Annotated in this window: 52 protein-coding genes and 1 tRNA gene (1 of these 53 cut by a window edge); 18 read left to right on the top strand and 35 right to left on the bottom strand. The window is 65.5% G+C overall.

What is annotated here, in order from left to right; genetic code table 11:
• The 6 genes from HMPREF0043_RS11580 to HMPREF0043_RS11980 all read left to right on the top strand — a co-directional run.
• Positions 1-760 (top strand): DUF6667 domain-containing protein (locus HMPREF0043_RS11580; RefSeq protein ID WP_021602808.1); only part of this gene is annotated, 760 nt, incomplete at its 5' end.
• A 109-nt stretch (positions 761-869) separates the two neighbouring features.
• Positions 870-942, top strand: a tRNA-Ala gene (locus HMPREF0043_RS09320).
• Positions 943-1,278: 336 nt separating this feature from the next.
• Positions 1,279-1,764 (top strand): hypothetical protein, encoded by a 486-nt coding sequence (locus HMPREF0043_RS11250; RefSeq protein WP_021602809.1) that lies wholly within the window; start codon positions 1,279-1,281, stop codon positions 1,762-1,764.
• Between the two features lie 193 nt (positions 1,765-1,957).
• Positions 1,958-3,088, top strand: coding sequence for an XRE family transcriptional regulator (locus HMPREF0043_RS09325; protein ID WP_021602810.1), 1,131 nt, complete (start codon positions 1,958-1,960; stop codon positions 3,086-3,088).
• Positions 3,085-3,546, top strand: a complete 462-nt coding sequence (locus HMPREF0043_RS10835; protein WP_021602811.1) for a DUF4411 family protein — start codon at positions 3,085-3,087, stop codon at positions 3,544-3,546. Before HMPREF0043_RS09325 ends, HMPREF0043_RS10835 begins: the two co-directional genes overlap by 4 nt.
• 34 nt (positions 3,547-3,580) lie before the next feature.
• A complete protein-coding gene (locus tag HMPREF0043_RS11980; protein ID WP_442852612.1) occupies positions 3,581-3,832 on the top strand; it encodes a DUF7822 domain-containing protein in 252 nt (83 codons plus the stop codon).
• Between the two features lie 26 nt (positions 3,833-3,858).
• Here the strand turns inward: HMPREF0043_RS11980 and HMPREF0043_RS09330 are convergent, their stop codons facing one another.
• The 6 genes from HMPREF0043_RS09330 to HMPREF0043_RS09355 form a co-directional block, all read right to left on the bottom strand.
• Positions 3,859-5,385: a polyamine aminopropyltransferase gene (locus HMPREF0043_RS09330; RefSeq protein WP_021602812.1), complete on the bottom strand. Its 1,527-nt coding sequence runs from the start codon at positions 5,383-5,385 to the stop codon at positions 3,859-3,861.
• A complete protein-coding gene (locus tag HMPREF0043_RS09335; RefSeq protein WP_021602813.1) occupies positions 5,385-5,636 on the bottom strand; it encodes a DUF350 domain-containing protein in 252 nt (83 codons plus the stop codon). The genes HMPREF0043_RS09330 and HMPREF0043_RS09335 overlap by 1 nt, the downstream gene beginning before the upstream one ends.
• Before the next feature lie 27 nt (positions 5,637-5,663).
• Entirely contained in the window at positions 5,664-6,383 is a 720-nt protein-coding gene (locus tag HMPREF0043_RS09340) for a hypothetical protein (protein ID WP_021602814.1), read from the bottom strand.
• Entirely contained in the window at positions 6,383-6,724 is a 342-nt protein-coding gene (gene speD, locus HMPREF0043_RS09345) for an S-adenosylmethionine decarboxylase (protein WP_021602815.1), read from the bottom strand. The genes HMPREF0043_RS09340 and speD overlap by 1 nt, the downstream gene beginning before the upstream one ends.
• A gap of 427 nt (positions 6,725-7,151) precedes the next feature.
• The gene (locus tag HMPREF0043_RS09350) at positions 7,152-8,720 is read right to left on the bottom strand and encodes a peptide MFS transporter (protein WP_021602818.1); all 1,569 of its coding nucleotides are present in this window, start codon (positions 8,718-8,720) and stop codon (positions 7,152-7,154) included.
• A 284-nt stretch (positions 8,721-9,004) separates the two neighbouring features.
• Positions 9,005-10,126, bottom strand: a complete 1,122-nt coding sequence (locus HMPREF0043_RS09355; protein WP_040318289.1) for a quinone oxidoreductase family protein — start codon at positions 10,124-10,126, stop codon at positions 9,005-9,007.
• A gap of 392 nt (positions 10,127-10,518) precedes the next feature.
• On the opposite strand from HMPREF0043_RS09355, the gene HMPREF0043_RS09360 reads away from it, so the two are divergent.
• Complete coding sequence (locus HMPREF0043_RS09360) at positions 10,519-11,460, top strand: aldo/keto reductase (RefSeq protein WP_084432557.1); 942 nt, start codon at positions 10,519-10,521, stop codon at positions 11,458-11,460.
• 415 nt (positions 11,461-11,875) lie between these two features.
• Here HMPREF0043_RS09360 and HMPREF0043_RS09365 read toward each other — a convergent pair whose 3' ends face one another.
• From HMPREF0043_RS09365 to HMPREF0043_RS09370, 3 genes are all read right to left on the bottom strand, one after another.
• Positions 11,876-12,457 carry a MarR family winged helix-turn-helix transcriptional regulator gene (locus HMPREF0043_RS09365; protein WP_021602822.1) on the bottom strand — a complete coding sequence of 194 codons (582 nt, stop codon included), beginning with the start codon at positions 12,455-12,457 and terminating at the stop codon, positions 11,876-11,878.
• 133 nt (positions 12,458-12,590) lie between these two features.
• On the bottom strand, positions 12,591-12,734 hold the full coding sequence (locus tag HMPREF0043_RS11255) for a hypothetical protein (RefSeq protein WP_021602823.1): 144 nt from the start codon (positions 12,732-12,734) through the stop codon (positions 12,591-12,593).
• Positions 12,731-13,084 carry a hypothetical protein gene (locus HMPREF0043_RS09370; protein WP_021602824.1) on the bottom strand — a complete coding sequence of 118 codons (354 nt, stop codon included), beginning with the start codon at positions 13,082-13,084 and terminating at the stop codon, positions 12,731-12,733. Before HMPREF0043_RS09370 ends, HMPREF0043_RS11255 begins: the two co-directional genes overlap by 4 nt.
• Positions 13,085-13,159: 75 nt before the next feature.
• Between HMPREF0043_RS09370 and HMPREF0043_RS09375 the strand changes: the two genes are divergently transcribed.
• A complete protein-coding gene (locus HMPREF0043_RS09375; RefSeq protein ID WP_021602825.1) occupies positions 13,160-13,978 on the top strand; it encodes a MerR family transcriptional regulator in 819 nt (272 codons plus the stop codon).
• A 176-nt stretch (positions 13,979-14,154) separates the two neighbouring features.
• Here the strand turns inward: HMPREF0043_RS09375 and HMPREF0043_RS09380 are convergent, their stop codons facing one another.
• Complete coding sequence (locus tag HMPREF0043_RS09380; protein WP_021602826.1) at positions 14,155-15,546, bottom strand: FtsX-like permease family protein; 1,392 nt, start codon at positions 15,544-15,546, stop codon at positions 14,155-14,157.
• A 12-nt stretch (positions 15,547-15,558) separates the two neighbouring features.
• Entirely contained in the window at positions 15,559-16,488 is a 930-nt protein-coding gene (locus HMPREF0043_RS09385; protein WP_232206118.1) for an ABC transporter ATP-binding protein, read from the bottom strand.
• Positions 16,489-16,783: 295 nt separating this feature from the next.
• On the opposite strand from HMPREF0043_RS09385, the gene HMPREF0043_RS10840 reads away from it, so the two are divergent.
• Entirely contained in the window at positions 16,784-17,515 is a 732-nt protein-coding gene (locus tag HMPREF0043_RS10840; RefSeq protein ID WP_156897580.1) for a YdcF family protein, read from the top strand.
• A 508-nt stretch (positions 17,516-18,023) separates the two neighbouring features.
• Here HMPREF0043_RS10840 and HMPREF0043_RS09395 read toward each other — a convergent pair.
• Positions 18,024-18,458, bottom strand: coding sequence for a MarR family winged helix-turn-helix transcriptional regulator (locus tag HMPREF0043_RS09395; protein ID WP_021602830.1), 435 nt, complete (start codon positions 18,456-18,458; stop codon positions 18,024-18,026).
• Between the two features lie 36 nt (positions 18,459-18,494).
• Between HMPREF0043_RS09395 and HMPREF0043_RS10355 the strand changes: the two genes are divergently transcribed.
• Complete coding sequence (locus tag HMPREF0043_RS10355) at positions 18,495-19,019, top strand: hypothetical protein (protein WP_198010327.1); 525 nt, start codon at positions 18,495-18,497, stop codon at positions 19,017-19,019.
• A 152-nt stretch (positions 19,020-19,171) separates the two neighbouring features.
• On the top strand, positions 19,172-21,532 hold the full coding sequence (locus HMPREF0043_RS09405; RefSeq protein ID WP_040318277.1) for a bifunctional metallophosphatase/5'-nucleotidase: 2,361 nt from the start codon (positions 19,172-19,174) through the stop codon (positions 21,530-21,532).
• A gap of 56 nt (positions 21,533-21,588) precedes the next feature.
• Here the strand turns inward: HMPREF0043_RS09405 and HMPREF0043_RS09410 are convergent, their stop codons facing one another.
• From HMPREF0043_RS09410 to HMPREF0043_RS09425, 4 genes are all read right to left on the bottom strand, one after another.
• Positions 21,589-22,314, bottom strand: a complete 726-nt coding sequence (locus tag HMPREF0043_RS09410) for a class I SAM-dependent methyltransferase (RefSeq protein WP_021602833.1) — start codon at positions 22,312-22,314, stop codon at positions 21,589-21,591.
• A 190-nt stretch (positions 22,315-22,504) separates the two neighbouring features.
• Positions 22,505-23,791 (bottom strand): AGE family epimerase/isomerase, encoded by a 1,287-nt coding sequence (locus HMPREF0043_RS09415; RefSeq protein ID WP_021602834.1) that lies wholly within the window; start codon positions 23,789-23,791, stop codon positions 22,505-22,507.
• A 310-nt stretch (positions 23,792-24,101) separates the two neighbouring features.
• Positions 24,102-25,061, bottom strand: a complete 960-nt coding sequence (locus tag HMPREF0043_RS09420) for a zinc-binding dehydrogenase (protein ID WP_021602836.1) — start codon at positions 25,059-25,061, stop codon at positions 24,102-24,104.
• Positions 25,062-25,376: 315 nt separating this feature from the next.
• Positions 25,377-25,706, bottom strand: a complete 330-nt coding sequence (locus tag HMPREF0043_RS09425) for an ArsR/SmtB family transcription factor (protein WP_021602837.1) — start codon at positions 25,704-25,706, stop codon at positions 25,377-25,379.
• A gap of 66 nt (positions 25,707-25,772) precedes the next feature.
• Here HMPREF0043_RS09425 and HMPREF0043_RS09430 point away from each other — a divergent pair, with 66 nt between their 5' ends.
• Positions 25,773-27,119, top strand: a complete 1,347-nt coding sequence (locus HMPREF0043_RS09430) for an MFS transporter (protein ID WP_198010328.1) — start codon at positions 25,773-25,775, stop codon at positions 27,117-27,119.
• Between the two features lie 148 nt (positions 27,120-27,267).
• On the opposite strand, the gene HMPREF0043_RS09435 is transcribed toward HMPREF0043_RS09430, so the two are convergent.
• On the bottom strand, positions 27,268-27,762 hold the full coding sequence (locus HMPREF0043_RS09435) for a VOC family protein (RefSeq protein WP_051317519.1): 495 nt from the start codon (positions 27,760-27,762) through the stop codon (positions 27,268-27,270).
• A 370-nt stretch (positions 27,763-28,132) separates the two neighbouring features.
• The gene (locus HMPREF0043_RS09440; RefSeq protein ID WP_021602840.1) at positions 28,133-28,732 is read right to left on the bottom strand and encodes a DNA-3-methyladenine glycosylase I; all 600 of its coding nucleotides are present in this window, start codon (positions 28,730-28,732) and stop codon (positions 28,133-28,135) included.
• A gap of 129 nt (positions 28,733-28,861) precedes the next feature.
• Here HMPREF0043_RS09440 and HMPREF0043_RS09445 point away from each other — a divergent pair, with 129 nt between their 5' ends.
• Positions 28,862-29,698 (top strand): uracil-DNA glycosylase, encoded by an 837-nt coding sequence (locus tag HMPREF0043_RS09445; RefSeq protein ID WP_021602841.1) that lies wholly within the window; start codon positions 28,862-28,864, stop codon positions 29,696-29,698.
• Positions 29,699-29,848: 150 nt separating this feature from the next.
• Here HMPREF0043_RS09445 and HMPREF0043_RS09450 read toward each other — a convergent pair whose 3' ends face one another.
• The gene (locus tag HMPREF0043_RS09450; RefSeq protein WP_040318278.1) at positions 29,849-30,562 is read right to left on the bottom strand and encodes a M50 family metallopeptidase; all 714 of its coding nucleotides are present in this window, start codon (positions 30,560-30,562) and stop codon (positions 29,849-29,851) included.
• Positions 30,563-30,735: 173 nt separating this feature from the next.
• A complete protein-coding gene (locus tag HMPREF0043_RS09455; protein ID WP_021602843.1) occupies positions 30,736-31,314 on the bottom strand; it encodes an acyltransferase in 579 nt (192 codons plus the stop codon).
• Positions 31,315-31,532: 218 nt separating this feature from the next.
• On the opposite strand from HMPREF0043_RS09455, the gene HMPREF0043_RS09460 reads away from it, so the two are divergent.
• Complete coding sequence (locus HMPREF0043_RS09460; protein WP_021602844.1) at positions 31,533-31,874, top strand: hypothetical protein; 342 nt, start codon at positions 31,533-31,535, stop codon at positions 31,872-31,874.
• A 221-nt stretch (positions 31,875-32,095) separates the two neighbouring features.
• On the opposite strand, the gene HMPREF0043_RS09465 is transcribed toward HMPREF0043_RS09460, so the two are convergent.
• The 4 genes from HMPREF0043_RS09465 to HMPREF0043_RS09480 all read right to left on the bottom strand — a co-directional run bounded on the left by HMPREF0043_RS09465 (position 32,096) and on the right by HMPREF0043_RS09480 (position 37,502).
• Positions 32,096-34,012 (bottom strand): potassium transporter Kup, encoded by a 1,917-nt coding sequence (locus HMPREF0043_RS09465; protein ID WP_051317520.1) that lies wholly within the window; start codon positions 34,010-34,012, stop codon positions 32,096-32,098.
• A 125-nt stretch (positions 34,013-34,137) separates the two neighbouring features.
• Positions 34,138-34,569, bottom strand: a complete 432-nt coding sequence (locus HMPREF0043_RS09470; RefSeq protein WP_021602846.1) for a YjdF family protein — start codon at positions 34,567-34,569, stop codon at positions 34,138-34,140.
• A gap of 346 nt (positions 34,570-34,915) precedes the next feature.
• Positions 34,916-35,140 (bottom strand): YbdD/YjiX family protein, encoded by a 225-nt coding sequence (locus tag HMPREF0043_RS09475; protein ID WP_021602847.1) that lies wholly within the window; start codon positions 35,138-35,140, stop codon positions 34,916-34,918.
• Positions 35,130-37,502, bottom strand: coding sequence for a carbon starvation CstA family protein (locus tag HMPREF0043_RS09480; protein ID WP_021602848.1), 2,373 nt, complete (start codon positions 37,500-37,502; stop codon positions 35,130-35,132). Before HMPREF0043_RS09480 ends, HMPREF0043_RS09475 begins: the two co-directional genes overlap by 11 nt.
• A gap of 217 nt (positions 37,503-37,719) precedes the next feature.
• Here HMPREF0043_RS09480 and HMPREF0043_RS09485 point away from each other — a divergent pair, with 217 nt between their 5' ends.
• Entirely contained in the window at positions 37,720-38,082 is a 363-nt protein-coding gene (locus tag HMPREF0043_RS09485; protein WP_021602849.1) for a DUF488 domain-containing protein, read from the top strand.
• 784 nt (positions 38,083-38,866) lie between these two features.
• Here the strand turns inward: HMPREF0043_RS09485 and HMPREF0043_RS09490 are convergent.
• The 9 genes from HMPREF0043_RS09490 to HMPREF0043_RS09535 form a co-directional block, all read right to left on the bottom strand.
• Entirely contained in the window at positions 38,867-39,553 is a 687-nt protein-coding gene (locus HMPREF0043_RS09490) for a response regulator (RefSeq protein WP_021602852.1), read from the bottom strand.
• 96 nt (positions 39,554-39,649) lie between these two features.
• Positions 39,650-40,840, bottom strand: a complete 1,191-nt coding sequence (locus HMPREF0043_RS10845; RefSeq protein WP_198010330.1) for a sensor histidine kinase — start codon at positions 40,838-40,840, stop codon at positions 39,650-39,652.
• 523 nt (positions 40,841-41,363) lie between these two features.
• Positions 41,364-42,242, bottom strand: coding sequence for an ABC transporter permease (locus tag HMPREF0043_RS09505; RefSeq protein WP_021602855.1), 879 nt, complete (start codon positions 42,240-42,242; stop codon positions 41,364-41,366).
• On the bottom strand, positions 42,239-43,144 hold the full coding sequence (locus tag HMPREF0043_RS09510) for an ABC transporter ATP-binding protein (RefSeq protein ID WP_021602856.1): 906 nt from the start codon (positions 43,142-43,144) through the stop codon (positions 42,239-42,241). The genes HMPREF0043_RS09505 and HMPREF0043_RS09510 overlap by 4 nt, the downstream gene beginning before the upstream one ends.
• A gap of 239 nt (positions 43,145-43,383) precedes the next feature.
• Positions 43,384-44,676, bottom strand: a complete 1,293-nt coding sequence (locus tag HMPREF0043_RS09515; RefSeq protein WP_021602857.1) for a protoporphyrinogen/coproporphyrinogen oxidase — start codon at positions 44,674-44,676, stop codon at positions 43,384-43,386.
• A 135-nt stretch (positions 44,677-44,811) separates the two neighbouring features.
• Positions 44,812-45,282 carry a flavodoxin family protein gene (locus tag HMPREF0043_RS09520; RefSeq protein WP_051317521.1) on the bottom strand — a complete coding sequence of 157 codons (471 nt, stop codon included), beginning with the start codon at positions 45,280-45,282 and terminating at the stop codon, positions 44,812-44,814.
• 137 nt (positions 45,283-45,419) lie between these two features.
• Positions 45,420-47,045 (bottom strand): S1C family serine protease, encoded by a 1,626-nt coding sequence (locus HMPREF0043_RS09525; RefSeq protein WP_156897582.1) that lies wholly within the window; start codon positions 47,043-47,045, stop codon positions 45,420-45,422.
• Positions 47,046-47,387: 342 nt separating this feature from the next.
• Positions 47,388-48,107, bottom strand: coding sequence for a hypothetical protein (locus tag HMPREF0043_RS11260; RefSeq protein ID WP_051317523.1), 720 nt, complete (start codon positions 48,105-48,107; stop codon positions 47,388-47,390).
• A 183-nt stretch (positions 48,108-48,290) separates the two neighbouring features.
• Complete coding sequence (locus HMPREF0043_RS09535; protein ID WP_084432547.1) at positions 48,291-51,086, bottom strand: dolichyl-phosphate-mannose--protein mannosyltransferase; 2,796 nt, start codon at positions 51,084-51,086, stop codon at positions 48,291-48,293.
• 74 nt (positions 51,087-51,160) lie between these two features.
• Here HMPREF0043_RS09535 and rsmI point away from each other — a divergent pair, with 74 nt between their 5' ends.
• Positions 51,161-52,033 carry a 16S rRNA (cytidine(1402)-2'-O)-methyltransferase gene (gene rsmI / locus HMPREF0043_RS09540; RefSeq protein WP_021602863.1) on the top strand — a complete coding sequence of 291 codons (873 nt, stop codon included), beginning with the start codon at positions 51,161-51,163 and terminating at the stop codon, positions 52,031-52,033.
• A 156-nt stretch (positions 52,034-52,189) separates the two neighbouring features.
• Positions 52,190-53,059 carry a hypothetical protein gene (locus HMPREF0043_RS09545; RefSeq protein ID WP_021602864.1) on the top strand — a complete coding sequence of 290 codons (870 nt, stop codon included), beginning with the start codon at positions 52,190-52,192 and terminating at the stop codon, positions 53,057-53,059.
• Between the two features lie 158 nt (positions 53,060-53,217).
• On the opposite strand, the gene HMPREF0043_RS09550 is transcribed toward HMPREF0043_RS09545, so the two are convergent.
• Together HMPREF0043_RS09550 and HMPREF0043_RS09555 are read right to left on the bottom strand one after the other, a co-directional pair.
• Positions 53,218-53,499 carry a DUF1540 domain-containing protein gene (locus HMPREF0043_RS09550; protein ID WP_021602865.1) on the bottom strand — a complete coding sequence of 94 codons (282 nt, stop codon included), beginning with the start codon at positions 53,497-53,499 and terminating at the stop codon, positions 53,218-53,220.
• Between the two features lie 341 nt (positions 53,500-53,840).
• Positions 53,841-54,728, bottom strand: a complete 888-nt coding sequence (locus HMPREF0043_RS09555; protein ID WP_040318281.1) for a Cof-type HAD-IIB family hydrolase — start codon at positions 54,726-54,728, stop codon at positions 53,841-53,843.
• Positions 54,729-55,373: 645 nt separating this feature from the next.
• Here HMPREF0043_RS09555 and HMPREF0043_RS09560 point away from each other — a divergent pair.
• Positions 55,374-57,142: the 5' portion of an SIP domain-containing protein gene (locus tag HMPREF0043_RS09560; protein ID WP_021602868.1), read on the top strand. Its footprint extends 271 nt past the window's final position; only the first 1,769 of its 2,040 coding nucleotides appear in the window; it begins with the start codon at positions 55,374-55,376; the stop codon falls past the right edge of the window.

Here is a 57,142-nt window from a genome sequence, read left to right on the forward strand (position 1 = left end):
GACCGAACGCGACGCCGGGCGCGGGCGCCGGGGGGCCGCAGGAGGCGGTCACGAGACCGCGGGGCGCCGCGGCCGGGCAGAGGGCGCCCAAAGCGCGGCGCTGGACGGCATGACCGAACGGGAGAAGCGGGCACGCGCCAAGGAGCCCGGGCCGCGAATTCGCGCCGGGAAGGCGTCCGCCCAAGATACCTCGGCACAGGATGGAGGCTCCTCCGAAGGGCGGTCTGCGGCGCAGTCCGCATCCGCGGCGGGCGGGAAGAGCCGGGCCGTCAAGCGCCCGAACGTGCGGGCCGAGCTCGCCAAGGCGCGGATCGCCGAACGCGCCAGCGCAGCCAACGCCCGCTCCGCATCCCGATCGGCAGCCGAACGCCCGATGAAGCCGAGCCCTCGGGCCGAGATGCCCTCCTACACCCTCAAACCCCGCAAGATCGAGCGGCGCGTCGTCGAACCCTATGCGGCGCCGGCCTCGGCCACCGCACCCGTCCCCTACCGCCCGCACGAGCGCGGCGAGCGCTACGACGCGGCCACCGGAACGGTCATGCCGAGCGCGAGCGCCTCGAATCGGAACGCCGCGAGCCTGGCGGGCGGCGCCGGGATCGCCTCCGGCGCCTCGTCCGACACGGCCGGGTCGCCCGCCGACCCCGCACGGGCCGAGAAGCCCCGCGTGGAGGAGGCGAAGCCGGTGATCAGCTCCCGGTCCGAGGAAGTGCTCGGCGGAGGCTCCGTGCTCGACGCCCTCCTCGAACGCCGCCGCGCCTGACCGCGCCGCCGCTCTTGACTGTGCTGCCGCGCCTGACCGGCGGGGGACGGACCTAACATTCGGACGGTGGAACGGATCGGCGGAGGAGTGCTAGACTAGCCGGGTCCCAGGGGCTATGGCGCAGTTGGTAGCGCGTCTCGTTCGCAATGAGAAGGTCAGGGGTTCGAATCCCCTTAGCTCCACAGTGAGAGGGCTCATGTGAGTGCGTCTGATTGGATCCAAGGTTTCTGTGCAGTAGTATCGTTGGTGGCCGCTGTTATCATTGCTTTTGTCCAGTCTTGCCAAGGGCGCAGAATGGAGAAATTCGAACGGTCTCTAGCAGAGAAGGAAGAGCGCCGTTGTAGTGAGAACATGGATGCCCGGGTAAGTGCATTCATTTCTAAGTATTATCCTGATCGCGGACTAGTACCGTTATGTGCTATCGCTGCCATGTATAATGATAAGTTTTTCTATTTTCGAAAGATGTACAATGAATTTTGTCATTATCCGAGGGAATTAAAGAATAGAATCTTGGAATATTGCAACTTGGATCTTCGTGTTTATCAGTCAGAAAATTTTTTAATAAATGTATTGCTGAACTGAATAATGTCTGTGAAAAAAACTTTCCTGAAGACAGATCGCTCTTTTATGATGAAGAAAAGTATATTGAGCGCACTTTGACATCTTATAGAAAAGAAAAAATTCTCTCACAGAGTTTTAAGCATGAAGATACTATTTCTAGTGAAATCTCTAAAGCTTATAAAAATAAAGACGTGAAGAGTACTCCAATGAAAAATTTGTCACTATGTATGAATTTAAATTCGACAAAAGAAGTAAATGTTTGTCAATTTGCTTCAACTGTGGCTAAATATATTGCAATATATAATGATGACGAAGAATTTGATTTAAAAAAGGACTATGGATCACCTGGTGCATATGCTGAAGAAACGATTGAAACGATGGAAGATTTATTTTTATCAACTCTATTTGAAATTTATGTGCATTTAGTAATAAATAAAAATTGATCTAATTATATAGATGAACAGTTCATTTTAAGATTTGAATTCTAAATGATAATTTTTAAGGATTATTTCTTATTTCGCAAAGTTGCATTCAAACGTATCTGTGGCAGAAGCTAGAATGAAGTCGACTTGATTCGCCGCGTCGAGTTCAAGTGGCGAAATACACTGGGCGCCTTTACTGCCAAGGAGGACGATCATGACCCGCGTCCCGATCAACGGGCCCACTCTTCGGTGGGCGCGGGAAAGCATGTTCATGGGGAAAGACGAACTCGCCCGAGCGGCAGGCACCTCTGAAGCGCGAATAGAAGCGTTCGAAGCGGGCAGTGCGATGCCGACGCTCAGGCAGCTCCGCCTCATAGGAAAGAAGCTCGATAGAACTCTCGCGTTCTTCTTCACGACGCCGCCGGCGGAGTCCGACGTGCCGAGCGCCGTTGACTTTCGCGGACACGGCGGAGACCCGGTTCCGCCTCTGTTGGCGAGGGAAATGCGTCGGGCGGAGCAGTATCGAGAGGCCGTGCTAGAACTCGAGGGAGCCACGGGCGGGCCGTCCCTTGTCGGGCACATCGACGGAAGAAACCTCGAAGCCCGGGCGCGCGAGATGCGCGGATTGCTGCGCCTTTCTGATGACTCTGTGACTGAAAGCAAGCATGGAAAGCAGCCTTTCAATTACTGGCGAAGGCTCCTTGAAGACCATGGATTCCTCGTTTTTCAGACGACCAGGATAGATCACTCCGTGTTCCGCGGGCTATCCATCCACCACGACCCCCTTCCCATAGTCCTTCTCAACGGTTCCGATGCGATCAACGGGAAGACATTCACCCTTTTTCACGAAGTGGCGCATCTGGCGAACCGTACAAGCGGTCTATGCAGCTTAGAGGAAGGACGCAACGAAGAGGCCTTGGCGAATGCTTTTGCTGCGAACTTCCTCATGCCCGAGGAAAGTGTTGCAGAGCTCGTGTCCGACGTCGTCCAAGGCTCTTGGGGCATGGCCAAAACGGTCGCCGAGAACTTCAAGGTCAGCGCTCTCGCTGCGGGCATTCGCTTGAAGACTCTTGGCTTAATCTCCGACGCGGATTTGGAGGGTATTCGCATAGAAAGCGATCGGCGGTGGAAGCTCAACAGGGAAGAACAGAAGAAGAAGGACGGAGGACCGGCCGCATGGCGGCTCCGTTTCCGAGACCTGGGTTCTAGTTATGTCGGCACGATCGTACGGGCTTTGGAAGACGAGCGAGTCGATTGGCTCGAAGCGAGTTACTTTCTGAACGCGAAGACTCCCATGGTTCAGCAGATGATTGACGAGTACCACAGGATCGAGAACGGCGCATGAGCTTTACTTTGGATGCCAGTGTTCTTATCACTATGGAGCGTCGATATCCACGCGAGTTCTTTCTTTCGCTTTGGGAAGCGATGGAGAGAGCGGCAGAGGATCGTGAGATCTGCATCTGCGAAGTTGCCTACGGCGAACTCGATCGGGGCAATGACGATCTTGCTCCTTGGGCGAAGGACATTGAAGGTTTTATCTGCGGAACGACTGACGATGAGATTTGTACGGTGAGTCTGATTTCGCGTGATCATCCAGGTTGGGTCCAGGGGCAGAAAAACAATGGTGATCCATTCGTCATTGCGCATGCCAAGCATGAAAAAAGAACTGTCGTGACCGAAGAGAAACGGAAAGGGCCGGGAACCGAAGATCGAAATCAGAAGATTCCAAATGTCGCTGATGAGCACGACGTTGAATGTGTGACCTTCTTCGAGTTTATGCGGGCGCAGCGATGGCGCTTCTGAAAGCGGCCTCTCTGACGGAGGCGACAGAGCGTCCGTGAGTGGCGGGCTTTCCGAGTGGCGCTACACCGACCCGTTGTCCTATCGGATTCTGGCATCGGGAGACCCTCAACTGTGCGTGTGCTCATCGTCGACGGCTTCGAAGACGGCCCTGATGTCCGCCTACAGTGGCGCCGCACGCAGATGTATTCGCCACATGGAAGATCCCCGCGGTGGTAGAAACCCCGCGGTCGCAGCCGGATCCCGATCTGCGCCGAGCTCCGTACGGCTGACGGTCGCACGGCTCTAGCAGTACCGCGGCTGACGGCACCGCGGCTAGTAATATCTCCACTGGCGCATGTCGTCGTTGTAGGCGTCGATGATCTTCGGCTCCAGCAGTGTGGACACCTCGGTCGCGGATATGGCCGGGGGCTGGACGCGAATCATGAAGTCCAGCAGCTTCTCACTCTGGTAGACGGTGCCCGGGGCCAGCGGCTGGCTCAAAAGCGCGCCCGGAGCCTTGGTCGACAGAACGAATCCCCATTCTCCGAATGACGGAATGTTGTGCGAGAAAGGGAAGACCCGGTACCCCTCCTGCGCCGCCCGCACCGTGTTGACGACGGTGTGAAACGCGTGAGGTGAGAAATACGAAGACGTCGCCTGCGCCACCATCACGCCGCGCGGCGCCAGAACGGCGGAGACCTGCCGATAGAACTGCTTGGAATACAGTTTCGCCATGTGTTCGTTCGAGGGGTCGACCAAATCGACCAGCACGGCGTCGTACTTCTCCCGCGTATCGAAAACGAAGCGGAAAGCGTCCTTGTTGACGACTTTGACCTTATCATTGCTGAGCGACTGCTTGTTTATCCCTTTCAATAGCCTGTTGCTCTTCGCGAGTTCAGTCACCTTCCTGTCGATGTCGACGATGGTGATCCGTTGGACGCTGCGGTATTTGAGCAGTTCGCGCGCCAACAATCCGTCGCCCCCGCCCAGCACCAGGACGTTGCGCGGATTCTGGACCGAGGTCAGTGCGCTGGCCGCCATGGTCTCGTGGTAGCGGACTTCGTCCAGGCTGGAGAACTGCAGCTGGCCGTTCAAGAACAGGCGGAGATCGCTGCGGTACTTCGTGAGGACGATCTTCTGGTAGGCGGATTGTTCGTAGACGAGGACGGGGTCGCGGTAGGCCTTGGCGTCGATGGTCCTCTCCAGATAGCTGGCGCCCAGGAAAAGCCCGGCCAGTGTCAGGGCGGCCGCTGTGCTCAACGCGATCAGTTTCTTCGACGTCCCCAACTGAACGAGTATGGCGACGGCGACGATGATGTTGAGCGCCGCCACCAGGTAGGAGCTGCGCATGAGGCCGAGCTGGGGGAGTAGCAGGAGGGGGAAGGCCAAAGAGGCGATGAGGGCTCCGAAATAGTCGATGGCCAGAACCTTGCTGAGCAGTTCGACAGACGATTTCCTGCCGAAAGCCGTGAACATCTTCACCAGCAGGGGGATCTCCAAGCCGATGAGGACGCCGATCAGCAGGCTCATGAGTGAGAAAGCCACCCAATGCAATTTGGTGAACGTGAAAGCCAGATGCAGGATCAGGACGGAATTCCCGCCTATGAAGCTGAGTGCGATTTCATTGATTGCGAAACTCGTGGATGGGCGCCAGTGGATATACTTGACTAGCAGGGAACCGACGCCCATCCCGAAGAGCGTTATCCCGGTTGCGAGGCTGAAGCTGACAATGGAGTCGCCGATCAGATATGAAGCCGTAGTCCCGAGGATGAGCTCATAGATCAGCCCGCCGATCGCAACGAGGAGCGCTGATGCGAAGAGAACCGTGTTCTCGGAACCCTTCACTCGTGAACGGGCCATCAGCTATTGATCGTCCCGGCGATGATGATCGCGATGGCCACCGCCATGCCGGCTATCGCGATCCCCATTCCGACGTTGTTGTCCTTCACCAATTCATCCCGGATCTTCAACTTGAAGATATAGTTGGTTATCACGGCGAAGACTATGAGGAGAACGAACCCTAGGAGTGCGTAAACTATTGTGCTCAGCAGGGAAATCCAGGTCAGTTCGACGTCCCCGCCCATTTCGTTGGCAAGAGTCAGTGCGTTCATGTGTATTCCTCTCTGGTGTGGTGGTTCTCATTTGCCGACTCCTCCACCGCCGCCGCCGTAGACGCTGCGGTGATGGTGGTAGACGATTCCTCCGCCTCCGCCGTCACCGCCGGAGTCGTCCTCGGCCCTGGAGAGCGCAAAAGCAATGAAGAGGAGTAGAAAGAAGGCTACTATCACGAAAAGCAGGGCATTCGCAGCGGAGGGGTCGCCGGCGGGGCTTATCCGCTTACCGAAGAAATTCACCTGCTCGTCCCGCGATAGTATCCGCTTCATATGCACTGAATAGTCCTCTTGATTGTACACTTCTATGTTGACGGTTTTCCTCACGCCGTGCTCGTCAATGAATTCCAGGGTGGCGTAGGCGATTCGATCCCCCCGAGAGACACGGCAGCTGGGGCGGCCCTTCACACCGACGAGCTCGCCGAACCCTGATTCTCTCACGTGGGCGGTTCGGGTCGAGCCATCGGGCAGACGCAGCGGAACGCGTTCGCCCTGTGCGAGCGTCCGGGGGTCGGGGGGCTCCGGAAGCGTGAGCGGCTCGTACAATGCGACTCGTTTGTCGTCATGGTCGTATTCCACCCACACGTCGGAGAGGCTGTGGTGCGATAGCTCCCACTCCTCCCAATAGGAGTATTCCTCCTCGATTCGGTCCAATTCGCGGAACAGCAGACAGCCTTTGATCGTGGCGTTGAGCCGTTCACTTTTCAGAACCTCGCCGATCTCAAGGCGAGCAGCAAAATCCTCCACTAGAAAACCACCGCCTTTCCACGAACGTCAGCAGCGCCGAAGGTACTCTGAATGAAATGTTCAATGGACGCGATCAGCCCGTCGCTGATGGGTCGGCACGTCGTCAACGTTATATAGCCGCTTCGCTTCTCCGGCCAGGTGTGCATGGCTATATGCGATTCTCGGAGAAGCAGTGCTGTGCTGATCCCTTGAGGGGAGAACTCGTGAGAGACCGAATTGACGACGTGAAGCCCGGCTTGTTCGGCGATCCCCGCCAGAGACCTCTCGATGGCCTCCAGCCTGTTCAGCGCTTCAGGAGAGGCGTTCTGTATTCGGAAGGCAAGGGACTGATACGCGACCATGTCCGCGATATTACTTCATCCGCGTCTTCTCGGTGTAACGGCGAACGTCCTCGAATCCGCGCGGCGGAGCGATGCCGTCCGACGCTCGTGGCCCGGAAAAGCGTTCTCGCATCACGGATACGCCCCATCGCAGAACCGCCGGCCGGCGGTGCGCGGAGCCGCCCGCCTGGGTGGGAAGGTGTAGCCGTCCCCGTTCTCGTGTGGGTCCAAGACGAGATCGTCCGCATGGGTCACTTTGAACCAGACGGCTTCGAGTCAGGTGGTTTCGTGTACCAGTACGGTCTTGCCGACGGTCCCGCCGTGGCTCATCTCGGCCAGGACCCGCGGCGCCTGGCGAATCGGAGCGCGCTCGGCTATGTGGATCGCCACCTCGCCTGCGACGGCGGCGTGAGGCCGACGGCGGGGCGATATGAGCAGTTGAGTCCGGCTACGAGAGTGCGTCGACGTCGGCCATTTGACGCTTGGTCCACGGCGCGACGGCGAACAGGATCACGGCCACGGCGACCGTGACCGCGCCCAGGCCGTAGTAGTAGGTCGAGTTCGGAATGTCCTTGGTTTGGGAAATGATGAAACCGGCGAGCCCCTGGCCCGTGGCGGTCGTCAGCAGCCACAGGCTCATCGCCTGAGAGGCGAAGTTCTTAGGCGCAAGCGCCGAGGTCGTGGACAGTCCCACCGGAGACAAGAATAGCTCGCTCACGGTCTGGATGATGAACACCACCGCCAGGAACCACCACGGTGCAAGATTTTCACCGCCGGTCCACGTCTGAAACCCGAAGCCGAGGATGAAGGCAGATGCGCCGATGATGAGCACTGCGATCGCGAACTTCGCGATGGTCGACGGGAACCTCCCCGCCCGCCGGGTGAACAGCCAGCCGATCAGCGGCGCCAGCACGACGATCGTCGCCGGGTTGACGGACTGATAGGTCTCGGGGCTGAGGACCCAGCCGACCAGCGGGATTCTCCCGTCGGTGTTGTCTTTGGCGAAGGTGGCCATCTTGCCGGCGGCCTGCTCGGAGATCATGAAGAACAACACCGCGCCAATCCACAAGGGGATGTAGGCGCGCAGATGGGTGCGTTCGCGGGCGGTGACCTTCGGAGAACGGAACATGAGCATGAAGTAGCCCAGCGCCGCCGTGGTCGGGACGATGAGCATCGTGGTGGAGAGGGTCTGGAGCAGATCGTCGGTTAGGCGGTGCAGGACCGCGACCAGCGCTGCCGTTCCCGCGATCGCGACCGTCGCGGCCACGGCGAGCTTGCGGCGCTCCCCGGGACGGATCGGGTTGGGGACGGTGAAGGCGAAGGCTGAGAGCCGGTGGCGGCCGTAGACGAAGGCGGCCAGCGCGAATCCCATGCCGATGGCCGCGGAGGCGAATCCCGCGTGGTACCCGTAGTGCCCTCGCAGCCACCCGGTCACCAGGGGCGAGGCCAGCGACCCGACGTTGATGGACATGTAGAACAGCTGGAATCCGGCGTCGCGCCTGGGATCGTTTTCGTCGTACAGGCCTCCGACGATCGTCGACAGATTCGGTTTGATGAAGCCGGTCCCCACCGCGACCAGGACGATGCCGAGCCAGGAAAAGGCAGACGCCGGGATCGACAGACAGATGTGGCCCGCCATGATGACCAGCCCGCCGTAGAGGGTGGACAGCCATGGCCCGATGATGCGATCGGCGAAAATGCCCCCGGGGATGGCCAGCAGGTAGACGGCCGCGCTGTAGGTGGCGAGGATGACCTCGCCGGAGTTCTTGCTCAGCCCCAGGCCGCCGTTGCCGACGGTGTCGACGATGAAGTACAGCAGGATGGCTCGCATCCCGTAGTAGGAGAAGCGCTCCCACATCTCCACGTTGAGCATCCAGGGCAGGCCCCGGGGGTGGCCGAACAACCCGCGGTCCTCGCGCGACGGGGTTGTTCGCAGGGTGTTGGGGCGCCACCGGCTGGTGATCATGCGTCCGGCGATGACGACGTCGCCCTCGACGTTAGTTGGAGACGTTGGCATAGTAGCTCTCCCTTTCTGTGGGCGGGTACGGCAAGCAACCGAACCGTCGGCGCCTGATATGAAAACAGGCAGCATTATTCGTGTACCTTACCCCGATCGCGCGGTCGGCCGCTGGGCAATGCGAAGGCAGCCGGGCGGACAAGACCGCGAAAAGGCAGCGTGAATGCGCAATGAGCATCAAAGTCGCCGCCGTCCGAGTCCTTTCAGATTCACCGCACCGGTGGGGGTTCTCGACGGTCGGCGTTTTCGACGACGGGCCCCGTGGCGGGGCCCGTCCGGCCATATCAGTCCCGTTCGTGCACCAGCACCGCCTTGCCGACGGTTGCGCCCGCGGCCATATCGGCCAGGATTCGCGGCGCTTCGCGGATCGGGGCGCGCTCGGCTATGCGCACCGTCACCTCGCCTGAGGCTGCGAGGCTGAGCGCCCGCCTCAAGTAGACCCCGGTAGTCCGCGGATTCGCCGCCGTGAACGCCCCCAGATTGAAACCGAGCACGCCGATGCCTCGGAGCCACAGCGAATTGCTCGAGACCATCGGGTCGCCGGCCTGGGCGGCGTCGCCGACCGCCAAAAGCCGCCCGCCAAGCCTCAACAGGTCGAGGCTCGTTTGCCGCGCCGGCCCGGCGACGGGGTCCGCGACGACGTCGAACTGCCCGCCGGCCGCATCGCCCAACTCGCTGCGCAGCCAGACCTCGTCGTAGCCGAGGTCGAGCGCGGCCCTCCGCTTGGCCTCGCTCCCGACGACGCCGACGGTCCGGGCCGCGCCAAGCAACCGCGCGATCTGGCCGAATTGCGAACCCAGCCCGCCCGCTGCAGCGTGCACCAGCACGTGCTCGCCGGGCTTCACATGGGCGATGCGCTCGAGCGCGACGAGCGCCGTCGTCGTATTCGCGGGGACCGCCGCGGCCAGCGCCGGATCCATGCCAGGCGGCAGGGGCGCGACCAGATTGGCGTTCGTGACCGCGACCTGGCCGTAGGCCCCGCCGCGATTGATCGTCAGCGCGACGACGGGGTCGCCCGGCTTAAGAGTCGAGAGGGGAAGGTCTGGAGAAGGGAGGTTGGCCGCGGCGGAATCCGCCTCTGCTGGGGAAACTGCGGCGGCTGACCGCGCGGGGTGTTCCGGGGCGTGGTTGCTCGGCAAGGCCGCGATTTCCGCGTCCGCATCCGCCTGCGGGCTCGGGTTTGCGATCTGCGAGCCGAGCGAACGGACTCGGCCGACCGCCTCCAGCCCTGGAACGTAGGGGAGCGGCAGGTCGATCAGGCCGCCCGCGAGCAGCGCCTCGATGTACCCGACGCCGGCATATTCGACGTCGAGCGCGACGTCCTCCGGCCCAGGCTCCGGTACCGGCGCCTCGGCGTACCGCAGGCCGGCGGGGCCGTCAAAACCGGTGATCTGCATGGCCTCCATCATGGCTTTCTGGTGCGCGGCCGCCGGGGCGTCCTTATGGTGTCCGGCCGTCGCGGCGGCGTTCTGCGTTGCGGCCCCTTGGAGCGGTGTGCGACTCGCATTCTGATTCATGGCGTCCTTTCGACGGTAGTTTCAGGCAGCTGTATAATGTAAGTAACCTTAAACATGAAAGTTCTGGGAGCGCAACCTGGCGCATTGCCTTCGAAGCCTCGATCGGGCGCGGCGGCGACTGCGCGAGTTGCCCGCTGCGGCGCAGCGAATGGCATTGCCGGGCTGCCGCTCGCCAGAGCGTTGCCGACGCGCGTCGCGGAAAGGGAAGAAAGGTGGATTCAATGGAAAACACGAGGCAATCAGACGGCGCCCGGGAGCTGGGGACAGGCGGCCCGCGCGTGATGCCCATCGGCCTCGGGTGCATGGGCATGAGCTGGATTTACGCGGAGAGCGGCCGCGACGACGCCGAGTCCGTCAGGGTCATCCGCGAGGCGCTGGACTCCGGCGTCGGCTTGCTCGACACCGCGGCCCTGTACGGGGACGGGCACAACGAACGGCTCGTCGGCCGGGCCGTCGCGGGCAGGCGGGACGACGTCGTCGTGGCGACGAAGGGCGGGCTGGTCGTCGACGACTTGGCGACAAAAAGCATCCACCGCGACGGCCGCCCGGAATCTCTGCGGCGGCATGTCGAGGGCAGCCTTGAGCGGCTCGGCGTCGAACGGATCGACCTGTACTATCTCCACCGCGTCGACCCGAACGTGCCGCTCGAGGAAAGCTGGGGCGCGCTCGCCGAGCTCGTCGCCGAAGGGAAACTGGCCCGAATCGGGCTTTCCGAGGTGACCGTGGCCCAAACGGCCGCTGCCCATGCCGTCCATCCGGTGGCGGCGATCCAGTCCGAGCTGTCGGTGTGGACGCGCGATCCGCTCGGCGGGCAAACGCGCACTGACGCCGAAGAAAACCTTCTCGAGTGGACCCTGGCCAACGGCGTCGCCTTTGTGCCGTTCGCGCCGCTCGGCCGCGGCTATCTGACGGGAACGCTCGCTCCAGGCACGTTCGAAAGCGGCGACATTCGTTCCGTCAATCCGCGCTTCACGGCCGAGGCGTTCGAGCGCAACCGCTTGATCGGCGAGGAGATCGCGCGTATCGCCGAGGCTCACGGGGCGACGTCAGCTCAAGTCTCCCTCGCCTGGCTGCTGGGCCTGGCCGACAACGTCATCCCGATCCCCGGAACCCGCAGCGGCAGGCACCTTGCCGAGAATCTGGGGGCCGTCGGCCTTCGGCTGTCCGACGCCGAACGCGAGCGCCTTGACCGGCTCCCTCAGGCGTACGGCTCGCGATACTGACCCGTGCGGTCGGCGGCATCGGGGCGCTCTTCAAGCAATCCTTGAATGTCCACATCCGACCGGGGCGGTGCCCACAGGCAAGGTCTTCTGTTTGCAGGGCCTGTTTGAGGATTCCTTGCGCCGGTGCCAAGACAGACCTGCCTCGACACGTTGTTGACTCTGGTTAATTCGAATATAGTGAAAGACACCACGACCGGTTCCGCTGCTTCTCGGAGCAGTCCAGGGCCGGTCCTCTATTTGCGTCTAGAGATCTCAGGGCTGGTTGCACGCCGGAAGCGCCCGGCTAGAGGATCCGTCGGTCCAATCGGGCAGTGGCCCGGCTCTTGAGACTGGGCAACCTCAACCTTTGGGGTTGGGATGCACAGCCTCAACCTTCGGGGCTGGAATGCTCCGTGGGCTGACTTTTCGAGAGATATCAATCGTCGGAATCAGATTTGAGGGTGGCTACATTGGCCGGAAGATCCGATTCTTCGAGAGCCGCGCCCACGCGCCGCAGCAGCTCGCACAGCTGCACGCGCTCGTCCGCGCTGAACGCCCGGCCGATGCGCTCCTCGACGGTGCGCGCCGCGGCGTCGGCCTCGATGAGCAGCCTCTCGCCCTTTGACGTGAGCGTCACGACGAGCACCTTGCGGTGGAGTTTCGAGGGTTTGCGGGTCACTAGGGACTTGGCGGCGAGCTTGTCGAGCGTGGCGCCTATCGTCTGCGGCGTGACCGCCACGGCCCGCGCGAGCTGTGAGGGCGACTGACCGGGAACGTAGTAGAGCGAGAGCATCGCGCCGTACTGCGCCACCGTCAGGTCGAACGGGCGCAGCGCTTCGGCCTTCGCGGACATCATCGCCTGCTCGGCAAGCTTGATGTGGAGGCCGAGGCGAAGCTCGGCGTCGGCTGCGAACTCGTCCTCGCCGCGTCGAGGAGCCGGAAGCCTGAAAGCCGGATCGCAGGGAAGGCTCGGGGCGGGCGCGGGTTCGACGTCGTCGCGGGAAGAAGCATCGGTCACCCCACCAGAATAGGACACGGTGTCAACGGCTTTGAGGCCGTCAGGCCCTCACCGGTTTGTCTGCGCCGCCTTGACGTCGTCGGAGCCGCTGCGGCTCAATGTTCTCAGACCCGCACCAGTTAGTTCGACGTCGTCAGGTCCCCACCGGCTCAACGCCGTCCAGGTTCAGAAAGTAGACGCATTCGGGAGACCAGCCCGAGAGCGTCGTGAAATCGAGTTCGGCCACTATCTGTGCGTTCCACAGGACGCCGGGGTTCTGTTTGAGCGGGGCCGTCATGCATCGGTTCCCAGCGGCCGAAAGGCGGCGTTCTCGTAGGCGTCGATCGGAACGCCGGCCAGCCGTGTCGCATACCTTTCTTCGCCGAGGCAACTGCGGAGCCAATCGCAGCAGCGTCGCAGCAGGATGCGCGCGGCCCCTTCATATTCTTGTGGAATCCGAAACGGGTCCTGCGTGCTGAATCCGAAGGCGGACCCGGCCTGTTCGGCCAGAATGAGCAGGCGAAACAGGTTCGGCAGCCTGTTGCGGGGTTGGTCATGCTCGCGGCCTTCGTAAGGCTTATGGCCTTCGGCGCGCTTGAGGGAGCCGCCGCGCCCGCGACGTTCGTCGATGCCGAGGCACTCGAACAATTCGGGCAGGAACCGTTAGACGCGCGTTCGATCGCGGCTTGCCTTTGACACGGTGTCAAGCCTCAAGATGGTGGCATGGCCGAGACGAGACTGCTTCGCATCGGGGAGTTTTCAACGCTCACCCGCTTGTCTGCGCGGATGCTGCGCTACTACGACGCCAACGGCGTTCTGACCCCGGCCGCCACGGACGACGCGACCGGCCACAGGTTCTACGCCGCCTCGCAGGTGCGCGAAGCGACGTTGATCCGCCAGCTTCGCGACGTCGGCTTCTCCGTCTCCGCCATAGCCGCCCTGCTTCCGTTGCGCGACGACCCCGATACTCTGGGCCGCGCGCTAGCCGTTCAGCGCGATCAGCTCATCGCCGACGCCGAGGCCGCCCGCCGCCGCATCGCCGAGATTGACCGACTCATCTCACAAACGAACAGGAGGGCCATCATGGCCGAAATCACCGTCACCACCCATCCGGCGCAGCGAGTGGTCGCATTGCGCACGACGATCGACACCTACGCCGACGAGCACAAGGCGTGGATCGCAGCCATGGAAGCGATCCGGGCCCAGGGAATCCCGCTTGCCAGCGGGCTCTGCGGCGCCACTTTCCACGGCCTCGAGTATCGCGAGGCCGACATCGACATCGAGGTGTGGGAGCCCGTGGGGCCCGACGCCGTCGCGGCCGACCCGCTCACAATCCGCGAGCTCCCGGAGCAGAAGGTTGCGGTGGCCACCTTCCGCGGCGGATACGACCAGTTCGGCCCCGTCAACGAGCAACTGGCCGAGTACATCACCTCCTCCGGGTTGGAGTTCGCCGGGCCGATGTACAACCGCTACATCGTGGGCCCCGCCGACACCCAGAATACGGCCGAATACGTGACCGAAGTGTGCGTGCCCGTCGTCTGACGGGCCTCGCCGACGAACGGAGGCCAGCCCGGCTCTGCCTGGGCTGGCCTCCGGGGCCGTGGCCTCCGGGGCCGACGTCGGCCGACCCTGATCGTCCGTTGCTCTGGCCGGCTCAGGTCGTCTGCCGCCACACCGACCTGCTCAGGTGCCTATGGCGTTGGCTGGCCGACCGCCCGTCACGTCGGCTGGCGCAGGTTGTCCATCAAGGCGCGGCGATCGAGCCGCGCAGGCAGCCACGTGGTGGCGACCGCCAAAACCAACGACGCTCCGATGGCTGCCAGCAGGAAATTCACGGGGATCGCGGAGGCGAACATGTCTACTCCGCCTCCCGACATCGTCGCGGCGCAGACCGCGCTGAGCAACGTCGTCGCCAGCCCGAAAAGAATGCCGGTGCCGGCGTATATCGCCCCTTCGAGGGCTGTGGACCGCAGAATGGTGTTCGGCCGGGCTCCGATCACCCCGAGCAACGCCCCCTCTTGGCGGCGCGTCCGCCCGACCATCGCGATGTTCGCCACGCCCCCGACTCCGGCTACGAAGAAAATCGGGACCATGATCGTCAGAAAGCCGCTGACGCCGTTGCTCATTCCACTCGAGCGCGCTGCGCCGCCCATGGCGTGAATGGTGCCCGTCATGGAAACGGCGATGGCGAAGGGCACGATCGTGGTCATGCTGAGGGCCGAGCGATGGCGCGCATTCGCGCGTGCGGAGAACCAGGCCGGGCTGCGGCCGGGAATCAGGCTGGTCCACCAGGTCAGCAGAGGGCGGAGCGTCCAATTCGGGATGAACAATGCAGCCAAGGCGACCATGAACCCCACCGCACCGCCCATAATCGCGCGCCCGCCCGGGGATTGCATCTGGGCGATCTCCGCTTTGCTGGTGCCGTCCTCTTCGAGGACGTCGGCGGGGAGGTTGACGAGTATCGGCAGCGACGCCGCGCTGATCAGCAGAATTACGGCTGCGACCCACTGCCACGGCTTTGTGCGCGTGGCTGGGGCGGCAGCCTCGCGCAACGCCTGCATCTCGGGCACATTGGCCGCCCGCCGCGCAGCGCCCAGGCCTCCGAGCACGCTGAACAGAGTCGTGACGAGCACCGTCGCAGGCACGCAGAAAACGGGCATCGACAGGGGAAGGTCCCGGGGGAACAAATTGAATTCCCCCCACGTCAGCAGGTAGATCCGCCCCAATGGCAGGGCGAGCAGCCCGCCCAGCAGGCCCCCGATCACTCCGACTGCGCAAACCTGCCACAGGATGATCGCACGGATGCGGCTGCCGGGAATCCCGAGCACCTTCCACAGGGCGTGCGAACGCTGCTGGGCCGTGACCGTCAGGCCCAGCGTGGTCGATATGACGATCGCCGTCGCGGAGCCCGCGTACCCCACCAGGTTGCCGCCGATCAGGCTGCTGGCGGCCAAGTATTCTCCTTTGTCCTGGTTCAGCGACCATTGCGTGGCGCTCCACCATGAGATGACAATCATCCCCACGACGGCGGCGCCCGCTGTGGCCACCAGCAGCGACCACAGCCATTGGCGGGCGTGGTGACGCAGGTCTTTCCACATCAAGGTCGACATCTTTCCCTCCCTTCAGCGCGCACGGGCGGCGTGGACGAGGTCGGCGATCCGCTGGGCGTCGCGGCAGCTCGACCACGTCGCCAGGCGGCCGCCGCTCATGACCGCGACGGAGTCCGCCAGGGCTGCGGCTTCGACGTCGTGCGTGACCATGACCACGGTGGTTCCCCGCGAGGCGAGCTGACGAAGCCAATCCAGGACGACGCCGGTCGAGTCGAGGTCGAGCGCGCCCGTGGGTTCGTCGGCGAAAACGATCCGCGGGTGGCTGGCCATCACGCGGGCGATGGCCACACGCTGGCGTTCCCCGCCGGAAAGCTGGTGGGGCTTGAGGTCGGCGCGGTGCGCCAGGTCGACTGCCTCGAGGGCCGCGCGAATGCCCTTCTTCGACAGCGGGTTCCCGGCGAGTTTGGCCGGCATCGAGACGTTTTCCGCGGCGGTCAGCGAGGCGATGAGGTTGTATTCCTGGAAGACGAAACCCGTGTGCTTGGCGCGGAATCGCGCGCGTTTGGCCGGTTTCATACCGGAAGTGACGGTGCCGAGCGTGGTCACCGTACCCGCTGTGGGTTCGTCGAGGCCCGCCATGCAGTGCAGCAGCGTGGACTTGCCCGACCCCGATGCGCCGACCACGGCGGTGAAACTGCCCTCGGGGAAATCGGCGTCCACGTGGTCCAGCGCGACCACCCGCGCATCCTTGCGGCCCGGCACGTCGTATATGCGGGTGAGTTGCCGGACGGAGATAGCTGGAGCCTCGCCGTTTGCGCAAACGTAGGGGTGCTTGACGGGCGACGTCGGGGTGGCGTCGCCCACGGCGGGTGTGTCGTTTTCCCAGCTTGAGACGCCGCTGCGGGTGATCATTCTCCAGGTCTCGTTGCGGGCGTGCGTTCCCGAGGCGCTGCGCCCCTTTTGGCTGGAAGCGGGCGGCTCTGCGTGGTCGTGAATTTCCATGCTTACAGCCTTTCAGCGGCAGAGCGCGCTTCACATACCGCCAACTGGCGGATTCGCATACTGTCAGCTGGCGGACTGCCGGGTGGGGACAGCCCGAATACCGCGGCGAGGTGGTGATGCCCACGGCACGGTACGACGCCGCGATACGACGAACGCGGTTGAAAGCGGCGATGACGCGATGGACGGCCGTGTGGAAGAGATGCAGTTGAGAAATCGGGAAAAATGCTGAGCGTGGGGGAAAATCGGATGGAGGTCGGAAAGCGAACGGCCGCGGACTGGCCGCTAGAGTGGAAGTGTGTTGCGCCGCGTTGCGATTGTCGCTGTTCCCGCGTTGCTAGCCGGTGGCGAGCTCGTCCACTGGTGGGCGAGCAAGCGATGTTTGGGCGGCGTGAAGGGCGGCGTCGGCGATGGGAGCGGTGGACGTGGAGCCGTCGTCGTGCTGGGATTCGGCAATCGCGGTGTCCGCGCGAATTACATCAACCGCTATCGGGTCCGCGCGGGGATCCGTACGCTCGAGTCTTGCGATCGGCGATCGAAATCCCCATGTGGGTTCGCGGCCCGAGCGAGATCTGCCGCTGGGTGGAATTCCGCTGCGCGACGCGATTCCGCAGCCGGAAAAGGCCGCGAGAACCGCCTGGCTTCCTCGGTCGGGAGCGTGCTGGTCCTGTGCGGCGGCCCGGTGGCGGGCGCCGTTCCCGAGGCGGACCTCATGGAGCGGTACGCGCGAAAACTCGGATACGCCGGTCCGATCCTGTTGGACCGCGAGAGCAGGTCAACGCTCCAAAACATCGAGCACGCCATACCGCTCATCGAGCACGCCGACTCCATCGCGATCGTCTCCAATCCGCTGCACGCTTTAAAAGGGCGCATTCTCCTGTGGAAGATGCGCCCGGACTTGGCCGCCCGGCTCGTGCGAGGCTCGGATTACCGGTTCGGCGAGATGTCGTTGCTCAAACCGATCGCGGCTGCGGCGGGAATCGTGCATTTCCGGGCGTTTCCCCGCAGGCCGATGTGCACTTTGGCGTGAGCTCCACGCGCCGCGCTCACGCCGCGTTGAAAGACCGCGCGAGTCGGCTTGTGACGGGGTGCGCCCTGAGCTGAACGGCTCCTTTGGGGCGGCACTTTGGTTTCGGCCGTGACGCTTGACGGCTTCCCGTTCGCCATGGAGAAGGCCATCAATCGGGTCCCGAGAACAGATGAATCGGGTTCTCCGGATCGCCGTAGAGGGAAAGGGGCGCACGGTGGTTGAACGCTTCCCGATGCAGGAGGCCGATGCCGTGTTCGAGTGGCTCAAGGATGGGTGCATTCGTTCGCGGGCCGTTCTCTACAACGACGTCGCCTGAGCGCCCTCGAATGCGAGACGGCGAGGTGGTCGAGACGTGCGGAAACAGCGGTTGCAGCCCCGCCGACGAGGCCCTTGCTGTCGGGCCCCGCCTTCACGGGCGAGGCTTCTCTGCGCCTACGCGGCGGTTGCAGCCTGAGGCTGATCGTTGATTGACACCGCGGAGCGGAACCCGTCTGCGGGGCGCTAGGCCTCACTCGGGCAGACGCAGTTCTTTCAGTACCGTCGCGAGCGCTTCGCGCCCGGCAGGGGAGAGCCGTGCGCGCAATTCGGCGTCGAGTTCCTCCACCGCCGCGGCGCTTTCCGCCAACAGCTCTCGGCCTTTCGGAGTGAGAGTGATAACCTGCACTCTCCGGTCGGCGGCGCTCCGTTCGCGGTCGATGGCGCCGAGGTCCGCGAGCTGATCGACGAGGGACACGACGAGGCTGGGGGCGACGTTGAGCCGCGCTGCGATGTCGCGTTGGGATGAAGCGAGGCCCGCGTCCACCGCCGCGAGCAGGCCGACCTGTTTGTGGGTCAGGCCCAGCCGTTCCACACGCCGGGAAAAGGTCTGTGTTATCTGGGATCCGGTCACGCCCAGGCGGAAGCACGCCGCCTGGAGGATCGTCGTGCCGTCGACGTCGTCCACGTCAAGATGGTAGCATCATAATTAATTCAGTTCTGAATGATCAAGTGTAGAATGAATGTGAAGAAAGGGGCGACTATGTCGCTATGGCTGGGTGCCGCAAACTCCTTGATCGCGTTGGGGTCGGTCGTATTCGGCGTCCTCGCGCTGATTCGCCCGGAGGCACTGAAAGGGCGCGGCAATAAGGGTGGGACCTTGGTCGGGTGCGGCGGTGCGAGCGTGCGCGGTGGTGTCGGCGGACACGGTGGTGCGGACGGTGGCCTGCGCAGCGGGGCTGGCAGTGACGATGGCAGCGCGGGTGTACGTGGCGGCGCGGGCGGCGTCGAAGGAGCGCGCCTCTATGCCGCCATGTACGCCGGACGCGCTATCCCACTCGGTTTGGCCGTATCCGCCGTTGTGTGGATTGCTCCCAATGGGCGGGTGACGGCGCTGCTTCTTGGCGTCGCCGTCGCCGCGCAAATCGCCGACGTCGTCGCTGCCGTCGCGAACCGTCTGACAGGAATGGCCGTCGGCGCCGCGTCCGCCGCCCTTCTCCACGCGGCCGCGCTCGCAATTGCCTTGTGAATCGCGGGCTGGGCGGCGTGGAATCAGTGGGTCGGTCGGCGTACCGGTTGCAAAGTTTGACAAAGGTTGCGAGGGTCGAATCCCGGTGTGACAGGTGCCTCCGGGTGTGGTCAAATGAAAGGCATAGTGAATCCCCAGGCGAGGAGACGTCGATGATCAGTACCCGATTGCGCTCGCTGTTCGGCGGTTTGGCCGCGTTGTCCCTTCTGACCGCGCCGATTGCCGCCTATGCCGATGAAGCCGCCAACCCGTCAGCCGGGCCTTCGGCCCCACGGGTTCCGGCCGGCGGGCCGTCCGCGTCCAAACCCGCGGCTCCGAAATCCGGTTCGACGCCAGGCGCACCCGCCGAAGCGAGCGGAACCGTGACCCTCGACCTGTACAACCTCACCGACGTCCACGGACACATCGAGAAGGCGAGCAAGAACGGGACCGTCACCGAATCCGGCATCCCGGCCGTCGGCTGCTACCTGGACAGGGCGCGCGCGGCCAGCGGAGACGCCTCCTTCACCCTGCTCGGCGACAACATCGGAGCCTCCCCGTTCACGTCCGGCTCCCTGCAGGACAATCCGACGATCGCCGCGCTCAACGAGCTCGAACCGCTCGGCTCGACCATCGGCAACCACGAGCTCGACCTCGGCCTCGACGTCTTCAAACACCGCATCGACGGAACCGGCGGCTACACGAAGGTCGGTTTCCCCTACCTCGGGGCCAACGTCGACGGCATGGGCCGCTACCTCGGCGACAAAGTGGTCTGGACGTCGGCCTCCGGCGTCCGGGTCGCCTTCATCGGGGCCATCGCCGGCGACGTGCCCTACAAGTTGAGCCCCGGCACCACCAAGGGATTGACCTTCAACGACCCCATACCCAAGATCAATGCGATGGCCAAGGACCTCAAGGTTTCCGGCCAGGCCGACGTCGTGATCGCCATGCTCGACGACGACGTGAAGAACAACTACCCGAAGATGGGCGCATACGTCGACGGCATCATGGGCGGCGACACCCACGTCCCCTACAAGTTCTCGATGGTCGACGGCGCCCAGGGCAACAAGCTCTCCGCGATAGCCTCCGGCTCCTACACCGACAACCTCGCCGACCTGCAGATCACCTACGACAAGGCCACGAAGAGGGTGGTCCGCTCCGAGGCCAAGCTCATCCCCGCCTCCGAGGTGGCCGCGTGCGGCGAGAAGCAATCGATCAAACGGATCGTCGACAAGGCGGTGCAGGATTCCAAGGCAGCCGGCGACAAGGTTGTGGCCAAGGGCTATACGTCCGCGTTCTCCCGCGGGGTCTTCTCCTCCGCCGGCGAGCCCCCCGACCCAGGGTCCAACCGGGGCGTCGAATCCTCGCTCGGCGACCTCACCGCCGACTCCCTTCGAGCCACCGTGATCACGAAGGAAGGCAAGCCCGTGGACATCGGCGCCATCAACGCCGGCGGCCTGCGAGCCGACCTCACCCCGCTCGCCAACGGCGACATCACCTACCGCCAGACCTTCGCCGTCCAGCCCTTCTCCAACCAGCTGGGCTACGTGACCATCACGGGCGCCGACTTCAAGAAGGCGCTCGAACAGCAGTGGAAGACGCAGCTCAACACGCAGAACTCCCGGCCCATGCTCAAGCTGGGGCTTTCGAGCAACGTTGCATACACCTACGATCCGGCCAAGCCCTACGGCCAGCGCATCACGTCGGTGACGGTCGACGGAAAGCCGCTCGATGCGCAGCGCAAGTACACGGTCGGCTCGGTCACCTTCCTGCTGGCCGGAGGGGACTCCTTCGACGCTCTGACAGCGGGCGGAGCCCCCGCCGTCACCGACAACCTCGACCGCGAGAGATTCAACGCCTATCTGGGATCTCATCCAGGTCTCAAGCCGCGCGCCGCGAAGTCCTCTATCGGCGTCACCCTTCCCTCGGCGCCCGTCGCGGACGGCCAGACCATCGACATTCCCCTGCGCGGGCTCTCCTTCTCCGAGGGGCCGTCGGTGACGAAGAACGTCAACGTCAGCGTGGGATCGACGTCCACGACGGCGGCCGTGGACAACAGCCTGATCGACGCGAACGCCAACAACGAGAAGGCAGTCGTCACCGCCGACGGCGTAGGCCGCGCCACGGCCAAGGTCAAAGTCGACGGCAAATGCGCTGCCAACCCCGGCAAGAACGTCACACTGCCCGTCACGGTGGCCACAGACTTCGCCGAGGTCGTGGGCGCCGGGCAAGGCTTAACCGTCACCGTGGCCTGCGCTGGAGCCGGCCAGCCGTCGGCGACGCCATCGGCTCCGTCCACGTCTGCGGACCCCGTCAAACCGTCCACTGGAATCGCCGCCCCGACGGCGACCGGCGCCGCGAAGCCTCCGACTGCTCAGACCGTGAGATCGGCGGCTGCCACGGGAGGCCGCGGACGCGGATTGGCTCACACCGGCCCCGCCGCGATGCCGCTCATCGCCGCGGCGCTGATTCTTCTGCTGCTCGGCGGGGGACTCGTGGCGCGGGCGAAACCGGCGAAACCCCGGGCCGAATGACACCGCCGAGCCCGTATCGCTGAGTCTAGAGCCCGTACCCCTGAGAGCCCGCGCGGCTAAGACGATCCCGCCCGCGGCCTGCGTGCCAGGCACACTGCGTCGACCGCCCAGTCCCCGGACTGCCCGCTTCCGTCGCCTCCGCGGGGATGCTCCACATCGCGCGCTTCGACGACGTCAAGCCCGGAGCGGCGCATGGACTCGGCCACGTCGGTGGGGTCCCACAACCGCGCAGGGTCCTTCGGCCCGGAGACGTCCCGATCGGCCTGGGCTCGCGAATGGCCGACCAGAAGGAGCCAGCCTCCCTGCGCGACCCACGAGGACAGGCGGGGCATAAGGCCGGTCACCGTGAACTCGGCCTGGTGCAGGAAGGCGACGAGCACGAGATCCACCGGCGAGCTCGGCTCCCATCGGCGCACATCTCCGGCGACCCATTCGATCCGGCCCTCTGCCGAACCGGCCGCCTGCGGGGCGGGCGCCTCCGCGGCGGCTCGAGTCCTGACATCCGCCGCAAGGGCCCTGGCATCCGCCGCAACGAGGCGGGCCCTTTCTCGGGCCTTGCCGACGGCGACCTGACTGCCTTCCAAGGCGGTGACCGAGAAACCCCGGCGAGCTAGCTCGAAGCTGTGACGGCCCTCCCCGGCCCCCACGTCGATCGCCGACGGGCGGGGACTCGCCAAGGTTACATGGTCGAGGGCTTCGACCACCGTCGGCGTGGGGGCCGGGGGAAAGAGCAGCGAGCCCGACTCATGGGCGTGCAGGTAGCGTTCGTCCCATTCGGACATGTCGTTCTCCTTCCCGACGTCGGCGTCGATGCCGATCTGGACTGCGGTTCTCGCCGAACTGCGATTCTAAACCACGGCATCCGCTTCTGGCCCGCCCCGGATACAGGCACCCCGGATTCGGGGCCCTGTCGGTGCGGCTCAACGGGTTTGGCGTCTCTAGCCCGCCCGGGTTCGCGGGGGAGCGCGCCCGTCAGGAGTCCAGCAACCCCTCTGCCAGGGCTTTGCACATGGACGGCCCGACGGGAAGCCTGCTCATGAGGGTGGCCTGCAGCGCGTGGTAGACGTCCGGATGCCCGGCCCACGTCCTCGTCGACGGCGCGTTGGAGGCGTCGAGCTCGTGCGTCCACACACCCGGCGTTTCGATCACATACTGTTCGGCGTAGTCGAGCCACGAACGGTAGAGGTCCTCGTAGCTCTGGACGTCGTCTCGGCTGCGCCCAGCGTCCAACAGCGCCCGGTGGACGGCGGCTGCCGCGGAGATGCCTTCGCAGACCACCCAGTGCATGCGCTCGTGGACGATCGGCGTCCCTTCGAAATCCGTGGTGTAGACGAAACCGGGGGCGCCGTCTCTCTTCCAGCCGTCGGCTCGAGCTTGGGCGAAGAGCCTTTCAGCGGCCTGAAGCATCCAATCCGGTGCGGGAAGCGAACGGTCCTTCAACGCCGCGTGAGCCTGGACCGTCAGGCGCGACCACTCCAACCCGTGCCCGGGCGTCACCCCGTAGGGGCGGAACGGATGCGCCGGCTGGTCTTCGTTGTAGTCGAGACGGGGCCGCCAGTCGGTGTCGTAGTGCTCGGGCAGCCGCCATCCGTGGTTCCGGGCCTGTCTGTTGACGGCGAAATCGGTGATCTGGATCGCGCGTTCGAGCCATTTGCCCTCGCCGGTGACGTCAGCCGTCACGAGGAGCGCCTCGACTGTGTGCATGGCGGCGTTGATGCCGCGGTAGTCCTCGGGGTCGGTGAAGTCGGCGGCGTAGGATTCGACCGGCAGTCCGTATTCGCGATCCCACCAGTGGCGATCCTGGACGGCCGTCGCCTCCTCGAGGAGCTCGGCCGCGCCTGGACGCCCGGCGGCGGTGGCGGTCGCAGCCGCCAGGAGCACGAAGGCGTGCTGGTAGCACTCTTTGCGGGACGTCGGATCGATCGGGGAGGCATGGCCGGCCTCGTCGACGTCGTGCCTGACCGCGCTCCACCAGCCGCCGTGCTCATGGTCTTTCAGAGCGTTGCCGAGCGCGCGCACGCCGTGGTCGGCGTAGCGGCTGCAGCCCGGAATGCCCAGCAGCGTGCCGATGGAGAAGGCGAACGTCATGCGTCCCGTGATCCACAGTTCCACGGGGTGTGACGTGTCGACGCTGCCGTCCTCGCCTATCCATCCGAATCCGCTCGGTACGGCGGCGCTACGGGCATAGCGCAGAAGAGCGCGCGTTTCCCACGCGAGCCAACGGTTGTGTTCGGTCGCGCCAATCCACTGCGGTCCCATGGTTCCCTCCTCATTGACGGTGGACGTAATCGACGGTGGATGCATATCGACGGAGCGCTCTCCGGATGGGAAGGCCAAGCGGAGAGGCGGAGGCGATCTCCAAGCCCATTCATCGGATATATCGTGTTAACCAACATGCTAACAGGTTCGCCATCGAGGAGACCGGCATTATAAGTCGCGGAAATCAACAGGAAGGCGAAGGCGCTCGTTCGAACGATCGTCGAGAATCAGCTCTCGCTCTCATTCGGGGTTGCTTTCCAGGGCCTTCCCTCCTCGCCCTCGGGTTCCTTTCGGTGCTTGAGATTCCCCGTCACTCGTCGAATTCTGGAATGGCGACCACTTTGCCGAAAGAATCGCGGGAAGCGAGATAGGCGTGGGCTTGCCGCATCTGGCTGAGCGGGAATGCCCGCTCCGGCCGCACGTCGATCCGGCGGTCCTCGATCATGGCGACCAGCCTTTGCAGGCTTTCTCCCTCGACGTCGCCGGAATAGAACCCCGCCAAGTAGCCGCCGTTCGTGTCCATGATGGGATCGAATCCCTCCAGGGTCCACTGACCTCCGAGCAGGCCGGTGATGCACACCGTTCCGCCCGGAGCGATGTGGGCGAAGGTGTCCTTCGCAGCCGCTGGGCCGATCAAATCGAGGATCGCATCGAAGGAGGCCTTCGTTCTCAACGCGTTGCGATCGTCGACGACGTACCGATCGAAGCCGGCATTCAGAAGACGTTCGCCCTTGTCCGCGCTGCGCGTCGAGCCGGTGATGCTGCATGAGGGATAGAGGGCTCTGACGAGTTTCGAGAAAGCGATTCCCACTCCCGACGTCGCCCCGCGCACCAGCACGTCCTGGCCGTCCCCCAGGCGAAGCCTCTCCAGCGAGCCGAACGCCGTATAGAACGTCTCGGGCACGGCCGCCAGGCTCTCCCACGGCAATGATGTGGCGACGGGATGGATCCGCTCGTCGGGCAGAAGAGCGTACTGCGCATAGCCGCCGTCGAAGTCCCGCCCCATCTCGCCCATGATGGAAACGACCGTTTGGCCCACGTGAAGATCCGGGTTGAGCGTCTGCTCCACCTGCCCGACGCACTCGATGCCGAGGATGCGGGGAAACGCCACCGACGGCGACTTTCCTTCGCGCGTGAAGATCTCGGAATGGTTGACGCCCGCCCCGCGGACTTTGATCAGCGACCAGCCGGGACGCGCCACGGGGGTCGGGACGTCGCAGTACCTCAAGACTTCGGGTCCGCCCGCTTCGGAGACGACTACCGCTTTCATGTTTCCCCACCTGGCCTTCCGCCTCGTCGACTGCGTTGCATGATTGTAATGCGGCATTTTTCTTGGACACAATGCCCCGGGATTCGAGGGCGGTGAGCACAACGGGATCATGCCGAAATCCTGAGACCCGTGGACTCGCATTCGCCCTTCGGAGGAACCTCTGCGCGGGCAGATGAGCAGCCCGTGACTCAGCGGTTGCCCGCAGAACGGACGTGAGCATCTTCTGGGACACATGCGGAGCGGTGCGGGGCGAGCACGTGCGCATCAACGCCAGAAGGCAGCGGCCGGCGGGCATGGAGCGGCTGCTGGCCGCCGCTATTTGAGCCCGACCTGCGTTGCCCCGTGATCCTGGGCGTTGAGGATCGCGTTGAGGAGACCGGGGAACCGCTCGTCGAGCTCCTCGCGCCGCAGGTGCGCGTAGCATCTGGTTCCCTCGGAGCGCGCTCGGATGACCCCGGCCATGCGGAGAACCTTCATATGGTGGCTGAGCGTCGACTTGGAGACCGGCGTGTCGAGTTCGCCGCATTGCCTCTCGGCTCCGTCCGCGAGCAGCCGGACTATCCCCAGCCGCAACGGGTCGGCTAGGGCGGCGAGCACGCTGGTCAGGGGGACCTCGGCGAGGTCGGGGTGGACGCTCGTTGCCATGCCTCTAGTATTGCACTACAGTTTTGTTCTATGTTTGACGAACATAGAACAAAGGATGTGGCGACGATGTCCGATCCCGACGCTCCCAGCAGCGAAACCAGTTCGGGTAAAGGGGACGGTCCTGCCGGCAGCGACGTCCACGCTGACGGGACCGCTCCCGGCGATCTGCCCGGCGAGGACCGCGGCGGCTATCCGACTGGCGCTGACGGTTCCGGCAGCAGCGCGCGAGGAGCGCGATCAGCCGTGATTCTGGGCGGGTCGATCGCCTTCCTCGTGGGCTGCGACTCCATGATCGTGGCGCCGATAGCACCCGAGATCCTGGAGAGCTGGGGCGCCTCCGCTTCGCTCTCCGCCCTTCTCGTGGCCGCCTATGCCCTCGCCTATGCGCTAACCAGCCCCTTCTTCGGCGCCCTGGCCGACTACCGCGGCCGTCGCTCCGTCGGCACTGCGGGTCTGATCGCCTTCGCGGCGGGCACGGCCCTGACCTTCGTCTCCTCGAACCTGGCGACGGGTCTGACTGTCCGTGCGCTCGCGGGACTCGGCGCCGGAATGGCGATCCCCGTGGTCTTCGGGGAGATCATCAGCCGCTCGACGCCACAGACCCGTGGCCCGAACGTCGGAATCGTCACGGGTATGCTGCTGTCGGCGACCGTCGTCGGCGTCCCGCTCGGCTCTCTCTTGGCCTCCGCCGTCGGCTGGCAGTGGACCTTCCTCCTCATCTCCATCCCCGGCTTCCTCGTGGTTTTCCCGGCGATTCGGATTTTCGACGCCACCGGAGGCCAGGACGTCGGAAGCCGCGCCTCGGCGGCCGTCGCCGGAATGCTGAAGACGGCGCTGACCCACCGGAGGCTGCTCTTGGTGCTGTTGAGCGCTGGCCTGTGGCACGCCGGATTCGCCGTCACGTACACGTCCATCGGGGCGTTTTATGAGAACCGCTACGGATTCGGATCCGCGCAGATGTCGGGAGTGATGCTGGCTGCGGGCGGTGCAGGGGCCCTCAGCTCCTTCGTCGGCGGGCGTCTTCTCTCCCGTTGGGACGCCGTTTCCTACGTGACCGTCGACTGCGGCATCGCCGCAGCCGGCGTTGCGCTCACCGTGTTCTCGCCTGGACCGGTGGCCGTGACGGTGCTCGGCCAGATGATGTGGAGCATCGGCGTCCTCGCGGCACAGCCTGCGTTCGTGACTCTCGCGGCCACCCTCAACCCCCGACTCCAGGGGACCGCACTCGCCCTCAATGGAGCGACGCAGTATTTCGCGCAGTTCGTCGCCTCATCCGCGGGCGCGGCGATCCTCACCGCCACGCGTAGTTTCGCCTGGCTCGCCGGAACGTCCGTAATCCTGACCCTGACCGTCGCCGTGGTGATCCGCGGCGTGAGCGCTCGGACAGCGGAGAGCGAAGCGGTTGGAGGATGAAGAGACGCGAACGGAGCCGTCCATGGCGAGGGCGTTCGCAGCTTCCCGTGGCAGAAAGGCCTTCGCTCCGGGCTTACGCGCGGCGCCACATGCGCAGTGTCGACATGCGCAACTGCGTCCTCCACTTCGTGCGAGCCCACGCAGGGCGTCAGCTCGTGGCGCGGCCCGCGGCCGACTCGGCCACCCGGCGCGCGCTCTCGGTTTCGGAGATGTCCTCGACTCGCGACATGATCGACCAGCGCACCCCGAAGGGATCGAGAATCGAAGCGTGGCGGTCGCCCGAGGCGAAGGTGTTCGGCTCCTCCCGGAGGGCCGCGCCGGCGTCGATCGCCCGTGTGACGACGTCGTCGACGTTGGGGCAGTACAAGCCCATCGAATAGCAGGCGCCCTCCGAGGGAGGCGGAGCGAGGCCGTATTCGGGGTTGGGCTCGCCTAGTTGGAGCCTGCCGCTGCCGAAGTCCAGTTCGGCGTGGACGAGGACGCCGTCGAACTCGGTGACGTCGACTATCCGTGCGCCGAACACCGAACAGTAGAACTCGAGGGCTTCCCCTGCGCCGGGAATGGCGAGGAAAGGGGTGAGGCTCGTCGAACCGTGCGGTATGCCGTCGGTCGTGTGCTCTCCGGTGACTCCGACTTCCGCCATGCAGCCAAGCATACAGCTTGCGTTGGCTTCGCACAGGATGCGATTCGTTTTTTCTAAGCGAAAGCTCCGGCCAAGACGACGGGAGCCGCGCTCCCGCGCCCCACTCGGAAGCCTCACTTCGCCGCGTAGAAGAACGCTTACGCCCAGTGCAAGCGACCGGGACGCTGGCCGAGCACCCTGATGCGATGAAAGTGCGCGCGAGGCTTAGCCCGATCGCATCCCTGCCATCTCGTCACCCCGATGCGCAGAAGACGAGAAGGAGGCGCATGGTCACTTGGCCTTGGACGCCTCAAGTCGACGGGGGAACACGGGGCGCAGAGATAGCCAAGGCACGTGGAGGCAGCGGCGGGGCGCGGAGGTCGCCGGCGCGTCAAGCGGGCCACAGCCCCGACGAGCCGCGGCGATGGGACCCCATCAGATGGACGTCGACCAACCCGACGGCCGACATGAGCGCGAACATCGTCGTCGGCCCGACGAAGACGAAGCCTTCGCGCTTGAGCGCCGCCGCCAAAGCCTCCGACTCCGGCGATTTCGTCGGGATCTCCTCAGGAGTGCGCGGCATGGGAGTCGAGTCGGGCCGGAACGACCAGACGAAGGCAGCCAACCCGCCCTGCTCGCGCAACCGCACGGTGGCCGCCGCATTGGTGATGGCCGCCCGGATCTTCAGCCCGTTGCGCACGATCCCCTCGTTGGACATGAGGCGTCTGACGTCGGCCTCGCCGTAGAGGGCGACCGCCTCCGGATCGAAACCGTCGAAGGCATCGCGGAAGGCCGGGCGTTTGCGCAGGATCGTCGCCCATGACAGCCCCGATTGGAAGGCTTCGAGGCAGATGCGTTCGTAGAGCCCGCGCTCGTCGCGCACCGGCATCCCCCACTCGGTGTCGTAATACTCGCGCAGAAGCGGGTCATACGCCGCCCAAGCAGGGCGAGCCAGCCCGTCGTCACCCACCACGAGCCCCTGTTCGGCCATCTCGCGTCTCCTTGCCTCGCCCCCAGCATACCGCCTGCGCCGCTCCCGCCGTCTACGCCCGGCATCGGATTCCCGGCTCGGCGCCTCCACCGACGGCGCGTCCTCCGACGCCGCTGATACGGTTGGGACATGGCCGACCCCCATCCCGTCACCGGACAGCTCTTCGAGTCCCCGGTCTCGCCGGGCGCGGGCTGGCCGGAGGACCCCGCCACCGTCCGAACACCCGTCGCCCGAAGTCGCGACGACGTCGCCCGCCTATCCGCCGCGGCGCGCACCGCCTGCGAACTCGACGCCGTGATCAGCGTATGCCGCGCCTGCCCCCGCCTGGTGGCCTGGCGAGAGGAGGTCGCCCGGACGGGACGGCGCGCCTCCTTCGCCCACGAGCCCTACTGGGGTAGGCCGGCGCCCAGCACGGGCGACCCGGATGCGCCGATCCTCATCGTCGGCCTGGCTCCGGCGGCCAACGGAGCCAATCGCACCGGGCGCATGTTCACCGGCGACCGTTCGGGCGACTGGCTGTGGTCGGCGCTCCACCGGGCGGGCATGGCCCGCCGGGAGTGCTCCACGGCGACGGGCGACGGACAGGCGTTGCTGACAGCCCGCATGGGGGCGACCGTCCGCTGCGCCCCTCCCGCCAACAAACCGACTGCCGAAGAGCGTTCGACGTGCTCGGCCTACCTTGTGCGCGAAATCGAACTCATGAAGAACCTGAAGGTCTTCCTGGCGCTGGGCGGCATCGCCTGGAACGCCACACTTTCCGCGGTGAAAGCCGCGGGCTGGCGCGTTCCCCGGCCGAAGCCGCGGTTCGGCCACGGTGCCGAGGCGACGGTGGCGAGCCACGACGGCAGGGACGTCACCCTTCTAGGCTGCTACCACCCCAGCCAGCAGAACACCTTCACCGGCAGACTCACACGATCGATGCTTGACGACGTCTTGGCCGAAGCCCGCCGGCTGGCGGCGGGATAGCCACCCGAGTCGACGGCGAGGCGCCGTCCGCGGGGACCCCGCTCGTCTGCGGTCCCTACACCCGTCTGCTGGCCTTCCCCTCCGCGCACCATGCTCTGCACGGCGACGGTCGCCAGGTCGGCTCTCTTCCGTCCGTGCGCTGTGGGATCCTCACGCCAGAACGTCTATCGCCATGCGCACGACCCAGAGGGTCATGAGGGCATCGACGAGGACCCAGCTCGCCAGCCACATGCCCGCAGGCACGCGCGTGAGCTGCGCCAGCGTTCCATGATCCTGCGCGGGGTCGTGACTGCGGGCGACGTCGCGCAGAGACTCCCACGCGCCGAGCAGCAACAGGAGCCCGATGCCCGCCACGACCCCCGCCCGGTACGGCCCGCCCCACCACCACGCGGCATAGCATGCCAGGCCGGTGACGAGGACGACCCCGGCCGTGAGCAGCGAGCGGGACATGACCAGCAGGATGGCGAGCATCAGGGTGACCGCCCCGAGAATCGGGCCCGACCAGGAGTTCAGAGCGCCTGCGACGAGCAGCGCACCGAACACGGCGGGCGCCGGGTATCCCGCCCAGGAGGTTAGAACCCTGCCAGGGCCCGTCGGCCTGCCGCTGGTGATCGCATGGCCGGACATGTCCTGGCGGACGACGAACCCCTGGAAACGCCGTCCACAGGCGATCCCCACCGCCGCATGGCCGGCTTCGTGGACGATCGTGACCAGGGTTCGCCCCCATCGCCGAGCCGCCGGCACGGCGAAGGCTAAGGCGAGGATGACCAGGGCCGGCCACAGAGTGCGGGCCTGCGGTGACACGTCCACGGACAGCCGGGCCACGAACGAATCCGACCAGGACGACAAGTCGCTTCCAGACATGGGAAAAGTTTGCCACGTCAATATCCGAGAAATCTGAGACCCTTGCCGATCCCGTGCCGGGTTCTGCGACGGCCCCTGCGCGGGCGCGGGGAAGGCCGCGAGCCGAATGGACTCGAGGAGGAGCACCCGCTGCCCCTATGCAAACGTGGGGAAGGCCGGAGATTCCGGCGACGCTACGCCGAGCTCCGCACGTCTCGAATGCGGCGTGCGGGCACCCCGCCGACTATCGCATTGGCCGGCACGTCCTTCGTGACGACGGCCCCCGCTGCGACGATCGCCCCTTCGCCGACGGCCACGCCGGCCAGGATCGTCGCATTCGAACCGATCCACACATTGGGGCCGATCGCGATCGGAGCGGGGTGGAGGGTGCCGCGCAGGGCGGGGTCCTCGTCGTGATTGAGCGTGGCCAACACGACGTTGTGGCCGATGAGGGCTCCGTCGCCGATCGTGACGCCGCCCTGGTCCTGGAAACGGCATCCGGAGTTTATGAAGACGCGGGCCCCGATGCGGGTGTTCAGGCCGAAGTCGGTGGTGAAGGGGAGATGGGCGGTGAAGCTCGGATCGATCTCCGTTCCCGTCAGCCGCGAGAAGTACTCGCGGATCTGATCGGGTGTGCGCACTGCGGCGTTCATCTCCTGATAGAGGAGGCATGTGCGAGCGCTGACTTCGTGCATGAACTGCAGCATCCGGCTGCCGGGCGTCAGAGGCCTGCGCGCGGCGACGTGAGCGCGGTATTCCTCGATCGTGACCATTTCAACCTCCGTCGGCCGTCGGATCACCTCTCCTACACTACGGCAGTCCGAACCCGCGCGCTACAGTGGCTCGAGCCTGCACTACTACGGCAGCCAGGGTTCCATGACAAACGCCTCTATTCCGGCCGACGCTCCGGCCGTTAGGCTGGAACGGACGCCGGGCGGCCGGCTCGATTCGACGTCGGCCGGCCGATCGAGATCCGACGAAGGAGTGGAAAATGCCCGATCTGAACGCCCTGATCGAAACCCACTTGGCGGAGGCGCGAGCCTCGGAGGAAGGCCGCAGCGCGGAACGCGTCGCCCACGACGGCGTCCTGCGCCAGACCGTCATCGCCCTCCGGGCCGGAGCCCGCCTCGGAGCCCACAACTCCCCGCCCGCCGCATCCCTTCAAGTCCTCGTCGGGAAGGTGCGCGTTGAGATAGGGGACAGCCAGCAGGGAGAGTTCTCCGCCGGGGAACTGTGGGTGCTCACCCATGAAAGGCATTCGGTGCTGGGCTTGGAGGACAGCGTCTTCCTGCTGACGACCGTGACGTCGACGGGCGAGGCCTCGCATTCCTGAGCGGCCCGCCGCCGGTCTTCGTCGGCTCACGCGAATCGCCCCGCTTACACGAATCATCCGGTTCACCCTGATTCCGGTTCACCCTGAATCGCCCGCCCGCGGCGGGAGGCGTCACGCCGTCGGCAGCACACGCGGGCGTAGGCGCGAATCCGCGCCCGGCTTCGAACTGCGCCTCACGGCAGCACACGCGGAATGGGGCCGGTCCGCGCGCGCAGATTGCATCACAGCAGCACGCGCGTGGAGAGCTCTACGGTGCGATCCTTGGGCAGTTTGTTGACCCATGACGGGGAGACCGAGGCCCGTGACAGCCCGATGAAGATCTTCTTGCGCCACCGCCACATGGAGCGCTGGCTGCCCTCGAGGATGTGAATGTGGGAGAGCATGAAGAACGCCTTGTCGAGCTTCCAGGAGGACAGGCCGAGCGTGCGCTGGCCGTAGCGGATCGTCTCGGTCAGGTCGCGCTCGTCCATGAAACCGTAGCGGACGGTCAGGTGTTTGACCCCGCGGATGGGCGTGCTCAGCTCGTCTTGGACTACTCTCTCCTTGCGTGGAACGTGAGGGGTCGGCAGGGTCTTGATCGAGACGATGACCACGTGGTCGTGAAGGGTATGGTTGACCGCCGTGTTCTTCTTCAGCGCCAGGGGAGTCGTCGTTATCATCGAATGCGGGTAGATCGCCGTCCCCGGAATGCGGCGGGCGGGAGAGGCGGTCAATCCCGCCAGGAAGTCCTTCAAAGCCCCCTCGTTTTCCAGGCGCGCCTCGGTCACCAGGCTCTCGCCGCGTCGCCACGTCGTCATGATGACCAGCATGAACGTGGCGATCGAGAGCGGAAGCCAGCCGCCGGTCGCGATCTTGGTGATGTTCGCGGCCAGCAGGGGAACTTCGATGGCCAGGAGAATCGTCGCGGCGAACGCAGTCGCCCATCCGGGCCATCGCCAGCCGACGCGGGTGAGCATGAGCAGCAGCGTCGTCGTCAGGAGGAAGTCCGTTGTGACCGCCAGGCCGTAGGCTGCCGAGAGCCGTTCCGAGTCTTGGAAGATGAGGACGATCGACGCCACTGAGACGAACAGCAGCATGTTGACGGCGGGCAGGTAGATCTGGCCGGACTCTGTGGCCGAGGTGTGGCGGACCTTCATGTGCGGCAGGTATCCGAGATTCGAGGCCTGCCGCGCAATCGAATACGCCCCCGAGATGACGGCCTGGGAAGCGATGAGGGTCGCCAGGGTCGCCATGATCACCAGCGGCACGGTCAGGCTCGCCGGAACCAGCATGAAGAATGGATTGTCCAGGGCATTCGGCTTCTCGATCAGGAGGGCCCCTTGGCCGAGGTAGTTGAGGACTAGGGAGGGAAGGACCACGGCGAGCCACGTTCCCTGGATAGGCCGCCTCCCGAAATGCGCGATGTCGGCGTACAGCGCCTCCGCGCCGGTCACCGACAGGACGATGGCCCCCAGGGCGATGAAGGTCGTGCCGGGATGCCGGACGATGAACGAAATCGTCTCGGTGGGGGAGAGGGCGATGAGGATGTCGGGATGCCTCAGGACGTGCGGCAGCCCCATGAAGGCGAGCAGGAGGAACCACGTGAGCATGATCGGGCCGAAAACCCTGCCCATTTTCGCGGTCCCGTTGCGCTGTGCGATGAAGAGCACGGTCAGAATCACCAAGGCGACGGGGACGACGAAGCGTTCCATGCTCGGGAAGGCGACTTCCAGGCCTTCCACGGCCGAGAGCACGGAGATCGCGGGGGTGATGACGGAGTCGCCGAAGAACAGAGCCGCTCCGAAGACGCCGAGAAGCGCCACGAGCACGGAGATTCGGCCGGGCGTGAGGCTGCGGCGCACCCGGGTCGCCAGGGCGAGGATGCCGCCTTCGCCGTCGTTGTCGGCTCGCAGCACGAAGCATACGTATTTGATGGTGACGATGAGGACGAGCACCCAGACGATGCAGGAGATGACGCCGGTGATGTCCTCTCGGTTGAGCGGGACCGCCCTGCCGTCCAGCATGAAGACGGTGCGCAGCACGTACAAGGGGCTGGTGCCGATGTCGCCGAAGACCACTCCGAGGGCCGAGAGCCCGAGCGCCATCGATCCGGTCTGCTTCGCAGTGCCGTGCCCGCGCAGAGAGGATTCAGAATCCATGCGCGATATCCTACGCCCGCCTGGGCCTCCGTCCAGCTGGGAGGGGTTCCTGTGAGGCGGTAGACGGGGACGATCGGCTTCCCGCTTCCTACGGAGATTCGATCGATGCCCGGCGGCCTGGCTCGTCAGCGACCGCGGTGCTTCGCCTTCCTCTTGGCGATCCGCGCCTCGCGCCGGATTCGAGCCCGGACGTCCTTGTCTGCGCGCCGGCGCACAATCCGCTCGGAGGCTCGTTTCTCGCGTGCGAGCGCCAAAGCCCGCTGGCTTGCGGTCGACGCCGGCAGGCGGCGCTGCTCGCGCGCAGCCTGCCGCGCGAGTCGCTTGGGATTGCGCGCGGCCGCTCGGGGGCGGCGCTCGGACGCCTCGACCGCAGGGGCCGCGAAAGCACGGTCGAAAAGCGAATTCGCGCAGGTCGCGATGAACTCCCACAGCTCAGCGTCGGAGGGCTCGGCCCCGAAGACATGACGAGCAGCGCGGACCGCCCCCGAATCGTCGGTGACCTCCAGAACTCCCATCCACAGTGAACCGTCGAAGAAGACGGTGAATGCCGATGCCATGGCAAACCTCCCGGGCGCAGAAAACCGACCCTGGCGTTCACCGGTTTCCGCGTCGCGGACAACGAGCCCGAATCTTCGGGCCGCCCGGACTACCAGCCGGGCTGTGAGGTTCGTGAGACCAGGCGTTCAGTATACACGGGGGCGGCACGGGGCAGGCAGCCGCCCCGCATGCGAATCAGGCATCGACGTCGCTGAACCGCCCCGATCGGCGGCGGGGTTGACCGGCGGCGGGGCTGATCGGCGACAACCCAATCGGGGCGGCTCAGCCTAGGCGCTGAGCCGCCCTCGACGGCGGCGTCATGACGGGCATGCCCAAGGCTACGCCGCTTAGACGCAGACCCGCCGCCTAGCAGCAGCCGGTGGGCGGATTGTCCTCGCGGAGGCGCGCACGGGCGCGCCAGAACTCGCGCTCGGTCATCGGGGCGTGGCCGGGGTGCTCCCGCCGATGGCGCTCGACGTACTTCTCATAGGCCGATTCACCCGTGAAGTCCCGCCAGAGGGCGCGGAATGCAGCGAGCCGCTCCCGAACCGCGCCGAGGATTCCGCGGAGCCCGGGGGATTCACCGGACACCGCGGGCCTTCTTCGCCTCGGGTATCAGCGCGGGGTCGCCGACCGCGGCGTACTCTGCGACCAGCTTCTTGTCGAGCTTGGAGGCGAAGAGCCTTTCGGGTGCGAAGAAGTTCGACTCTTGGAACGGATCCTCCGACGTCGTGGTCTCTCCCGTGCGCAAGGTCTTGACGACCCTCAGGATCGCGCAGACGATCACGAAGGCGACCGCCACGAGGAACACGATCGAGAGCGTGCCTTGGATGAACGCGTTGCGGATGACGGCGTTCTGTTCGTCGATCTTCGCCGGATCGGTGAGCGTGGGCAGCTTCGCGCGAGCCTGGCGCCACTGCTCCCAGTACCCGATGTTCACGTCGGTGGAGAAGATCTTCTGCCACGAGGCCGTGAACGTCACGGCGACGTCGAAGGCCAGGGGGATGAACGGGATCCACACCCACTTCGTGTGCCCCTTGCGGACCACCATCACGGTGGCCACCAGCAGGGCGACCGCGGCTATCAACTGGTTGGCGATGCCGAAGAGCGGATAGAGGGTCTTGATGCCGCCCCGGGGATCGGTGACGCCCATGAGCAGCAACGATCCCCAAGCGGCGACGATCACGCCGGTGGACAGGAGCGCCCCCGTCCGCCACGAGGGGTCCTTGAACTTCGGCATGACGTTGCCTAAGGCGTCGGAGAGCTGGAAGCGCGCCACGCGGGTGACCGCGTCGACGGCGGAGAGGATGAACAGAGCCTCGAACATGATGGCGAAGTGGTACCAGAAGCCCATCATCCCCCGGCCTCCTCCGACCTGGTGGAGGATGTGCGCAATGGCCACGGCGAGGGTCGGGGCGCCGCCCGTTCGCGAGACGACCGACGGCTCGCCGACGTCGTCGGCGACCTGCTTGAGGGCCTCGGCCCCCTCAAAAGTCTTCTCCTTGCCCTGCTTGTCCCACGACTCCCACCGGGGCTCGATCTTCTCGCCCTTCGTGGTGGTCACGCCGAGATTGCGCACGGCCTGGGATGTGATGACCTCGCGATCCTTGGTGGACTGTGTGACGGAAGTGCCCGCTAGCTGGTCGACGCTGGCCTCGGGAGTGTTCATGCCGAAATAGATCCCCTGGTTGAGGGAGGCCGCGGCCGCCAGCGCCATGATCGCCACGAAGGATTCCATGAGCATGCCCCCGTAGCCGATCATGCGGACCTGGGACTCCTTCTGCACCATCTTCGGGGTCGTTCCCGAGGAGACCATTGCGTGCATGCCCGAGAGGGCCCCGCAGGCGACGGTGATGAAGAGGAACGGGAAGAGCGTGCCGGCGAAGACGGGCCCCTTCGTATTGGAGGCGAACTCAGTGACGGCGGGCATCTCCACCAGGGGCCGGACGACGACGATCCCGAGCGCCAGAACCACGATCGTCCCGATCTTCATGAAGGTCGACAGGTAGTCCCGCGGCGTCAGCAGCACCCACACCGGAAGGACGGCGGCGAAGAAACCGTAGACGATCATCGCCCACACAAGCGTGGTCTGGGACAGGTGCAGGTACTCCTTGCCGAAATCGGATTCCGCGACCCAGCGGCCGGCGATGATCACGATGATGAGCATGGTGCAGCCGACGACCGAGACCTGCGTGATCTTGCCCGGTTGCACGTACCGCAGCCAGATGCCCATGAAGATGGCGATCGGGATGGTGCATCCCACGGAGAAGACGCCCCATGGGGAGGCCGCCAGCGCGTTGACGCACACCATGGCCAGTACCGCCAGGACGATCATGAGCATGACGAGCACGATGACGGTGGCCACCGTTCCGCCGAACTTCCCGATCTCGTCGGTGGCCATCTGCCCGAGTGAGCGTCCGCCGCGGCGCATGGAGAAGAAGAGGACGAGCATGTCCTGGATCGCCCCGGCCACGCATACGCCGAGGATGATCCACAGCGTGCTGGGGAGGTACCCCATCTGGGCGGCGAGTACGGGGCCGACGAGCGGGCCGGCGCCCGCGATGGCCGCGAAGTGGTGGCCGTAGAGGACGACGCGGTTGGTCGGGTCGAAGTCCTTGCCGTTGTTGATCCGTTCGGCGGGCGTGGCGTTGGAGTCGTCCGGGCGCATGATCCTGCGCTGCACGTACAGGGCGTAGAACCGGTAGGCGATCGTGTATGTGCACAGTGCGGTCACCACGAACCAGATCGTGTTGACCTCCTCGCCCCGGACGACGGCCAACATCGTCCAGCCGAGGACACCCAGAGCCGTGATGACGATCCAGAGGGCGACTTTCCGCGGCGTCCACTCGTTGCGCGGCTTGACGCCGACCGGGATTCCTCGCTTGTTCCGTATGATGAGCTTCTCCTCCTCGGGCGTGTAGGAAGGAAGCTCGCCGACGGATGTCTCTTCCATGAGGTGTTCACCTCGCATTCGATTGTCGATTGAGAAGCGGCGGCACTGCCGTCATTACCTCGAGTTTAAGGTCCGGCTTTCCCCTTGGACAGGGGCGAAAGTGCTCATCGTGGCTCATCGTCCGCATCGTCGCTGAATTCGCCGAGTGCAGGGCTGGAGTCGGCCGCTGGGCGTCGAAATCGCCTGCCATCCCATCTCGGAGGTCTATTCTGGAGGAATGGAGTTCGTTGTCAAGAGAGTGTACGAACAGCCCGATCCGGACGACGGCTACAGGGCCTTGGTCGATAGGCTCTGGCCTCGCGGCATGCGGAAGGACAAGGCTGCGATCGACGAATGGGCCAAGGACCTCGCCCCCAGCGCTGAGCTGCGTTCCTGGTACCACCAGGACCTCGACGCCAGACGGGAGGAGTTCGCCGCCCGCTATCGCGAGGAACTGTCGGCGTCCGAGGCCGTTGAGGACTTTTTGCGCAGAACCGGGGGCCAGGAGCGCGTTACCCTCCTCTACGCTGCACGCGATACGCAACACAACCACGCTCTGGTGCTGCGCGACGTGCTGCAGGAGGCGGCCGCCAAGGGATGAGGGCATCTTGAGGAGGTTGGAGCGTCTCGGGAAAGCCCGTCGGGGATGCCCGCGGCATCCACGGAAGAGAAAGTGATGGGGCCCGGGTGTCACGCATCACCCGGGCCCCAGTGTCGCATGTATACTCATTGAACATGCGCTCGGCAGGACAAAGACATCTGCTGGCGGTTTCACTCTATAGCCACCCGAGGGCAGTCCCATTTCCGGATCACTCCGGCGCTGAGGTGAGCGTTTTGCGAGTCTGAACCGACCAGAGGTTCACTACCTGTCTATTCAGTTGTCTTCGTCACGAACGTCTACTTGTAAAAGCGTCCACCGCATATCTTCCGAGGAGAAAAACCTTGAGCTCTGAAAATAATGCAACTAAATCCTTCACCCGCCTGCTCAGCATGAGCGGCTACCAGAGCCGACTCTTCGCTGGCGGATGAGACGGAAGGCGAAGGGCTTGACGAAACATCGTCAGACGCCATCGCGCTAGGAAGAACCACCGCGCTCGCCGCCATGCTAACCGCAGCGACAAGTCCTAGTTTCTTCATCCGTGTAACCTCCTGTTTGGACAATGAATACATTAGCGAAGCCATCCCGAAATGAACTCCCCCAAAAGTAGGAGAATTCGGCGATCACTCGAAATGTGATGCCAATCATATCGTTTGTACTTCGTGACTCAAGGATACTCCGCCTTGGGAGCGTCCGTGTAGGACCTCTTCGGGCCTGAGACGAGGGGCTCGGCGCATCGGGCACGCGATGCACCCCGGAACCTCGAAGCCGCACAGTGTGGAGCCGTTTAGGAGCGGACGAGGCCCAGCTCGTAGGCCCGCACAACCACCTTCAGGCGGCTGTTGACCTGGAGCTTGGACATGATCGAGGAGAGATGGGACTTCACCGTCGATTCCTGGACGTAGAGCTTCTGGGCGATCTCGGCGTTCGAATAGGCCTGGCACAGCAGTTCCAGCACGTCCATTTCGCGCTTGGAAAGCTGGATGTCCGGTGAGGGTTCGGGCGGCAGGGGAACGAGGTAGTTCTTCACGAGGCGTCCCGTCGGGCCCGGTGAGACGACGGTTCCGCCCGCCGCGACCTGCCGCAGGCCGCCCACGAGATCTTCCGGCGATGTGTTCTTCAAAAGGAAGCCCGAGGCGCCGGCCTGGAGGCCGGCGAGCATGGCCTCGTCATCGTCGAACGTGGTCAACAAGACTACTTTGACGTCGGGGGCCAGGAGCCTTACCTGCTCCACGGCGGAGATTCCGTCCATGATCGGCATTCTCACGTCGGTCATGAGGATGTCCGGATGGTGCTTGGTCGCCAGGCGCACCGCTTCGAAACCCGTTGTGCCCATGCCGACGAGCTTGATGTCCGGCGCGGTGGCGAGGTATGCCGTCAGGGACTGGAGAACGGCGTTGTCGTCATCGACAACGGCGATCCTGATCGGCCCGCCGCGCGCAGGGGCGCCCTGGCCGCTATCCGTTCCGCCCATCCAGGACGCGGACTTGCCGGAATGCTGCGGCTTGCCCCGTCCCGCTCTTGGGGTCTGCCTACGCTGATTCACCCTTATGCCCTTCTAGTCAGTGTTTCATCTGTGTACGGGGATCGACGCGCGGACGATCCACGTGTCTTCCCTCTGGGAAAACTCGATAGTGCCGCCCAGGGCTTCGACGCGCTCCCTCTGGCCGATGAGGCCCAGACCGAGGCCTGCCTGGGAGCCCTGCTCGACGGCGTCCACCGCCGAGGCACTCTCCGATTCTAGAGAATCCTCCTCCGAAATGGCGTTGATGAAGATGGCGTCCACGCTCTCATCTTGGACTTCGACCATGATAGTCGCCGGAGCCTCATGCGCGGCGTGCTTGACGATGTTCGAGCACGATTCCGTCACCACACGGGAAAGTGTAACGGAAATGATCTCGGGCAGGGAGGAAAGGTCTCCCTCGATGGCCGCATTGACATCGATCCCGGCGGCGCGTACCTTGGCGATCTGCTCCTCGATCACCTTTTCAGGCGGCGAATCGATGATGGTGAAGCGGTCGGCGATCGACCCGGGAGCCGACAGTTCGACCTTGTCCGAGACCCGCAGGACTTCGAGCATGTTCCGCAGATGGGATGTGGCCGCGCGCCCCGTGCGGGCTATGAAGTCGAGATCCTCCGATAGATCCGCTCCCTTGCCCGTCTGCAGTTTGGCCGCCTCGGCCCGCATGACGAGCATCGTGGTGGAGTAGACGGCTGTGTCGTGAAGCTCCCTGGCGATCGCACGGCGTTGCTCCGCAAGTTCCGCTTGGCGCCGGGCTTCGAGTGAATCGTTGGCCAGGCTCTGCCGCAGAAGGAGCTCCCCTAGCAGAAGGAAAAGAATTAAAAAAGTAATATTAACGATGAAATTTTGAATTATTGTATTTACGTTTGGTAATGTGATTATAAGCTCATGTAATTCAATTATTGTACATATTATAGCTGAAAGACAACCGATTATACGACTTCCAGACCAAATGATTATGATAGGAGCAATATTAGATGTTATAGATGCGAGATAAATTGACTTATCGGGAGTCAAGTTAACAAGTACATCAACAGTTACAATTAAGAAACCAGATAATATGGGGAATAACCCTGATATGGTGAGTGCGAAGCACGCGAGCCCGGCGACCAGTATCGTCGGTAGAAGGCTGACGTCGGGAGGGACGTCCTCGATGGAGAGGATGTTTAAGAGGGTAAGGATGAAGATTCCGATCCCCAGCAGGACGCCGGTGATGATCCGGGATCTCTTGCCCCACACAGACCAAGAGGACCATGTCTCCTTCGGCTCGGACTTCTTCGGCTGGTCCGTGTGGCCTTGCTCCACCGGAGGGGATTGGGAGGTGCGTCGTTCCCGCCGGGAGGCCCTCCGCTTGCCGTCGGCCTTGCGGAGCTTCCTCTTGCCGGATCGACGCCTGCGGGACGGCCGGCCTGTAGAACTGCGTCCGTCGTCAGCGATCTCGGAGAGGGCGGGTGCAGCCGCCTCGTTGACCGGAGGCGGCGCCGGTAGACCGTGCTTGCCGCGAGGGGCCGCCGGTTTCTCAGTGGCCGGAAGAGTCGGCGAAGTTCGCGTGTGGGGGATGGCGCCCTGATCCATGGTTCCTCCATATAGTGCTTGCGAACATAGGCATAGTATTCAGTGTCATTGCCTCCAACACAGAAGTCTACCCGGAACCACTATATGAACCGCCTCATTCCAGTAATGCTGCAGTATCACTATGACTGGGTTGCGGGGAATACCCCGCAACCCAGGAAACGGCCCACCGCCTCGAATGGGGCGAGCCTCACTTGATCGTCTTCCCGATCCGGTATGTGCCGAGCGCCGTGAAGACAACCGTCAGGCCGACGAAAGCGGCGAGGATCCAGGGCGTGGAGACACTCGTGCCGCCGATGTCCAGAGTGAAGCCGTAGTATTCGCCGATGCTTTCGCGGGCCTGCTGGACACCGCCGGTCAACCGGTCGAGGGCATCGCCGGCGAGTGGTTCGCGAAGAAGCACGACGGCCGGCGAATAGGGCAAGACGTTGATCCCGTTCACGACCGTGCCGGATAGCGCGCCTACCGGCAGGTACGCGCCCGCGAGGAACCCCAAAAGCGTCCCCACGATGGTCGAAAGGGCGGTGAAGCCATTGCGCGAGCTGATGAACGTGATGACGAACGACGAGATCGCCGAGAAGGCGAAGGCGAACAGGACCACGTAGCCCAAGGCCGTTAGGAAGCTCCCCCAGCCGGGGATGTCGCCGTAGACCAGTTTGACGACGGCCGCCCCGACTGCCGAGACGATGAGCGTCATGACGAAGGAGACCACGACCGCCGAGAGCTGGTAGCCGAGAATGAGCTGATGCCGCCGGATGGGGCAGACGCGGAACTCCTTGAAACGTCCGGTCGCCCGATCGTCCACATAGGCGCCGAGCGCCCCCAGACCCGTCGTCACGCATGTGATCATGACGATGCCCCCGAACACCCACGAGGCGACGAAGTAGCCCACGTCCTCCGAGGCAGCCGAGGGCAGTTTCGCCTTGAGGCTGTCGGCCTGGATCGCGCCGAGGAACAGGGCGTAGATGAGCAGGAGCATCAACGCCGCCAGGAGGGAGAGGAGGACTCCCGCCCTGTCGCGGCGGTATATCCGAAGATTCCGCTTCACCAGGGAGAGGACGATTCTCACTTGCCCTTCCTTTCGCTCATGAGGTTCAGGAACACGTCGTCCATCGATCCCTGGATCACCTGGAAGTCCTCGACGGCGTCGCCCAGGCTCATGAGGATGTCCAGCCCCGCCGCCGAATCGGGGATCGCTGCGTGAACGGCGCCTCCCCTGTCATACGGCCGGGCTTCCGGAAGGCGACTGCGGATCGCCGAAACGACCTCGCTGCGGCGGCCGTCGCGCGGTTTGACGAGCAGCCGGGGAGTGGAGTGGCGAGCTCGAAGCTCGATGGGGGTTCCATCGGCGATCGGGACGCCGCGATCGATGACCAGGACACGATCGGCGGACTCCGTCTCCTGCATGTAGTGAGTCGTCAGGACGACGGTGAGGCCGAGATCGTCTCGCAGGCCACTGATCGTGTTCCACACCTGTTCGCGGCTGTGCGGGTCCAAGCCCGTGGTCGGCTCGTCCAGGAAGAGCGTTTTCGGATGGTTGAGCAGCGCCCGGGCGATGTCCACGCGGCGCTTCTCGCCGCCGGAGAGCACGCCGTAATGCCGGTCGCGGAAATCCGTCAGGTCGACGAGCTCGGCGAGTTCGTCGATGCGCGATCGGGGGATGCCGTAGACGTCGGCCTTGAGTTCGAGGTTCTCGTCCACGCTCAGGCGGGGGTCGAGAAGCGATTGCTGGAAGACGACGCCGATCCGCGAGCGGATGCGGTACGCGTCGGTGCGCACGTCCAGACCGTCGAGGGCGATGTCGCCCTCCTCGAAGGGCAGAAGGGTGATCATACAGGAGATGGTCGTCGTCTTGCCCGCGCCGTTCGTTCCCAGGAAGGCGAAGAGCTCGCCGTCTGTGACCGCGAAGGAAAGCCCGTCGACGGCCGTCACTTTCCCATACCTCTTGGTTAGACCGGATACCTCGATCATCCCGACCTCCTGGCCTTTCCCGGCCGATGGGCGCCATGACGTTTGAATTCTAGGCGTGAAGGCGGGAGACGCCCGGCGGACCGCACGGGCATTCATCCCCTCGGGGCGGAATCGGCACGTCGGCAACCCCACGGTGAACACGTCGGCAACCCCACGGTGAACACGTCGGCAACCCCGCGGTGAAATGGGCGGCGTTTACGCCGGAGGTGGCGCGCGGGCCGATCGGGATCGTGAGGGATTCAGGGGCGGTCGATCACGGCCTGCACGCGCCCGGCCGCCCACCGCCCGGCCGCCGCCGCAGAGTCGGACCACGGCCACGCCAGGCAGTCGCCCGCCAGAACGATGCGCCGGGTCTGCGCGCGTTCACGGTAGGCGTCGATCGCGGCGAGCCGCCCTGGCGGCGTGGTCGGCATGGCATGGGGAATCCTGACGACGGCCGAGGCCTCCGGGGCCGGTGCGAAAGCGCCGGAAAGCCGCGGCTCCCAGACGAGCAGGGCTCGGCGGGCCGCATCCACGATCTCGGAGTCGGCTCCGCCGGACAGGGCGCGGGCGTCCTTCCCGGCGAACATGCACGTCACGACGTCCCCGCGCCCGCGGGCGTGGCCCGCGCGGCTCGCCACGCAGAGCGCCGCGAGCGGTCCGTCGTCCGGATGCATGAGAACGCCGTAAGCGCCGGCGAGTTCGTCCTCGTGCAAACGCCGCGCCATCCCCAGGCAGACGAGCAGTCCCGTGCTGTAAGCCACTGCAGACACCGCTTCCTCCTGGGCGGTGAGATCCATGACGGCGGGCAGATCCGGGGCGGGGACGGCCACGATCGCGGCCTCGGCGCGGAAGACCCCGGAATCGGTGTGCGCCGCCACCCCGAAGGCGTCCTCCTCCATGAAGGCGACGGTGGTGCCGGTCCGCACGTCCAACCGGGAGGCCAGGGCGTCGGTGAGCCTGGAGAGCCCTCCGGGAATGGTGAGTGTCCGGCTGCTGAAGCCGTGGGCGGCCATGGCGCCGATCGCCGCTGCCGAGACGGTGCGAGCGTCCTGGAAGTAGAAGCCGTGGAATGCGGGGTATATGCTGCGCTCGGCGAGTTGGGCGAGGCCGATTCCCCTGGTCCAGTCTTCGGCTGTCATCCGGTCGAGGTCCAGCCAGTCGAGCGGGTCGAGTGTGCCGCGCCCCCGAGAACGCGCTGTGAAACGAAGGAGACCGGGCAGCTGCCCGAGTGACGTTCCGATGGGCAGGAGGCCTGACCTGACCGCGGACGTCGGCCTGTCGGTGCGGAAGCCGTAGATCTCGCCGCCGTAGGCGATCGCGGATTTCGCAGAGACCGCCTGCAGAGGAACGGCCAGCTCTCCAGCCAGGAAGGGAACGACCCGGTAGGCCGCCGAGAGGAAGTTCGCGCCGGCCTCCACTCTGCAGCCGTTGAGCTCAATGGAGTGGAATCGTCCGCCGATCCGGTCCGATCTCTCCAGCACGGTCACCCGCACGCCGGCTTTCCGAAGCTGCCAGGCTGCCGTGAGCCCGCTGATCCCCGCACCGATCACGACGACGCCGGATCCACGGCCGGGAGCAGCCGGCACGGAGCGCCCGTCAGACGCTTGAAACTGCGGCGAATTCGAAGGAGGAGGCTGCTGCGGCGTCATGGTGAGAACCTATACGGCCGAATGCTCGGCGATGATTCAATCCGCGGATTCAAGCGCCTCACGGAGTTCGGCCAGCTCGACCATGTCGCTGGCGGTGCCGATCAGGCGCATCCCCAGCGGGGCGACCACGTTTTCCACGGACGCCACGGCCGACTCGACCGTCAACGGCTTGGGGCCGTAGCTCTGGATGAAGAACGCGAAGCGCCTGCCTGCCAGGGCGTCGTCCTGTGGGCGGGTCTCCAGGCGCTCGAGGAGGAGACGCGCAGCCGCGCTCATCGTCTCCGAATAGACGGGCGAACCGAGGACGATCGTGTCGGATTCCACCATCTTCTGGAAGACTTCCTCGAACTGGTCGTCGGCGAAATCCTGGCCGAAGAACCCCATCCTGTAGTCGACGAGGTCGATGCGTTCGAAGTCGAGGCCATCCAAGAGCGCCTGCGCGTACTCGACTGTGTTCCCGTCACGCTTCTGGCTGGCGTTGATGAAAAGAATGCGACCGTGTGCCATAATCGCTCGTCCCTTCCCGTCGGTCATCGTGCACCCCACACACTATAGCGGGAATGGAACGGGGCGGCCGGATTTTCCGGCCGCCCCGCGTGGGTATCGTCGTGACCGGGATGCGCCCGGCCGCCCTCGGCGATCCGTCAGTTCACGCTCGACTCGCCGAGCTTCACCTTCACGTCCGTCTGCGAGCCGTCCGACTTGACGATCGTGAGGGTCACCTCCTCGCCTATCTTGTGATTCTGCACCTTGTCCGAGAGATCGGAGGCCTTGCTGACCTTCTCGCCGTTGATGTGGGTGATGACGTCGCCGACCTCGATCCCGGCCTTCTCGGCGCCGGAACCCGAGATCACTTCCCGCACGGTGACGCCCTTCGAGATGCCCTGGTCGTTGGACGCCCTGTTCGTGGTGATCGAGACGCCCAACGCCGCGTTGCGGCCGATGACGGTGCCGTCGCCGCCCTTGCCCGACTTCACCTTGTTGACGATGTCCATCGCGTCTTTGATGGGAATCGCGTAGCCGTTGACTTCGGCCGAGCTCTTGCCCGTCGAAGCGGCGGTCGTCAGGCCGATCACCTCGCCCTTGGAGTTCATCAGCGGCCCTCCGGAGTAGCCTTGGACGACGTCGGCGTCGGTCTGGATGAGGCCCGTCAGCTTGTCGACGTTCTCGCTGTTGAGGCTGTCCTGGGCGTTGATCGTCACGTTGGTGCCCGTCACCTTGCCGTCGAGCGCGGTCAGGTACCCCTGGCCGGAGCCGTTTCCGATGGCCGTGACCGAATCGTCCTTCTTGATCTGCTTCGAAGAGATCTTGACGGTTTCGAGCTTCTTGGGCGGATCGTCGATCTTCAGAACGGCCACATCGCGTGCGGCGTTGTGCCCGACGACCGTCGCCGTGTACTTGGCTCCACTGTTAGGATCGGTGACCTTGACTTTGCTCGAGCCGTGCACGACATGGTAGTTGGTCAGCACGATCCCCGATTTGTCGACGACCATCCCGGTTCCGGCGCCTTCGCCGTTGTCGAAGCGCGAGTTGATCAGCATGACGCCTGGAGCCGATTTGACCGGTTTGCCCTGCTGCACCGCGGTGTTCTGCCCCGGGGTCTTCTGCGAGTCCGGAGCGTTGGGCGCTGAGGGAATCGTCGCCTCGGGCGTTCCCTTCTGCTCTTGCACGGAGGCGCTATGGTCTTGGTCGCCAAGCGCGAAGCCGGTCACGCCGCCGATCAGGCTGCCCAGGAGCATGCCCGCCATCGTGGCGGCCGCGAGGGCGGCGGTGGTCCACGACCTCTTCTGCTTTCCCGGTTTGACGCCGGCGTTGGCGTCGAAGGCGAAACCGGAGTGCGCCCCCGAGGGGAACGGATCTGCATAGGGCCCGCCTTGCGACTGCCCCGACGTCAGCGTCTGCCCACCGGTGTGCCCTGCCGCCTCCTGGGCGGTCGATTCCGCGGGCATGAACGACGCCGTGGGGCTGCCTGAGGCGTACGCACTCGTGCTGTCCGGCCTGGCGGCGAACGGGGAGAAGGGACTTAACGCCTCCGTTCCGCCGGGGCGCGCCTGACCTCTCTCGCTGCCGTCTGCCTGGCCCGGCCAGCTCGGCCGCCGCCCGTCGGGATCGTTCCCCCTCTGACCGCTTCCCTCCGAGTTCTGGCCGGTCGGGTAGTAGGGGAAGGAAGAGGAGGGCAGGGGCTCCGTGGGCTGTGTTCCGGGCGTATCGCCGAGCCCGGATTCGTGCCCGTTCCCCACCCCGTTCCGGGGGTTGTAGCTATCAGTCACCTTGTCCTCCTGGGACGTTTCAATGTCGAAGTCGATATGTAGATTCCACGCGTGCAATCAGAACGGAAACCTGAACTTTCCTGGGAAAGCCCGGAGAGCCTTTCGATACCGCATCCCGCTCACAACCCACGACGGTATCGCATTCCCGCGCCATGCGGTGGCGTATTTATCGAAAGTCACGGGCGGGTTTCCGTCTGCCGCGCGGTCGGACGCGGGCCGTCCGCCTGACGGCGCGTCCGGAGTATGGGGGCTATGCGATCCTTCGGGCCGCCTCGATGAGCGCCGTCGCGCAGGCGCCGCTCATCGAAGCGCGGCCGGGCAGCCCACCGGGCCGCGATCGGATCAGTTCGCCGTCGAATTGGAGGCGTTGGAATCCGACTGGTCGTTTCCCGACCCGCTGTTGCTCTGGCCCGAGCCGTTTCCGCTCTGACCGGAATTGTTGTTCTGGTTCGAGTTGCCATTCTGATTCGAACTGTTCTTGTTCGATCCGTTGTTGTTCTGGTTTGAGCCGTTCTTGCCCGAATTGCCGTCAGGATTGTTTCCGGACCGGTCCGACGGCGCCTGGGGCATCCTGCCGTCGCCGTTCCCCGGCATCCTGCCCGACGGAGGCTGCGGCATTCTGCCGTCGCCGAAGTCATAGTGACCGTGGCCCGGCCCGCAATGGGAATGCCCGCCGTGGTCGTCGCCGACTGCCATAGAGATCCCGCCGCCCAGGAGGCCTCCGAGCACGACACCCGCAGCGCCGGTTGCCGCCACTATGCGGGTGGACCACTTGCGCGGCTGTTTCCCCGTGCCCGTCATCGGCGCACCCGTCATCGGCGCTCCCGGTGGAACGGCCGGGCCGGGGGCCGTGGCCGGAGCCGTCCGGGAGGCCGCGGCGTCGGCGGCAGCGGTGGGTTGGGAAGCGGCGGTGCTCAGCTCCTCCGTTGCCGGAACGCCTGAGGCGTGCACTGCACCGTCGGCGTTTCCGGGAGCGCCGTGCCCTGCGGAGACGGCTCCTGCCGCCGGTTGAGGCTGTTCCTGCCCGTTGCGGCCGTCGGTCTGCTGATTGTTGTCGTTCACGTTGTCCTCCGAAGTGAGATCACTACTGGATCCTTGCATCCTCTATGGAACAGAGGGAAACGGGACGCAGACGGTGAAATGCCTGGGAACGGCTTGTAAGTGGAATCGGGTGGAGGAGGCAGTGCGAGGGGCTGGGCTCGGGGCGGGAAAGGCGGTGGAAGGCTCCGAGGGCGGCCGTAGAGCCTAGATCCAGCTTCCGAACCACATGTGGAGCCGCCAGAAGTCGTAGGTGATGGTGCGCCCCGTCCACAGCGGATACCAGAAAACGGCGGCGGCGACGATGACGCCCGTGACCACTCCGAGCACGATCCACGACGCCAGCCGCGGTTTCCTCGGCATCCACCATGCGGAGCCGCCTGCCTCCTCTTCCGCGCCAGTCTGGCCGCCGAGGGCTTGAGAAGCGGGCACAGGGGGAGGGAAACCGCTGGGTGCGGAGAGCTGGAGACTGCCGGGCGTGGCGACGGGCGAGCTTCCAGGCACGGGGGCCTGTGGGAAGGCTGACTCCGCAGGGATGGGATCGGCCGCGGCGCCTTCGGGCACGGAGGTTTGCGGGTCGCCGGATGCGGGAGCCGGCAGGTGACTCGGGGCAGGGACCTGGAAATCGCCGGGAACCGGCGGGTCACTCGGCGACGAAGCCTCGGCCCGGTCGCCCGCTGACTGGAATGGCCCTTCGGCTTCCCTCCTCTCCGCTTGCCTCGTTTCCCCCTCTTCTGCGGGAGCGGACTCCTTCGATTCTTCTGCGGGAGCGGACGCGGACTCCTCTTCAGGAGCGGACGAGGAAGCCTCGTCAGACGCCGGCTCGACATCCTCTCCCTCAGATCCCTCGGAGGTCTGCCCTTCGAAGGCCTCCTCTTCTCCCTCGGATGCCTCCGCGGCAGCCTGGACGGCGGAGGATTCGCCGGCCAGCGCCTCGAACGACGGAGAGGGAGGCGGCGGTGTCTGCGAGGCCTGTGACGACGCGGCTTCCGGCTCGGGAGTGGAGTCGGACTGGGGAGCCGAGCTGTTGCCGTTCGGGCCGTCGTCGAAGAGGTTGTCGAGGAAACGATGGAAATTGGGGAAACGCCTGGTGAATCCCGAGTCGTCGGTGGGGTCTCCCATGGTGTGCTCCAAGAGCTCGGGAGCGTGATCGGCCGGGCCCGGCGGCACGGCGTTTTCCCGCGTGCGGCCCGGCTGCTCCCTCGTGGGCTCCTTCTGCCGCGCCAGCTCTCTGGAGTCTTGCCGCGCCAGCTCTTTGGAGGCGACCCGCAGCGGCTCGGGGACGAAGGAGGCCGCGCCCTTGAGGGCCGACTGCGGCTGCAGACGCGTTCGCGCCGGCCCGAGGAGTTGGGATGCTGCCGCCACGCCGAACGTCAGCGCGAGCACGGTGTAGGGGAGGAAGGCGACGGCGTAGAACTGGAAGATCGTCCGATTCGTGTAGAGAAGCCAAGGCATCCACAGCCCGGCGTACCCGGCGAGTATGGCCCAGGACCGCCAATCGGCCCGGAATATCGCGGCGATGAGAACGATGACCAGGCCGACGATCGCCAACCACCAGACACCGACGTTGCCGATGGACGTGATGGCCTGAACGCACTTGGATGCGCCGCAGGTGCGGGGAGCGCCTTTCTCCTCCCAGTAGAAATTGACGGGACGCCCCTGGAAGATCCACTCCCACGCCTGCGACTGGTAGGTGTGCGTCTCCGACAGGGAGTGGTGGAACGACCACATGTCCTGGTGGTAGTGGATGAAGGAGTTGACGATGTCGGGGGCCCACGAGAGCGGCAGATCCTCTCCCGTCTTCCTGGCCTCGGCGACCCAGTTGCGCCCCCACGAATGCGGGTTGAGGAACCAGGAGGTCCATCCTGCCAGATAGGCGACGAGCGCGACGGGCACCAGCTGGATGAATGCGGGGATGCCGTCGCGGAAGGTCGCCCCGCCGAACCACAGCGGGACTCCGGCGATCTTGCGGGATACGGCCCCCAAAGCCAGCGTGAGGAGGCCGAAGACCGCGAGCGCGTAGATCCCCGACCACTTCACGGCGCACGTCAGGCCGAGCAGGACTCCGGCCAGGACCAGCCACGGGCGCGCGAAGTGGCCGGGCCCCCACGGGTCGACCGTCGGCAGGGCGCGTCCGTCGAAACGACCCGAGGCGATGACCGTCCGCGTGTGCTCGGTGTCCCTGAACCGGCCGTGCGCCACCCTGTGGGCGAGTTGCCCGGCGTGTCGTTCTCGGTCCATGAGAATGGCCCAGAATCCCATAAGCGCGAAGAATCCCAGGATGTTGTCGAGGATCCCCGTGCGCGACAGGACGATCCCCATCCCGTCGAGGGCGATCGCGATGCCCGCGAAGCCGGTCAGGATCGGGGAGCGGAACATGCGCATGGCTATACGGGCGACGAGGATCACCGTGAGCACGCCGATGAAGGCTGTGGAGAAGCGCCAGCCCACCCCGTTGTCGGTTCCGAACAGGCGCTGCCCGATCGCCATGATCCACTTGCCGAACGGGGGGTGGACGACTCTGTCGGGATCGCTCGTGAGCACTGAATAGTCGCCCTTGACGAAGAGGTCGTTGGTCTTGTCGCCGCCCGTCCATCGGCCCTCGTATCCTCTGGTCAGGAGTGAGAACGCCCCTTTGACGTAATAGGTTTCGTCGAAGACGATGGCCCGCGGATGATTGAGGTTCCAGAAGCGGGCGACGAAGGCGATGACCGCCGCGATAGCGGTGGCGATCCAGCCGCGCCGCCGGATCCGCACGGGCAATTTGACGCCCTTGGGCAGCAGCCCGAGTCTTCCGCGCAGGGTCTCCTCGTAGACGTCGGCCTGCGCCTCGGACAGCTGGAGGGAAGGTCTGTCCTTCCGCCGCCGGGTGCGTGATGGCGAGGCTTGTGCGAGCGTCGGACCGCCATTCGCGAGAGAGCGCTCGGGCGTATCCGCGAGGCCGGCGGCGCTGGCGTTTCCGGGAACGGTCAATGGATCCGGGTTTTGCTGGTTGCCACTCACGGGGGCGAGTCTACCTGCCGAATGCGGGTTGCTGCCTTCGGACGCCGTGGGCAGTAGTCTGGCATAGTGGGATTATGCACCCGCGGATCGTTCTCGCCGCCACTCCCATCGGCAACGACGACGACGCCTCGCCGCGCTTGAGGGAGGAACTCGAGAAGGCCGACGTGATAGCCGCCGAGGACACGCGTCGCCTTCGCGCCCTGGCCGGCCGCCTCGGCTTGAGCCTGCGAGGCAGGGTCCTCTCCTATCACGAGCACAACGAGGATCAGCGGGTCCCCTACCTTCTGGAACTGGCCGCGACGGGGCGGAAGGTGATCGTCGTCACGGACGCGGGAATGCCCTCGGTGTCGGATCCGGGGTACAGGCTCGTCGTTAGAGCCGCCGAAGCGGGAATCGCCGTGACGGTGGTTCCCGGACCGTCGGCCGTGCTGACGGCTCTCGTGGCTTCCGGCCTGGCCAGCGACCGCTTCTGCTTCGAAGGATTCCTCCCCCGCAGACCCGGCGACCTCCGCCGGGCGATCGGGGAGCTGGTCGGGGAGACCCGGACGATGGTCTTCTTCGAGTCGCCCCGGCGACTGGGCGCCTCCCTGCGGGCGCTGCGCGAGGGCCTCGGCTCCGCACGCCGCGCCTGCGTATGCAGGGAGCTCACGAAAACCCACGAGGATGTCGTGCGAGGCACCCTGGGAGAGCTCGCCGAACGCTTCGACGGCGAAGTCCTCGGGGAGGTCGTCGTGGTCGTCGCAGGCGGGCGGCGGCCGGAAGCGGACGCCGACGCCGCTGCGGCTGAGGTCCTCGCCCTGGCCGACGCCGGACTCCGCCTCAAAGACGCCGCTGCGCATGTGGCCGGACGGACCGGCACGCGAACCAAAGACCTCTACGAGGCCGCCGTGCGGAGAAGGGACGTTCGGGATGCCGAGGCTTCGGGTGCGCGCGGCCGGCCGCGCTGACGGGCGGCTGCGGTGGCGCGGCCGGCCGCCTTGTGCGGCATGAGGAGGCGAACCGCATGAGGGCCGCTTGCGGTCGATTCGCCGCAGGGACTTCACAAAGACGGTTCAGTGAGGATACCCTAACCGCATTGGACCTATACGTGGAGGGCATCGACTGTGAACCCTGATCTATCGCTCTACCCCAATCGCGAGGCGATCGCGGCCCAGACCTGGCAGGCGCGCAGCCGTTCCTGCGTCCACCGTCTGCTGGCCGGCGCGGGGCAGGCGGGTCTCGTCGCGTATCGAGAGGATCCCATGCTGACGCTCGCCGCGCTCGCCCATGGGCTGACCTCCGAAGGCGAAATAGTCGTCGCGACCGCGGAAGGCGAACTGAGCGAACACCTGGCCCCCGGGGAGGCGAGGGGCATGGACGCCCGGTTGTCCATAGAGAAGGAGGCCCCCGATCCGGCGATTCAGATCGTCGCTTCGGCCGCGCACGCGCTCGGAAGGCTCGAATGGCTCGGCGCCGCCGAGACCGCCGAGCTCCTGGTGTCCGGCAGCCTGCCGGAGCGGGTCGCCGAGGTAGCCGTCGCGCCCGGAGGCCGGCTCGCCCGCTACTCCACCGGTAGAATCCTCCTGCACGACGCCGCCGGCGTCACCCCGGTGATGTTCGACGACGTCCGCGAACAGCACGGCATGGCGATGTGGCAGGCCGAATCGGGGGCCGACCTCTACGAGGCGCCTGGCGGCGAACTGCTCGCGATGGACATCTTGAACGGGCATCCGCCGTGCAGGCTGGACTCGCTCTTCGGCAGAGTCCTCGGGGGAGCGGTCCCAGGGGCGCTGCTGTCCCGCCAGGCCGTTCGGATGGGATGCGAGCACATGACGGCGGCGGTTCTATGCCTCGACGTGGACAGGACCGGGCTCACCCTGATGAAGGTCAGCCACGACGACGCCACCACGGCGTACGTCCCCTTCGAACGGCCCGTGGCGTCCGGCGCGCAACTGGCCCTCGAACTGTCCGCGCTGTTCGACGCCGGAGGGTGAGGCTCCGCGCCCGGCAGCGGGCTTCCGGCCCCGGCCGGATGGAAGAGCTCCGGCGTGCAAGTGCGGACTCGCGCCGGAATCGACGACGTGGGCCCCGAATCGGGGCCCACGTTTCGCGGGATGCCGTCCCACGGCCCGACGGCCGGGCGGCGCTCCCGTCAGCGAGCGGTGAACGAGGCGCACTCGGCCGTGTCGCCGGCGACATCGATGGCCGGCGCGGTGCACAGCAGATCCTTGTTGTGCACGCACTCCAGGCGCTGGCACGCGCCGACGCGGCCATTGGCGACCGGAAGGCCGCCGCGGGCGTCGAGCTTGACGAAAGTGGCGCAGGTCGGCCTGGCGCCGGTGCCGCCGATGGTGACGGCCAAGGCCGTGCAGCCTCCGTTGTTGTAGGCGCAGGCGGTGGTCGCACACGTCGAGACGAGAGTTTGGTTGGTCATGATGGAAACCTCCGTGCGATGGATGCGTATTCGATGATGGTCTGGGGCGGAGCCGCGAGCCGCGCTCCGAATGTCATACAGCCACGGTATGCCCGAATGGATGGCCAGTATAGGAAGGCAGGCAGGCCTGACTCCGCGGCGGCCCTTCGATGTGAGGACGGCCTTATCGGCAGCGATCCGCGCGGGTGCGCGCTTTGCCGGAGACGTTGCGAAAATGGCGGGATTTGTGCGCGGAACGTGTTTCGTTAAAGGTCACAACGTCGGGACTTTTCCTTGAGGCCGCGCGGATAATTGAGCACCGGACGGCTTGCGTAATGTGCGGGCCGCGGGCCTTGCGAAAATCATCCCCGCGCGAGCAGCCTGCCGATTGCGTCGACCACGTCCTGGCCGCACGAGGGGATGCGGCACTGCGCGACGGCGAGGATCTGCGGGTGGGCGTCGGCCACGGCGAAGGAACGTCCGGCCGCTTGGAGCATCTCCATGTCGTTGAGGTAGTCGCCGAAGGCGGCCGTCTGCTCCGGCGGGACGGCGAGCCGGTCCTGCAGCCTGCGCAGGGCCGCGCCCTTATTCGTCCCCTTCGCCGCGATGTCCAGCCAGTACCGGCCCGACGTCGCCGCGTGGTGGCTGCCCGCCAGATCGGCGATGAGGGGCTCTGCGAACCTCGTGACGCTCTCGGGATCGAAGAGGGCGAGTTTGAGGACTTCGTCGTCGAAGTCGAGCAAGTCGGGCAGGATCTCCAGACGCGAATAGTACTTGCGGCACTCGGCCAGGAAAGCTTCGTCGGCGCATTCGACGTAGGCGCAGCGCTTCCCGCTGACCGTCAGGACGAGCTGCCTGCGGCCGGCGGCCCGGACCCTGTGGACGAGATCCACGGCCACGTCCCGTTCCAGCGTGGTGGAGTGCAGCTCCTGATCGTCGAGGACGACGTAGCTGCCGTTGTCGGCGATGATCGGCATCCCGTCGATCGCCCGCTCGAACATCCGCGCCAGCCTGGCGTGCTGCCGCCCGCTGGCGGGGACGAACACCACGCCGCGTTCGCGCATCCGATCCAGCAGCGGCCATAACCCCTCGGGGATGCGACCGCCGGAGTCGAGCAGGGTCCCGTCCATGTCGGCGACGACCAGCCGCACGCCGGGCCGGCGCGCATCTGGCCGGGGATCCGGCTGGGGCGGGGTGACGGCGTCCTGCGCCGGCGGCCTGCGAGCGGACGGTGGAGGCGTTGTCGTCATCGAGGTACTCCGTTCTTCGACGCTCAGCCTATCGGATCTTTCCGTCCTATCGCGCCGCCGATGCCCATGCCTGCGATGCCCGCCGCAGGCGTGGGCGCCTCGCCTCGGCGCTCCGCAACGCGAAGGGCGGGAGACGATCCACGTGTCGTCTCCCGCCCGCCACCGGAAACCGGGCGATGAAGGGAAGCCGCCCGGACGGCGGTGCGTCCGTTCGTCGTGCACGTATCACCCCCTTCGGCCGCCCCCGCGGGCGGAGAGATGGCGGACACGGTCACGTACACACATGGGCTCACCCTATCGGCGTGTCCGCTTCATTCGGTTGACGACCACCATGGAACCTCCCCGACCTTGAGCGGGCCTGTGGCGAGCCTGAGAAAGTCCGGAACACTCGGGCCGGAATCGGCGAAGTCTCGCCCTCCCGATCCGCAGCGCAACGTCTCAATCTGCGGCCTCTATTGTGTTCCGAGCTCGACACTGCAAGACTCGATTCGGGTTCCACCTGCGCCGTACAGCCGATCCGAAGCGCCCTCGAACCCAGCACGGCTTCTGCCCCGCCGTACCCGGCTCCCCAAGCGCTCTCCGACCCGCGCCCGACGCGTCAGGCCGACGCCCCGCCCGCTATCCAGATAATCGAAAGGACCCGCAATGGCCCGCCTGCGCCGCTCCATCGACGCCTACGGCATCACGACACGGACCCTGGAAGTCCTGCGCGTGGCCGACGTGACCCCGGGGATGAGACGAGTGACGATGGGCGGCCCCCAGCTCGCCGCGCACATCGCCCCGAACGGCAATCCCGTGGCGGCATTCCGCTCCGACGGATTCGACGACGCGATCGAGGTCGTCCTCGACCGGCCCGATCAGCCCGGGACCGACCGGCCCACCCAGGGCAGAGGCGTCGTCCGCTGGCCCCGCGACGGCGCGCACATCCTCTCCAGGGCCTACACTGTGCGCCGGTGGGATGCCGAAGCCGGGGAGATCGACGTCGACGTCGTTCGCCGCGTTGGCGGGCCCGGAACCGCGTGGGTGCAGCGCGTGCGCCCGGGAGACGAGATCCAGATCGTCGGGCCGAAGGCCTCGGCCGGCCACCCCGAAGGCGTCGCGTGGACCCTGGCCGCCGGAGACGAAACAGCCCTGCCCGCCATCGGACGCTGGCTGGAGGAATGGCCGGAGGGCGCTCGCGGACGGGTCTTCGTGGAGATCGGGGAGGACTCGCACCGCCAGGACCTGCCCATCCCCGAAGGCGTCGAACTGACGTGGCTCAGCAGGCGAGGAGCCGCGCCCGGCACCGCCCCGCTGCTCCTCGACGCCATCCGCTCCGCCGAATGGTGGGACGGGACGCCGTACGTCTGGGTCGCCGGCGAAGCCGCCGCCCTCGCGTCGATCCGCAGATGGCTGCGCAACGACGCCGGACTGCCCCGGGACTGCGTCGAAGTGTCGCGATACTGGCGACGCTCCGCATCCGAAGGGGAATCGGATCGGGGCGCACAGACCCGAGGCCGGTCCGGGACGCTGGGCCAGCCCGGCGTGTGGGGCCCGGATGCGGCGAACGGCCGACTCGAAGCCATCTACCGCAAGGCCGACATCTTCCCAGGCTTCGCCCTGCGCGTGGCAGCCACCATCGGACTGGCCGACGCGCTCGCGGACGGCCCGCGAACCGCCCGCCAGATCGCCGAACGGCTGGGCATCGACAGGGCCGGGGCGCCCAAGCTCCTGCGCTATCTCGAGAGCATCGGGATCGTGAAGGCAAGGCCGGGAGGGGCAGTCGAGGCGGGAGCCGCGGACGGGACGGAGACGACCGGCACCTCGGACGCCGCGCCGGGCATGGTCGCCTACACTCTGACGGAGCTGGGCCGCGAACTGGAGGACGAACGAATCGCCGAGGCACTGGGCCTGAGCAATCCGGATGTGGTCAAGGAGATCGGCGGCATGCTCTCCCTGGCCCCCGCCGTGGCGGGCAAGCGCAGCGACGATGACGTCGAACACTGGTTCAGCGCGCCCTTCAGCGACGGCGCCAAGCATCACCCCGGGATCTTGGCCGAGAAAGTCGCTCAGGAGGCCGAGCAGGCCTCCTACAACGCCGGCTCCCTGGCAGCCGATCCCGTCTTCGAAGGCGACTCGTACGTCATCGTCGGGGGAACGGGAGGGATCGAATACGCCACGGCCCTCGTCGAGGTGTACGAGGACATGCTGGTGGTCGTCATGGTGTCGGAGTACGAACAGGACGAAAAGCAGCGCAGCGGATCCCACCCGCGCATCGTCTTCGTGGACGACCCCGTGGAGGCCGTCAAAGCGGTGTTCACGCATTCGATGCTGACAACCGGCGAGCCGTCGAAACCGGACGCGATCTTCTTCACGAACCTCAGCTCGCCGAACGACGACGAGTCGCTCGCGATGGTCCTGGGCTCGGCCGCCTC

This window comes from Actinobaculum sp. oral taxon 183 str. F0552 (assembly GCF_000466165.1).
Lineage (GTDB): Bacteria > Actinomycetota > Actinomycetes > Actinomycetales > Actinomycetaceae > Peptidiphaga.

Coding starts and splice junctions, on each gene's coding strand:
- HMPREF0043_RS09520 (WP_051317521.1), bottom strand. CDS start 45,282: ATGGCACACGGTCGCATTCTTTTCATCAACGCCAGCCAGAAGCGTGAC.
- HMPREF0043_RS09480 (WP_021602848.1), bottom strand. CDS start 37,502: ATGGAAGAGACATCCGTCGGCGAGCTTCCTTCCTACACGCCCGAGGAG.
- HMPREF0043_RS09375 (WP_021602825.1), top strand. CDS start 13,160: ATGGCCGAGACGAGACTGCTTCGCATCGGGGAGTTTTCAACGCTCACC.
- HMPREF0043_RS11255 (WP_021602823.1), bottom strand. CDS start 12,734: ATGACGGCCCCGCTCAAACAGAACCCCGGCGTCCTGTGGAACGCACAG.
- HMPREF0043_RS09325 (WP_021602810.1), top strand. CDS start 1,958: ATGACCCGCGTCCCGATCAACGGGCCCACTCTTCGGTGGGCGCGGGAA.
- HMPREF0043_RS10835 (WP_021602811.1), top strand. CDS start 3,085: ATGAGCTTTACTTTGGATGCCAGTGTTCTTATCACTATGGAGCGTCGA.
- HMPREF0043_RS09465 (WP_051317520.1), bottom strand. CDS start 34,012: ATGGATTCTGAATCCTCTCTGCGCGGGCACGGCACTGCGAAGCAGACC.
- HMPREF0043_RS09555 (WP_040318281.1), bottom strand. CDS start 54,728: ATGACGACAACGCCTCCACCGTCCGCTCGCAGGCCGCCGGCGCAGGAC.
- HMPREF0043_RS10355 (WP_198010327.1), top strand. CDS start 18,495: ATGATCAAGTGTAGAATGAATGTGAAGAAAGGGGCGACTATGTCGCTA.
- HMPREF0043_RS09460 (WP_021602844.1), top strand. CDS start 31,533: ATGCCCGATCTGAACGCCCTGATCGAAACCCACTTGGCGGAGGCGCGA.
- HMPREF0043_RS09440 (WP_021602840.1), bottom strand. CDS start 28,732: ATGGCCGAACAGGGGCTCGTGGTGGGTGACGACGGGCTGGCTCGCCCT.
- HMPREF0043_RS09420 (WP_021602836.1), bottom strand. CDS start 25,061: ATGAAAGCGGTAGTCGTCTCCGAAGCGGGCGGACCCGAAGTCTTGAGG.
- HMPREF0043_RS09350 (WP_021602818.1), bottom strand. CDS start 8,720: ATGCCAACGTCTCCAACTAACGTCGAGGGCGACGTCGTCATCGCCGGA.
- speD (WP_021602815.1), bottom strand. CDS start 6,724: ATGGTCGCGTATCAGTCCCTTGCCTTCCGAATACAGAACGCCTCTCCT.
- HMPREF0043_RS09380 (WP_021602826.1), bottom strand. CDS start 15,546: ATGTCGACCTTGATGTGGAAAGACCTGCGTCACCACGCCCGCCAATGG.
- HMPREF0043_RS09430 (WP_198010328.1), top strand. CDS start 25,773: ATGTCCGATCCCGACGCTCCCAGCAGCGAAACCAGTTCGGGTAAAGGG.
- HMPREF0043_RS09435 (WP_051317519.1), bottom strand. CDS start 27,762: ATGGCGGAAGTCGGAGTCACCGGAGAGCACACGACCGACGGCATACCG.
- HMPREF0043_RS09405 (WP_040318277.1), top strand. CDS start 19,172: ATGATCAGTACCCGATTGCGCTCGCTGTTCGGCGGTTTGGCCGCGTTG.
- HMPREF0043_RS09485 (WP_021602849.1), top strand. CDS start 37,720: ATGGAGTTCGTTGTCAAGAGAGTGTACGAACAGCCCGATCCGGACGAC.
- HMPREF0043_RS09455 (WP_021602843.1), bottom strand. CDS start 31,314: ATGGTCACGATCGAGGAATACCGCGCTCACGTCGCCGCGCGCAGGCCT.
- HMPREF0043_RS09355 (WP_040318289.1), bottom strand. CDS start 10,126: ATGGAGGCCATGCAGATCACCGGTTTTGACGGCCCCGCCGGCCTGCGG.
- HMPREF0043_RS09330 (WP_021602812.1), bottom strand. CDS start 5,385: ATGGCCCGTTCACGAGTGAAGGGTTCCGAGAACACGGTTCTCTTCGCA.
- HMPREF0043_RS09450 (WP_040318278.1), bottom strand. CDS start 30,562: ATGTCTGGAAGCGACTTGTCGTCCTGGTCGGATTCGTTCGTGGCCCGG.
- HMPREF0043_RS09425 (WP_021602837.1), bottom strand. CDS start 25,706: ATGGCAACGAGCGTCCACCCCGACCTCGCCGAGGTCCCCCTGACCAGC.
- HMPREF0043_RS09550 (WP_021602865.1), bottom strand. CDS start 53,499: ATGACCAACCAAACTCTCGTCTCGACGTGTGCGACCACCGCCTGCGCC.
- HMPREF0043_RS09360 (WP_084432557.1), top strand. CDS start 10,519: ATGCCCATCGGCCTCGGGTGCATGGGCATGAGCTGGATTTACGCGGAG.
- HMPREF0043_RS09510 (WP_021602856.1), bottom strand. CDS start 43,144: ATGATCGAGGTATCCGGTCTAACCAAGAGGTATGGGAAAGTGACGGCC.
- HMPREF0043_RS09490 (WP_021602852.1), bottom strand. CDS start 39,553: ATGGGCGGAACGGATAGCGGCCAGGGCGCCCCTGCGCGCGGCGGGCCG.
- rsmI (WP_021602863.1), top strand. CDS start 51,161: ATGCACCCGCGGATCGTTCTCGCCGCCACTCCCATCGGCAACGACGAC.
- HMPREF0043_RS09470 (WP_021602846.1), bottom strand. CDS start 34,569: ATGGCATCGGCATTCACCGTCTTCTTCGACGGTTCACTGTGGATGGGA.
- HMPREF0043_RS09385 (WP_232206118.1), bottom strand. CDS start 16,488: ATGGAAATTCACGACCACGCAGAGCCGCCCGCTTCCAGCCAAAAGGGG.
- HMPREF0043_RS09445 (WP_021602841.1), top strand. CDS start 28,862: ATGGCCGACCCCCATCCCGTCACCGGACAGCTCTTCGAGTCCCCGGTC.
- HMPREF0043_RS09415 (WP_021602834.1), bottom strand. CDS start 23,791: ATGGGACCGCAGTGGATTGGCGCGACCGAACACAACCGTTGGCTCGCG.
- HMPREF0043_RS09410 (WP_021602833.1), bottom strand. CDS start 22,314: ATGTCCGAATGGGACGAACGCTACCTGCACGCCCATGAGTCGGGCTCG.
- HMPREF0043_RS09335 (WP_021602813.1), bottom strand. CDS start 5,636: ATGAACGCACTGACTCTTGCCAACGAAATGGGCGGGGACGTCGAACTG.